Genomic DNA, 57,671 nt, shown 5'->3' on the forward strand with positions numbered 1-57,671 from the left:
GCTGCCATCACGAAAACGAGCAATCGCGTTGTTACGGCGATCCTGAGGCATTTCACCTTGAATCCAGGCACAAGGGATTTGCGCTTTTTCTAACTCAACACGTAGCTCTGAGAGGCGCTCGCGAGTTTTTAAGAACACGATAGAGCGTTCAGCTTGATCGGTAATGATCTTTTTCAGTAGTTCAAGCTTGTGCGTCATATCGTCTGCTCGGTGGTACCACTGAGCGATCTTCTTGCGTTCACGACGTGAAGGTTCTGCATCGATCTCTGCTGGTTCTTTGAGTAGATCCTCGGTAAAGCCTTCCACCCCTTTACCTTCAAGCGTTGCTGAGAACAACAAGGTTTGTTTACGCCAGCGACACTCGGAAGAAAGGCGGTCAACGGTTGGCCCAAAGCCCATATCAAGCATGCGATCGGCTTCGTCTAAGATCAGCCATTCGATCGCACGGCAATCAAAGCGTTCCGCTTCGATGTATTCCATTAAGCGTCCCGGAGTGGCTACAACGATATCTTGAGTAGTGGCTAAGATGTCTGCGTGCTCTTGATACTGAACGCCACCGGTAATGGTGAAGATATTCAGATTGGTATGTTTCGCTAGAGTACGTGCTTGATCCGCTACTTGCATCGCCAGCTCACGCGTCGGCGTTAAGATCAACACACGTGCAGGCCCTGGCTTACGACGTGGGAAGTCTTGCAAGAATTGCAGTGCAGGCAACACAAATGCGGCTGTTTTACCTGTCCCTGTGGGAGCTGAGGCTAAGATGTCTCGACCGTCCAAAGCTTGTGGAATGGCTTCAGCTTGAATTTGTGTTGGGCGGTCGTAACCCATTTCTTCGATTGCGAGGAGTAGGTTAGGGTCTAACTCTAATTCAGCAAAGTTTCTGATCACTATGATGTCTCCACAAGCCAGTTGGTGTGAACAATAAATTTAAGGGGACGTATTATAGAGTGTTCGGTGACAAGGATCACACCTTATTTTTTACATCTTAAGATAAAAGTCTTTGGTCAATTCAATAAAGGTATCACTATAACCTTGATCGGTGTGAATGGTCAGTGATTCCCTAACTGTAGCGGTTGGAAACTTTGTTAATTCGATCAATAGCCTAGAGACTTCTTTACGCTCGGTTGCTTTGATTTGACATAAGCGACTGACGTGCCAGTCTTGCGTTTTAGCGAGTTGTACAAATTGCTCGCCTTCTAGCTTAGGTAGCACAAAGCTTGCCTTTCCCTTGTTAGTGAGCAGTTGCTTACAACGTAAAAGAAGCGCTTTGTGGGTTAAGGTACCAGTATGTCTTGCGGTTGCTCGTGTTGCGTTACGGGCTTGCTCACCACTGTTAAAGTAAGGTGGGTTGCAAATGATCCGATCAAACTGCCGTGTAAATTTATATTGGAGTATGTCGCCTTGATGCAGCGCTAATCTTTTCTGCCAAGATGAGCGAGAGAAGTTAACTTGAGCGGCTTCGATGGCATGAACATCAATATCAATCGCTTCGATGATGAGTGAAGAATGACGTTGGGCACACATCAAACTTAATAGACCAGTACCTGTTCCGATATCGAGCAAATGCGCTGACTTACTAAGCTCTACCCAAGCACCAAGAAGGACTCCGTCGGTACTAACGGGCATACCTGAATACCCACCATAAATAGTGAATTGTTTGAAGTCAAAGTCTTTGGTCTTATTCATGATTTTTTATGTTTATCGGAGTTTTGTTTGTTTTTAAGTTAATTGATCTGTTGTTAATTGATTGTTTGGATTTTTGTGCTATTTGTGTCACTTGTGTATGAGAATTTTACTAGTTTATTAAACTGGGATTTTATCAAATGCTAGTGATGCATGCTGACTTTTTGCCTGAATTATAAATTTTTATGGTGTTTTTAGCCTCAAGCTTGCGAGCTGATGAGGATTTCGTCATTATGCGCGCCTTAATTTTATAGAGTGAGCGCCAGTTCGACTTACTCAGCAGACACAACATCTATTTAAATTATAACTAAAGGGTCGACAGTGAATCAGACTTTAAAACTAACAGATATTATTGCGGTAGGCTTTATGCTTTTCGCATTCTTTTTGGGTGCAGGCAACATTATTTTCCCACCTCTAGCAGGTCAATTAGCTGGAGAGAATTTAATCCCTGCAATGACAGGTTTCCTTTTAACTGCGGTAGGTCTACCTCTTATTACTATCGTTGCTATTGCAGTTGCTGGTGGTTCTTGGGATCACCTAACTAAAGATCTGCCAAAGCGTGCAGCGATGATCATAGCGGTGCTAATCTTTATCATCATTGGTCCTGCATTTGCGGCTCCGCGCACAGGTCTTGTTGCTTACGAAATGGCGGTTAAACCATTTTTCATTGATGCTGCGCAATCGCATCTAACAATTTTCTCAATCTTGTTCTTTGCTATTGCGATGTTCTTCGCATGGTCTCAGGGAAAACTGATTGATGTGATCGGTAAAGTACTGACTCCAGTTCTTTTCTTAGGTTTAATTGTTCTTGCTGCTGCAGTGTTTATCGACCCACAAGGCAACATGATTGCCGCGCAAGGTGAATACTTAACGCATCCATTGCAGAAAGGCTTCCTTGAAGGCTACAACACCATGGATACTTTTGCCTCACTGATGTTTGGCGGGCTTATCGTTGATGCACTGCGCAAAAAAGGTATTGCAGATCAAAAGGCGACGGCAAAGTACCTGATTAGCGCTGCATGTGTTGCTGCAGTAGGTTTAGCATTTGTCTACGTATCACTGTTCTACCTAGGTGCAACCAGTGCGGCCGTGGCTGCAGGTGCCGACAACGGTGGCGCGATTCTTAGCATGTACGTTCAGTCTTTGTTCGGTCCTTATGGTCAAGTTGTGTTGTCAGTCATTGTACTGCTTGCATGTTTAACAACGGCTATCGGTATTATCTCTGCGTGTTCTGATTACTTCAGTTCGATAACGCCAGTTTCCTATAAAGTTTGGGTGGTCATTATCGGTGTCGCCTGTGCGACAGTCGCAAACGTCGGTCTATCTCAGCTTATTTCTTTGTCGGTACCAGTGCTATTTGCGCTATACCCTGTTGCGATTGCTTTAGTGGCATTGACATTTGTACGCAAAAAACTACCAAACCCGCAAACGGCTTATCGCGTGGTTATTCTGGTGTCATTGCTATTTGCACTGATTGATGCAGCGAAAGTAGCGGGTGTGGACGTATCGGCACTGAGCATGCTGCCACTATTTGATGTTGGCATGGGGTGGTTGCTGCCAACGACGGTAGCGATTGTTTGCATGTTCTTTATTGGTAAATCTACCTCTCACGCCATGGCTGAAGAAGCTGCATAATAAAGCAACTTTTTTGAATCAAAGATCCCCTGTCGCGTAAGGCGTGGCAGGGGATTTTTCTATTCAAGCATTTTTATTCTTCAGTAAAAAATTCCTGTATCTTCATCACATTTTTAAGTAGAATTCTTCGGTTAAATTCTACTCATAAATGCTGAGCAAACATGTTTGAAATCAATCCTATTAAAAACCGCCTAAAGGACGTGTCTGAGCGCACGAATGTCCTGAGGGGGTACCTTTGACTATGACGCCAAGCAAGAGCGTCTAGAAGAAGTTAACGCAGAACTCGAACAGCCGGATGTATGGAATGAACCTGAGCGCGCGCAAGCACTGGGTAAAGAACGTTCTTCACTAGAAGCGGTTGTAGAAACGATCGATCAACTTGAGCAAGGTGTTGAAGATGTTGAAGGTCTTTTAGAGCTTGCGGTTGAAGAAGAAGATCAAGAAACCTTCGATGAAATTGAACCAGAACTAGCAGAGCTTGAAGCTAAGTTAGAAAAGCTTGAGTTCCGTCGTATGTTCTCTGGTGATCACGATTCTTCTGATTGCTATATTGATTTGCAGTCAGGCTCAGGTGGCACAGAGGCGCAAGACTGGACATCAATGATGCTACGTATGTACCTACGTTGGGCTGAAGCGAAAGGCTTTAAGACTGAGGTTATCGAAGTATCTGAAGGTGAAGTTGCTGGCCTTAAGGGGGCAACGGTGAAGATTTCTGGCGAATACGCTTATGGTTGGCTTCGTACAGAAACAGGTGTTCACCGACTAGTTCGTAAGTCTCCATTTGATTCAAGTGGTCGTCGTCATACTTCTTTTGCTTCTGCGTTTATCTACCCAGAGATTGATGACAACATTCAGATCGATATTAACCCTTCAGATCTTCGAATCGATGTTTACCGCGCATCTGGCGCAGGTGGTCAGCACGTAAACACCACTGAATCTGCGGTACGTATTACCCACGTACCTACTAATACTGTGGTTCAGTGTCAGAATGACCGTTCTCAGCATAAGAACAAAGACCAAGCGATGAAGCAGCTTCGAGCGAAACTTTTTGAGCTAGAGATTCAAAAGCAAAACGCTGAGAAGCAAGCGAATGAAGATGCGAAATCTGACATCGGTTGGGGTAGCCAGATCCGTTCTTATGTGCTGGATGATTCTCGAATCAAAGATTTACGTACTGGCGTTGAAAACCGCAATACTCAAGCGGTTCTTGACGGCGATCTAGACAAATTTATCGAAGCTAGCCTGAAATCAGGTCTTTAAGCTTTTCACCGAAAAAACTATTTTCATAAAGATAGACAGGATACATCGAAAATGACTGATGCTGTTCAAAACGAAAACGTACAAGAAGCCTCTTTACCTGAAGAGAACAAGCTGATTGCTGAGCGTCGTAGCAAACTGGATCATATCCGCCAAAGCTGCAAAGCAAACGGCCACCCAAACGACTTCCGTCGTGACGCACTAGCGGGCGACCTTCAAAAAGAGTTCGGTGAAAAGACTAAGGAAGAGCTGGAAGAACTAAACCATGTAGTCGCGATCGCGGGTCGTGTTATGGCTAAGCGTGGCCCATTCCTAGCGATTCAAGAAACATCAGGCCGTATCCAAGCGTATGCAGCGAAAGATGTTCAAAAAGTACTAAAAGAGAAGTACCAAGGCTTAGATATCGGTGACATCATCGGAGTTAAAGGCGCACTACACAAGTCAGGTAAAGGCGATCTTTACGTGAATATGGAAGAGTTTGAACTGTTAACCAAAGCACTTCGTCCTCTACCAGAGAAGTTCCATGGTCTGACAGACCAAGAGATGCGTTACCGTCAACGTTACGTTGACCTGATCGTGAACCAAGATTCTCGCGAAGCTTTCATCATTCGTTCTAAGCTCGTTTCTTCTATCCGTAACTTTATGAGCGCAAAAGGTTACCTAGAAGTAGAAACGCCAATGATGCACGTGATTCCGGGTGGTGCAACGGCTCGCCCATTTATCACTCATCACAATGCACTTGATATCGACATGTACCTACGTGTTGCGCCAGAGCTTTACTTGAAGCGTCTAGTGGTTGGTGGTTTTGATCGTGTATTTGAGATCAACCGTAACTTCCGTAACGAAGGTCTTTCTCCACGTCACAATCCAGAATTCACTATGATGGAATTCTATCAAGCGTACTCTGACTACAAAGATCTAATGGATCTGACTGAAGAGATGTTAAGCACAGCGGCTATGGACGTTCTTGGTTCTACTTCTATGCCTTACGGTGACGAAACGGTAGAGTTCGGTGGTAAGTACGCGCGTATGAGCATGTTCGATGCGATTAAGCACTACAACCCTGAGCACGCTGAGATTCAAGCACTAACAGAAGCAGACCTACAAGACCGTGAGAAGATGGTAGCAATCGCGAAATCTGTACACGTTGAAGTAGAAACGTTCTGGACATGTGGTCAGCTTCTTGAAGAGATCTTTGGTGAAACGGCTGAGCCTCAGCTAATTCAACCAACGTTCATCACAGGCTACCCAGCGGATATCTCTCCTCTAGCTCGTCGTAGTGATGACAACCCGTTCTTCACAGACCGTTTTGAGTTCTTCATCGGTGGCCGTGAAGTCGCGAATGGCTTCTCTGAGCTTAACGATGCACAGGACCAAGATGAGCGTTTCAAAGCGCAAGTTAACGCGAAAGACGCTGGTGATGATGAAGCAATGTACTACGATGCAGACTACATCACAGCACTAGAGCACGGCCTACCGCCAACAGCGGGTCAAGGTATCGGTATCGACCGTCTAGCAATGCTATTTACCAATACGCACACAATCCGTGATGTGATCTTATTTCCGGCAATGCGTCCTCAAGCTTAAATTTGAGCAACAATAAGACAGTAAAAGTCACCTTCGGGTGACTTTTTTGCTTTATGCAATCTACAACTTTAGTTGGCTTGTATAACCGCAATGAATTTGTAACAGCGTGTTGATGGCCTTTTACTAAGCTTTTGAGTTCGTTAAGAAAGAATTTTTTTTACGAGTTGCCTCTCACAACGTATGGAAAAAGCATCATTCCCTAGCTAGTCTTATATTTGAGACAGATTATCTCTTCAAGTCTCTATAATGTAACGACATATATTTTTATGTGTGTTTAAGCGCACAGCATTTACATTATCAATAAAAAGGAACTAGCTTCATGGGTAGTCAATTCCGGATGGATTCCGTTCCAGGTTCATTGGTTGTTGTGGGGGGGACCTATGAGCCTTGGCTGTCAGTTTTAGAGCAAGTAGGTTGGAGATGTACTCAGTGCGGTGATTTGCGTAAAGCCGATGCATTGTTTACTGAAACAGGTCCTTGTATCGGTATTGTTGACCTCAGTCATGATGAGTTTAGCCTCAATGGTATTGCTAATTTGGTGAGTAAGCATAAACAGGTGCGTTGGTTAGCATTCATTCGTGAATCTCAATTAAGCTCAGATACGATTTGCCAATTTATCGTTAACTTTTGTATCGACTTTTTTACCGCTCCAATTCCAGATGCCCAGCTTCTAAGCACTATTGGTCACCAGTTGGGCATGCTTAAACTAGAGAAGAAAGTCTGGCCACATTATGGCAATCAGAGTGACATGGGGCTAATTGGTGATTCCATTCCAGTTAAGCGCTTACGAGATCAGATTAAGCGTATTGGACCAACCGATGTCAGTATTTTGATATATGGTGAAAGCGGTACAGGTAAGGAAACCGTTGCCCGAGCGGTACATCGTACCTCTGCGCGAGTAAACAAAGAGTTTATTTCGGTCAACTGTCGTGCAATGTCGGAGCGTCGTATTGAAAGCGATCTGTTTGGTATCAACCGCGAAGACACCAGTGCGCCCTCTATCTTAGAGAAAGCTGATGGTGGCACCATATTGCTCAATGACATTCTGACTTTACCTAAATCGCAACAGTTTAATCTGCTGCGTTTTCTCCAAGAAGGTATGGTCGATACTGCGTCTGGACGCAAAGAAGTGGATGTGCGTGTGTTAGCCGCAAACTCGGCTGATATTGAAAAAGCCTTGATTGATGGCGACTTCAATGAAGAACTGTATCACTACATCAACGTACTGCGTATTAACGTCCCAAGTCTGAAGGAGCGTGCTGGTGATATCACTATCCTTGCGCGTCACTTCTTACAGGAGTACTCAAAAGAGTACAACGCTCAAGCGCGCAGTTTTACTGAAGAAGCAGCAAGAGCACTTACTAGGTATCACTGGCCTGGCAACGTCCGAGAATTAATGAACCAGATAAAACGCATTGTTCTGATGTCAGATACAGTCATGCTTGATGAGCTACATTTAGATTTGCCTAAACGCAGTGATAGCCGTCGTAGTTTAAAGAGTATCCGTGAGCGAAGTGAGAAAGATGCCCTATTACTTGTGTTGGAGTCTCATGCAGGTCAGGTGTCTATGGCTGCCAAAGAATTAGGTGTATCTCGTGCAACTATGTATCGATTGTTAAACAAACACAACTTGATCTCTGATATTCCTGTATAGCTGACTGATTTGTAAATAAAAAGCCGCACTATAATTGGTGCGGTTTTTATTTATATAACCGACACGATCTATCGATTGATATATATTCCTTGGTTGAATATCTTATATGAAAAAGCTTGTAAGGTGTGTTTTTAGGTTAAAAAATTGTTTTGTAATTTTGGCGAATAAAGTGGTTGAAATATCACCGTGCATGCATAGAATTTAACCATGAGCTAAGGCTCGAACCCATCAAACCATTTTGGATTAATACATTAGTTAGGAGGCGCACAATGAAACATTTCACCGTTAAATCATTTATCTGTGCGTCTAACGATCAAGCCGTCTCTGCGATGGATGCTACAAAAAACAATGCCTTTGTAGCTGATCGAAACCTAGATAAAACAATGTAATTAATCCGTATCCTTTTTTAATTGGCTGCGGAAAAGCAGCGAATTAAAACACTCTCGATCTATCGATTCGTTGATCTTTTCCCAGCTTAAACTCAACTGGAGAAAACTCATGAGTCATTCTGTATATCTAAAACTAGCCACTCTTTTGGTAAAAGCGGATCTTCGCCGAGAAGAACGTCAATGGAAACGTAAACTGCGCCGCAGTGCCTTTGATATTCCATGGAATAACGAACATCTATTGCGTGACATTGGTCTTGAACAAGATGGTCGTCCAGTCGGCTTTTCAGAGCCTGATAGTGTCAAAGCCGAACGTCGCATTCGTCATCTTCGCCGTGTGTTAAGTGCGCGAATACCAACGTAACAAAAGGGGCAGGCGCTTCACCTGCCCCGCTATTCTGCAACGACAGATTATGGACAAGGGTTGGAGTAAGTCGTACCAATGTCTTGAATCCCTTGAAGCAATTCCTCTGTTAGTACGACATCTAAACTATCAATATTTGATTTAAGCTGTTCTAAGTTCGTCGCTCCAATTATGTTGGATGCGACAAACGGCCGTTGGTTAACAAAAGCCAACGCCATTTGCGCTGGATCTAAACCGTGCTTTCTCGCGAGATCGACATACGCTTGAGTGGCTTGTTTTCCTTGCGGGGTAAAATAGCGAATAAAGCGTTCGAATAGAGAGCATCTAGCCCCTTCAGGACGCGCTCCATTGAGGTACTTACCACTTAAGCAGCCAAACGCGAGTGGAGAATAAGCAAGGAGCTGAACCCCTTCATAATGGCTAATCTCAGATAAACCAACTTCAAAACTACGATTGAGTAGGTTGTACGGGTTTTGAATCGATACAATTCGTGGTAGCTCGTGCTTTTCAGCTAAACGAAGCAAAGTCATAACACCCCAGGGAGTTTCATTAGAAACGCCGATATAACGTACCTTACCCGCTTTAATCAGCTCTGCGAGCGCTTCGAGAGTTTCTATTAAGGTGACTTCTTCCTGATCGTCTGGGTAGGGATAGTTGAGTTGGCCAAAACAGTTGGTTTGTCTTTGCGGCCAATGCAGTTGGTAAAGATCAACGTAGTCTGTCTGTAGGCGTTTCAAGCTTTCATCAATGGCAAGATGGATATTTCTTCTATCTAAGCACGTATTGTCGCGGATATGCGGAATGTTTCGTGGTCCTGCGACTTTGGTTGCTATGACGACCTTTTCACGATTCGCTGATTTTGCTAACCAGTTTCCAATGTACTGTTCAGTCAATCCTTGCGTGTTGGCTTTAGGCGGTACAGGGTACATTTCCGCAGTATCAATAAAGTTTACACCTCGCTCAAGTGCGTAATCCAGTTGACTAAAGGCATCTTGCTCAGTGTTTTGTTCACCAAATGTCATGGTGCCAAGACAGATCTTACTCACTTCCAGAGTGGAGTGGGGTAACTTGTTGTATTGCATCGATCTTCCTTGTCGTTACGGGCATGAGATCCCACTATAGGGGATTTGACTACGATTAGAAAAGAGCGTGTGGTAACAAATTCGCAAATTTTGCAAAGTTGGCTAATACTGATTTATGGAGGTGAACTATGCAAAAAAGTCAGTTAGATAAGTGGATTCATGGTCATCATAAAGATAGCTACCAGCCGCCAAAGGTGTTTGTCATCGGTTGCTCAGATCTGTCACAGTATCTTTTAGCTGTCGAGTATAAGCACAAATTAGAGCCAGTTAAAATCGATGATGAACCGGTACACTTTGAGTCGCTAGAGCGAGTAAAAGAAGAGCTACTGCGGTTAGGAGTAGAGCGGGCTTACTTGCGTTTACACAATGCTTACGATGAGTGCGGAGCTGGTGATGGCCCACTATATCATGATGTGGAGATGTCACTTACTACGCACTAAACATAGTAATCTTGCAAAATACGCGCTGTGAATTGAGTCCTTAGATAGAACCCTCTTGGCAGCGTTTTTATTGGCTTGCCACTTGCCCCATAGGCTTCAGTTAACACACGGCTATTTGCCGCTTTGGGGCGCAGTTGCAATACTTCACCATGGCGAGCGTTGATCTGTTCAACACGGCCCAATACGATGAGTTCCATTAACTCTTCCCAATCGGCTTTTAACTGCTGCTCTTCTTCTTGGCTAGGAGACCAGATCAAAGGCGAACCAACGCATCTTTCTGCCAATGGAATCTCTCTTTCTCCTTCGACCGGAATCCACAATACCCGTGAAAGCTTATTGCGCACATGGCTGGTTTCCCATGTCAGTCCATGTACACCGATCAAAGGAGCAACACAGACAAAGGTGGTCTCTAGAGGTTTACCAGAGTAGCCAATAGGGATGGTTTTTAGCTCTATACCTAGTCTTTCGAAGTCTTGAGTCGGTTTGCTGCCAGCGGTGGCGCCCAAGTGCCATTCCAACAATTGACCCACCCAGCCTTTGTCACGACGAAGGTCTGGTGGAACATCTATATCAGCTTCTGCGGCGAGTTCGGCAAAGTTGACACCTGCGATGCTTTTAGCGCGATCCAGCAGTTCTTGTTCGGAGGATGGTTCTGGCTTCATTGTGGTTTCGTGCGATTGGACAGTGTACTCATTGTAACCTAATGGAAGAAAAATTCGACTGTAGAGAGATTGATCATTGTGAGTGAAAGATCGTCACTTTTATGGTTATCCACAGCTTGGTTGTGAAAATTTGCAATCTAACACTGTTATGTATGAATAAACAGGGGTTTGGTGGTGAGAAAATACTTGAAATTTTAATCATATACCTAGCTTTGACTTAAGTGGTGTGGATAAAATCAACTATGGTTGATCTTTGACCGATCTGTGTGAGGGAGGGGCAGAAAGAGCTATTGTATAAAGTTGCTTAGTTCATGTGTTTATTAAGTTATTGTTTTTGAAGCATCTGCTCTTATCTAGTTTGATCCTTTTAGGCGACCAATTTTGTCGTTGCTTAGCTATTGATCACTTTCACATTGATTTTTCACATAGTTATACACAGAAAAGGTGAATAAATGTGGGCTATGTCTCACTGCGGTGTGAGTAACCTTTGTTTCGGTTAAAAGTTATCCATTGGTGGGTGGGAAAGCAATATTTTCTGCCCTAGTCACACTAGTAAGTTTGCTCCTACTGGGGATATGTGGAAAAATCACTGTAATTAAAGATTTTATTAGAGGTTGGCCAGTGATAGATGGCGATGGTTACCGCTTAAACGTGGGAATTGTAATCTGTAACAGCCATGGTCAGGTCTTCTGGGCTAAACGATACGGACAACACTCTTGGCAGTTTCCTCAAGGTGGAATTGATGAAGGTGAGACCCCTGAACAGGCAATGTATAGGGAGTTGTATGAAGAGGTTGGTCTTACAAAGAAAGAGGTTAAGATCGTTGCGACAAGTCGTCATTGGTTGAGGTACAAGCTACCAAAACGTCTTGTTCGTTGGGATTCAAAACCTGTTTGTATCGGACAGAAACAGAAGTGGTTTCTGCTACGACTCGATTGTGATGAATCACGAATTGATATGTTGCGTGGCAGTTCCCCTGAATTTGATGGCTGGCGTTGGGTAAGTTATTGGTATCCAGTCAGACAAGTGGTTTCTTTTAAACGCGATGTATATCGTCGTGCGATGAAAGAGTTTGCATCAATGGCAATGCCATTTAAACAACGTAAAGTAAAAGGCAAACGTAAGCACCGAAGAGGATAGACATGCTTTCTCAACTAAGGGAAATAGTTGAACAAGTATCTAAGGTAGAAGAAGTTCATCAAGCCTTAGATATTTTAGTTAAACAAACGTGCAGTGCGATGAGTACTGAATGTTGCACTGTCTATCTTGCTAACGAAGAAATGCAGCGTCTTGAGTTAATGGCTACTCAGGGGCTGCGTTTTAAAGGCGACAAAATTCATATCCAATTTAACGAGGGCTTAGTTGGTCTTGTTAAACGCAGCGCTGAACCGCTCAACTTAGCGGAAGCATCTAAACATCCTAACTTTAAGTACTTCTCTGAGCTTGGCGAAGAAGTCTACCAAAGCTTTCTTGGCACCCCGATTATTTACCGTAAGCAAGTACTTGGTGTTCTCGTTGTGCAACAAAAAGCACCACGTCAGTTCGATGAAATGGAAGAGTCTTTCTTAGTTACACTTGCCGCTCAGCTTGCTGTCATTATCGCTCATGCTCAAACTCAAGGTCATTGGCGACTAGAGAAAAAGCAGCAAGCGATCCGTGGTGTCCCAGCTTCGTCTGGCGTTGCAATTGGCGAATTTTGGTGGGATGACACTCAGCCTGAACTGAGCAATGTTTATCCCGCATCAACGTTAGATATTGAACGTGAGCAGGAGTGGTTGTTACTGGCGATAGAAGAAGCGTTGAATGATTTTCGCCGTATGCGTAAAAAACTCGATAGCGAGATAAACAAAGACGCTTTAGCAATATTTGACCTTTTTACCCATTTGCTTAACGATCCCATGCTACGTAAAGATCTTAAAGCGCAGATTCAAAAAGGCGATCGCGCCGACTGGGCGCTTAGACAAGTGGTTGAGAGTTATTCAAATCGTTTTGCTCGTATGTCTGATGTTTATTTGCGGGAGCGAGCACAAGACATTCGTGAGCTAGGCCAACGGTTACTGTTTTTTTTACATAATACTGACCAAGAGAAGCAACTCTTTGATAATCCGGTTATTCTGGTCGTTCGCGAGCTGACCGCAAGTTTACTAGCCTCAATTCCTAAAGAAAAAATTCTTGCCGTTGTCTCCTTAGAAGGAGCGGCAAATTCACATGCGGCAATTCTGTCTAGAGCATTAGGGATCCCTGCGGTGATGGGGGTTGCCCTGAATCTCAAGGCGCTGAATGGGAAGCGAGGAATTGTTGATGGCTATAGCGGTAAGATTTTGGTCTCGCCAAATCGGCAACTGCTACGTGAATATCGCTCACTTGCAAACGAAGAACGTGAATTGGCCAATATGGTCAATCAGCGCATTGAAGAGCCTGCGTTCACTAGAGATGGTCAACGTATTGAGGTAATGCTTAACGCAGGGTTGAGTGCCGATACTAATATTGCCATTAACCAAGGGGTTGATGGGGTTGGTCTGTATCGAACTGAAATTTCTTTTTTGCTTCAGCATCGATTCCCATCAGAGGAAGAACAAACCCAACAGTATCAGGCGGTGTTGAGTAGCTATCCCAATAAACGCGTGGTAATGAGGACTCTTGATATTGGTGGTGACAAAGCCTTGCCTTATCTCCCTATTGAAGAAGATAACCCATTCTTAGGATGGCGTGGTATTCGCTTTACCCTCGATCATCCTGACATCTTCTTAATGCAGATACGCGCGATGATGAAAGCGAGCTCAAAGCATCAGAATCTAAGTATTTTGTTACCTATGGTCTCTGGCGCCCAAGAGCTCGATGACGCGATTGAACTGATTACTCGCGCCTATGAAGAGGTGGCAGAGCTTGATGATCAGATTACGATGCCTCAGATCGGTGTCATGATCGAAGTTCCGTCAATGATCTATTTGCTGCCATTGATTGCCAGTAAAGTTGATTTTGTTTCTATCGGCACTAACGATTTAACCCAGTACCTGCTTGCGGTTGACCGAAATAATGCTCGAGTTGCAGATGTTTATGAGTCAATGCACCCATCGGTTATTATGGCTTTAAGTCATATTCATCGTACCTGCCAGCAGTTAAACCTGCCTGTATGTATCTGTGGTGAACTCGCTGGTGATCCAATTGGCGCGCTTTTAATGGTTGGCTTAGGCTACCGTAGCCTGAGTATGAACACTTCGAACGTGGCAAAAGTAAAGTACCTGCTGCGTCATACTGAAACGGAAGAATTACGTTCGCTTGCTGACAAAGCGCTGATGCAATCTTACGGCCGCGACATTTATGCTATGATGCAATCATTTTTTGAAAGCAAAGGCTTTGCTGGCTTTATTCGAGCAGGCAAAAAATAAGGATTATTGTGTCTATAGAATTACTTGTTTCTTTAATGCTGCTGGGTGCCTTTGTTGGAGTGATGGCAGGATTACTGGGTATTGGTGGTGGCTTAATCGTTGTACCTGCGCTGTTGTTTCTGTTACCTGCTGCTGGTATCGATGCCAATATCAGCATGCAGATTGCGCTAGCAACATCGCTGGCCACTATTATTGCTACCTCTGGTTCCTCCGCGTTTAATCATTTCAAGCTCGGCAACGTCGATATGTTTGTTGTTAAATGGTTAATGCCGGGCGTTGTGGTGGGAGGTTTCTTAGGTGCCAATGTTGCCGAGTGGATTCCCGCTCAATACCTACCAAAAGTCTTTGGTGTGATTGTGTTGTTACTTGCTATTCAAATGCTATTTTCTATCCGAGGTAAGTCACAAAAAAACATGCCTGGCAGTACCTCTACTATGGTTTATGGCACTGGGATTGGCATCGTTTCGAGCTTAGCAGGTATCGGTGGCGGCTCGTTGTCAGTGCCGTTTCTCAACAGCCATGGCATTGAAATGCGCAAAGCGGTAGGCTCTTCTTCGGTTTGTGGTTGTATGATTGCTATCTCTGGCATGGCGGGTTTTATCTTACATGGCTACAAAGTTGATGCTCTACCTGACTACAGCATTGGTTATGTTTATCTACCAGCCTTGGTGGCCATTGCCTCGACCTCTATGTTAACCACGCGTATTGGCGCGAGGTTGGCGACATCATTACCTACACCAACATTGAAAAAAATATTTGCAGTTTTTTTAATGTTTGTTGCCGGAACTATGTTGTTGTAGTGCACTCTCATCTATACAAATTAAAATTGTCAGAACTTCAAAAAGAGTAATCCTCCTATGTCTCAGGGATATCTAACTTTTCCAAATATTGATCCTGTACTTGTTTCCATTGGGCCGCTTTCTATCCGTTGGTATGGCCTAATGTATCTTGTAGGCTTTGCTTTCGCGCTATGGCTTGCGAATCGCCGTGCCGATCAGGCTGATAGTGGCTGGACGCGTGAACAGGTCTCAGACCTGCTTTTCGCCGGCTTTCTTGGTGTAGTAATTGGTGGCCGCGTTGGCTATGTGATCTTCTATAACTTCGATCTTTTCCTCCAAGATCCGCTTTACCTGTTTAAAGTGTGGACGGGGGGGATGTCATTCCATGGCGGCTTGTTGGGTGTTATCAGCGCAATGTTCTGGTATGCAAAAAAGAACGGTCGAACTTTCTTTGGTGTCGCTGATTTTATCGCTCCTCTTGTTCCTTTCGGTTTAGGGATGGGAAGATTAGGTAACTTTATGAACAGTGAGTTGTGGGGACGCGTAACTGATGTTCCATGGGCATTTGTCTTCCCTAATGGTGGGCCACTTCCTCGTCACCCATCTCAGTTGTATGAAATGCTTCTCGAAGGTATCGTTCTCTTCTTTATCTTGAACTGGTTTATTAAGAAGCCTCGTCCTCTTGGTGCGGTATCAGGGCTATTTTTAGCGGGTTATGGTACATTCCGTTTCCTAGTAGAATATGTACGTGAACCTGATGCACATCTAGGTCTATTTGGTGGGTTTATCTCAATGGGACAAATCCTATCCCTACCTATGGTGCTGATTGGTATCCTGATGATGGTTTGGGCGTATAAGCGCGGCCATTACAAAGATGAACTACCACAACAAACGAAGTAAGGAATTGGTGTGAAACAGTATTTAGATCTCTGTCAGCGTATCGTTGAGCAAGGTGAGTGGATTGAAAATGAGCGCACCGGCAAGCGTTGCCTAACGGTGATCAATGCAGATCTAACTTACGATGTCGCGAACAACCAGTTCCCTTTAGTGACGACACGTAAAAGCTTCTGGAAAGCCGCGGTTGCTGAGTTACTAGGCTACATTCGTGGTTACGACAATGCCGACGATTTTCGCAAGCTAGGAACCAAAACTTGGGATGCCAATGCAAACCTCAATGAAGCTTGGCTTAATAATCCTTACCGTAAGGGTGAAGATGATATGGGGCGCGTATACGGCGTTCAGGGGCGCGCATGGGCTAAGCCTGATGGCGGTCATATCGACCAGTTACGTAAGATAGTTGATGACTTAACGCGCGGCGTCGATGACCGGGGTGAAATCCTAAACTTCTACAACCCAGGTGAGTTCCACATGGGCTGCCTGCGTCCATGTATGTACAGTCACCATTTCTCTCTATTGGGTGACACTCTGTACCTAAACAGTACGCAGCGCTCTTGCGATGTTCCTCTAGGTCTTAACTTCAATATGGTTCAAGTATATGTGTTTCTTGCGATTATGGCTCAGATCACGGGTAAGAAAGCGGGGCAGGCATACCATAAGATTGTTAACGCGCATATCTACGAAGATCAACTAGAGCTAATGCGTGATGTTCAATTGAAGCGTGAGCCACTCCAGGCTCCGACCTTCCATATCAACCCTGAGATTAAGTCTTTAGAAGATTTGGAAACTTGGGTAACACTGGATGACTTTTGGGTTGAAGGGTATGAACACCACGATGCTATTAAGTACCCGTTTTCGGTATAGCGAATACGCTTGATTGTCTAAGCCGCCCAAGATAGGGCGGCTTTTTTATACGTGATAGAACGGACTGCGCCCTGTGGAACGCTGCGCTTTTGGAAAACGGGAACGGACTTCGTCCTGATTGAGGTGAACAACACCATATTGGGTCATTCCATAGAGTGACGAAGGAGCGAGTAGGGAATCTATCAAGGTTTTCAACTTGCTATAAGAGATCCCCAACTCTTTCGTTCCTCGTTCTTGAGGATGACGGTAATAAAAAAGCCCGCTACCTTAGTAGCGGGCTTTCAAATAAGCGATGGTCTTTGTATTAAGCTGTTAGCGCTAGGATTGTGCCTGGCAGTGCAACGAACACTGCTAATAAGTAACCAGCTACAACCGCTTTGTTCTTCACAGCCATGTCAGAGATTATGTCTGCACCTTTTACAGGTAGTTCACGTAGGAACGGAATACCGTAGATGAATACTGTCGCCAAGATGTTGAACACTAGGTGTACTAGAGCAATCTGTAGTGCGAATACCGCAAACTCACCTGATACTGCTGTCGCTGCTAATAGAGCGGTAATACAAGTACCGATGTTTGCACCTAGAGTGAACGGGTAAACGTCACGCACTTTAAGTACACCAGAACCGACCAGTGGAACCATTAGGCTTGTAGTCGTAGAAGAAGACTGTACAAGTACTGTTACGATAGAACCAGAGAAGATACCGTGGATTGGGCCACGACCAATTGCGTTCTTTAGAATCTCACGAGCACGGCCAACCATTAGGCTCTTCATTAGCTTACCCATTACAGTGATTGCTACGAAGATAGTCGCGATACCTAATACGATAAGTAAGATACCACCCATTTGGTCACCAAATGTTGCTAATGGCTCTTTAACTGCGCTTACGACTGGTTTAGTTAGAGGCTTAATGAAGTTCAAACCTTTAATGCTCATATCGCCAGTTGCTAGGAATGGAGATACTAACCAGTGTGAGATCTTATCAAGAATACCAAACATCATTTCGATAGGTAGGAAGATCGCAACCGCTAATAGGTTAAAGAAGTCGTGGATAGTCGCACTTGCAAATGCGCGCTTAAATTCTTCTTTGCAACGAACGTGACCTAGAGAAACTAGAGTGTTGGTTACTGTTGTACCGATGTTCGCACCCATCACCATAGGGATAGCTGTTTCTACCGGAAGACCGCCGGCCACTAAGCCCACGATAATTGAAGTTACTGTACTTGAAGATTGGATAAGTGCTGTTGCGACTAAACCGATCATCAAACCTGCTACAGGGTGAGAGGCAAACTCAAATAGAACCTTGGCTTGATCACCTGTTGCCCATTTGAAACCACTGCCTACCATAGATACCGCTAGAAGTAGCAGGTACAACATGAACGCCAAGTTAGCCCAGCGCAACCAGCGAGTAGTGCTCGAAATTGGTGCCGCTGCAGTAGTAGCTTGGTTCATAATCATTTTCTCCGTGGACCGTTAATGTCTTAGTTATGGTCTGTTGTTGAAACTGAGGGCGATGTTAGAGGGGAAATATTTCAGTAATATTACAGTTATATGTAATGAATTTTTTTTTATCTAGATAGGCGATTGTTAACTGTCTTTTGAAATTTACAATGAGCTTAAGTATTTGTTATTAAGCCTTTTTTCTGTGGCTTTTAGGCCAAATGTAAGATGTGATTAGAATCGAAAAAATCGCAGAAAAATTTCGGATATCGACAGCTTTATGACAGTTAATGGTCATATTACCAGTCCTGATTTCGGTAAAAGTTACAATAAGCAAAATTAATGTAGGTATTCTCGAATTATTGTTGTCATGCGCTGCATTTGCTATAACCTACTCACTAAAATAAGAAGAGTATTTCTCTATGTCACACTTAAACTACAACCACCTTTATTACTTTTGGATGGTATGTAAGCAAGGCTCTGTTACCAAAGCTGCCGATGCGCTGTTTCTGACTCCGCAAACTGTTACTGGTCAGATTAAAGCACTCGAAGAGCGTATGGATGGTAAGCTCACCAAGCGCAATGGGCGAAGTGTCGAACCGACAGAACTTGGCCAATTAGTGTTTAAGTATGCTGATAGAATGTTTGGCCTTAGCTATGAAATGCTCGATATTGTTAACTACAGTCAACGCTCTAACATTCTGTTTGATGTTGGAGTCGCCGACGCGCTATCTAAAAGGCTAGTCAGCAAGGTATTGCTAACAACGGTTCCAGATGACAACAGTATCCATTTACGCTGCTTTGAATCGACTCACGAAATGCTATTGGAGCAACTAGCGCAGCATAAGTTAGATATGATTCTATCGGACTGCCCGGTTGATTCGAGTCAAAGCCCTGGCCTCTACAGTAAGAAGCTTGGTGAATGTAATATGAGTTTCTTCTGTTCGGGTAACGTTGACGATGTGAGTTTTCCTGCGGTATTAGAGCAACGCAAATTGCTGATTCCGGGCAGCCGGACTGCGATGGGGCGTAAAGTTCTGCAATGGTTTGATCGTCAAGGCTTGCAGCCAAATATCTTAGGTGAGTTTGATGATGTGGCTTTGATGAAGGCCTTTGCTCGCTACCATCATGACGTAATTTTCCTAGCTCCCTCTATCTACATGTCTGAAGTTGAAAGCGACCTTCCTCTACAACTTATCGGCCATATTGATGAGTTAAAAGAAGAGTACTATGTCATATTCGCAGAGCGAATGATTCAACATCCAGCGGTGAAGAATGTTTGTGATGCAGACTTCCCAACCCTATTTAATTAGACGACGATCTATTTGAACAAATAGATTAGTTGTTACAATTCGATTAATATCTGAAATAGTTCACTCTAAAATAATTAAATATACAGTGAATCTCGTAACCGTTCGACAGCGTTACTTATTGTGTAAGGCTGATGTTTGTAGAAGTATTGTTGTAGGAAGAGGTAGTGGCCGATGAATCTACAAGAGATGGAAAAGAACTCTGCTCAGGCTGTAGTCCTGCTTAAGGCGATGGCCAATGAGAGGCGTCTTCAGATCTTGTGCTTATTACACAATCAAGAGCTGTCAGTAGGGGAGTTGTGCAGTAAGTTGGAGTTAAGCCAATCAGCGTTGTCGCAGCATCTAGCGTGGCTACGTCGAGACGGCTTAGTGCACACTCGTAAAGAGGCGCAGACAGTTTATTACACTTTGAGCAGTGAAGAGGTGAAGGCAATGATCCAATTGCTGCACGATCTTTATTGTTCAGAAAAGCAATAAATGTATCGAGGTTTGTAGTTTAACCTCGAAATTTTGATATAAAAAAACCGGCTAATGCCGGTTTTTTCTTTCACTGGGTAATCAGAGTTCTATTAAAGAGCTTTGATTGCAGCAGCGAAACGAGACTTATGACGTGCAGCTTTATTCTTGTGAATAAGGCCTTTAGTTGCCATGCGGTCTAGGATTGGTGTAACTGTAGCAAACGCTTCAGTTGCAGCAGCTTTGTCGCCTGCTTCGATAGCAGCAACAGTTTTCTTCATGTAAGTACGCATCATTGAGCGACGGCTAGCGTTGTGCTGACGACGTTTCTCAGCCTGGATAGCGCGCTTCTTAGCAGATTTACTATTTGCCAAGGGTCTAACTCCCAAAAACTTAGTTCAGTGACAATTTAAGGGCGAGGAATATCCCTCATTTGCGCTTAAATGTCAAATAATTTGTGCAAAAACCAATCGCGTCAAACTAATTTTGGTTTGAAAGGTCTTCACGGTTAAGATGGCGGGGATTCTAACAGCATTTTTTTTTCAATGCTAATACTAATCTGCTCTGGTTATGACATTCCTGTTGTAAAGTAGAGCAAATTTTTTGATTCCCGAGGTAAATGTGAGTAAACGCCTACTCAAGTCAGGCATGATAGTCAGTGCTATGACCTTGATCTCTCGAGTTTTAGGCTTAGTTCGAGATGTTGTTGTTGCCAACCTGATGGGGGCAGGAGCCAGTGCCGATGTCTTCTTCTTTGCTAATAAGATTCCTAATTTTCTAAGGCGCCTATTTGCGGAAGGCGCGTTTTCACAAGCCTTTGTTCCGGTTTTGACGGAATATCATGCCGCTGGGGATATGGACAAAACTCGTCAGCTTGTCGCAAGAGCTGCGGGTACATTAGGTGTTATTGTCTCTATTGTCACTGTGCTGGGCGTACTGGGGTCAGGCGTGGTGACGGCTCTGTTCGGCTTTGGCTGGTTCTTGGATTGGTTAAATGGTGGACCTTCGGCAGAAAAGTTTGAGCTTGCAAGCTTAATGCTCAAAATTACCTTCCCTTATTTATGGTTTATAACCTTTGTTGCTTTATCGGGAGCGATTCTCAATACCTTAGGCAAGTTTGCGGTTTCTTCCTTTACCCCTGTTTTCCTTAATGTAATGATTATTCTGTCGGCGTGGTTTATTGCTCCGCAGTTATCTCAGCCAGAAATAGGGCTCGCGATAGGGGTATTTCTTGGAGGCTTAGTTCAGTTTTTATTCCAGATACCATTTCTGATTAAGGCTGGCGTGATGGTTAAACCGAAATGGGGTTGGCGCGATCCTGGGGTAGTAAAGATTCGCACCCTAATGATTCCTGCCCTGTTTGGCGTATCGGTGAGCCAAATTAACCTGTTATTTGATACATTTATTGCCAGTTTTCTTCAAACAGGCTCCATCAGTTGGCTTTACTATTCAGACCGCCTGTTAGAGTTTCCACTGGGTTTGTTTGGGATTGCAATCGCAACAGTCATTCTACCGGCGTTATCTCGTAAACATGTCGATGACCATAGTGATGGTTTTGCACAAACCATGGACTGGGGGATACGCATGGTTACATTGCTCGGTATTCCTGCCATGCTTGGTTTAATGGTATTGGCGAAACCTATGCTAATGGTGCTGTTTATGCGCGGTGAGTTTACCCCTCAGGATGTTAATCATGCCTCGATGTCACTGGTTGCTTACGCGTCAGGCCTACTCAACTTTATGCTGATTAAAGTACTGGCTCCCGGTTACTACTCGCGCCAAGACACTAAAACGCCAGTGAAATATGGCATTATCGCGATGGTCACTAATATGGTTTTTAATGCTATCTTGGCTTGGTTCTATGGTTACGTGGGTCTTGCTATCGCAACGGCGCTGTCTGCCTTCGTTAATATGTCTCTTTTATATCGAGGGCTACATATTGCAGGTGTGTATCATCTGACCAAAAGAACCTTGTTATTTATCGGCAGGCTAGTGATTGCTGGTGGCTTCATGGTTGCTACTATTTTATGGCAGTTAGAAGAGATGAATGTGTGGCTAACGTGGTCATTGCTAGAACGAGTTTTATGCCTTACCGCTCTGATTGGATTGGGAGCAGGGATCTACCTTGCAACGCTGCTTGTTCTGGGAGTGCGTTTAAAAGACTTAAAAGCAGCGACAGAGTGAACATGATTAGTATATAATCCGTCAGTTTCACGCAACGTTAATTCTTTTTATTGAGAATTTTTTGCCAAATTAACAAGTTTTAGTAGTCTCCAATGGAATTGATTCGAGGTATTCACAATATCAAACCACACCATCAAGGGTGTGTATTGACGATCGGAAACTTCGACGGTGTTCATCTCGGGCATCAAGAAGTGTTACGTCAAGTGTATGAACAAGCCAAAGAACTGGGTTTACCTTCAACAGTAATGACATTTGATCCTCAACCATTGGAGCTTTTTGCTAAAGGTAGAGCGCCAGCGCGTTTAACACGTCTTAGAGACAAGTTTGTTCAATTGAGCAAGCTCAATATTGAACGATTGCTTTGCGTGAACTTTAATCATCAATTCGCTAATCGATGTGCTGACGAGTTTATTAGTGACTTGTTGGTGAAGCGTTTGGGTGTTAAGTTTCTCGTCGTAGGTGATGATTTCTGCTTTGGTCGTGGCCGAAAAGGCAATTTTGCTATGCTGCAAGAAGCAGGCAAAAAGTTCAATTTTGAAGTGGTCAGCACTCAAAGCTTTTGTTTACAACAATTGCGTGTAAGCAGTACTGCGATTAGAGAAGCCTTAGCGCAAGATCAGCTTGAGCAAGCAGCAGAAATGTTAGGGCGTGATTACAGTATTAGTGGGCGAGTTTCACATGGGAGAAAGCTGGGTAGAACCATTGGCTTTCCTACGGCTAATATCCCACTAAAACGTTGCGTGTCGCCAGTTTCTGGCGTGTATACCGTTCAGGCTTTAGGCTTGGGCGAAGAGCCTGTAGGCGGTGTCGCTAATATTGGTAATAGGCCAACAGTTAATGGCGTACGACAACAACTCGAAGTACATTTATTCGACTTTAAAGCCAACTTATATGGCAAACAGCTAGAAATCGTACTTTTAGATAAGATTCGCGACGAACATAAATTTGAGTCGTTCGAAGCTTTGAAACAACAAATTGAATTGGATGCTGAAGCAGCAAGGGTGTGGCTGCGTCAGTATAAAGCCCAAGCGGTTTAGTTCGCTGCTTGGCATAATGTCTAACTGTCACCCAACACAACGGAATTAAGAATCGATGAGTGAGTATAAAGATACCCTGAACCTTCCTGAAACAGGGTTTCCGATGCGTGGCAATCTGGCAAATCGTGAGCCAGAAATGCTTAAGCGTTGGTACAAAGAAGACCTTTACGGTGAGATCCGTAAAGCGAAGAAAGGCAAAAAATCTTTCGTTCTACACGATGGCCCTCCATATGCGAATGGTGACATTCACATTGGTCACGCACTAAACAAGATTCTTAAAGACATTATTATTAAATCCAAAACACTTTCTGGTTTTGATGCACCGTACATTCCTGGTTGGGACTGTCACGGTCTACCAATTGAACTAATGGTAGAAAAGAAAAAAGGCAAGCCAGGTCAAAAAATCTCTGCGGCTGATTTCCGTGAAGAGTGTCGTAAGTACGCGGCAGGTCAGGTAGAAGGTCAAAAAGAGAGCTTCAAGCGCCTAGGTATTATGGGTGAGTGGGATAAGCCTTACCGCACCATGGATTTTGCTACTGAAGCAAACATTATCCGTGCTCTCGGTAAGATTGCTGATAACGGCCACCTGCTAAAAGGTTTCAAACCTGTTCACTGGTGTACAGACTGTGGCTCTGCGCTTGCTGAAGCAGAAGTAGAGTACAAAGATAAAGTTTCTCCATCTATCGACGTTCGCTTTAAAGCAGCAGATGAAGCGGCACTTCTATCTAAGTTCTCATTGAACGAAGGCCATGAAGGTGAAGGCGACATCTCTATTGTTATCTGGACAACTACGCCTTGGACACTGCCAGCAAACCGTGCAGTATGTCTACGTGATGATCTAGAGTACGTATTGATCCAAGTAGAAGGTGAGTTGAAGGAGCGTATCATCGTTGCTTCTGAGCTAGCCAAAGACGTGATGGACCGTGCGGGTATCGAGCACTTCCATAACCTTGGTTTTGCAAAAGGTAGCGATCTTGAGCTATCTCAGTTTAATCACCCATTCTACGACTTCACTGTTCCAGCTATCCTTGGCGATCACGTCACAACTGATTCTGGTACTGGTGTCGTTCACACCGCACCTGGCCACGGTCAAGAAGACTTTGCAGTCGGTAACAAGTACAACCTAGAAGTGGCAAACCCAGTAGGTTCAAACGGCGTTTACCTGCCAGATACTGAGCTATTTGCTGGTCAGCACGTATTTAAAGCCAATGATGCAGTTGTTGAAACGCTAAAAGAGAAAGGCGCGCTTTTACATCACCACGCATACGAACACAGCTACCCGCATTGTTGGAGACATAAAACGCCAATCATCTTCCGTGCAACACCACAATGGTTCGTATCTATGGACCAAGCGGGCCTACGTGCAAAAGCACTAGAGTCAATCAAAGGTGTTGAGTGGATGCCAGAGTGGGGGCAAAGCCGTATCGAAGGTATGATCGAGGGTCGCCCAGAGTGGTGTATCTCTCGTCAACGTACTTGGGGTGTGCCAATCGCTCTATTCGTTCATAAAGAAACAGCAGAGCTTCATCCAAACACGATCGAACTAGTCGAGAAAGTCGCTCAGCTAGTTGAAGAGAAAGGCATTCAAGCTTGGTGGGATCTAGAAATCTCTGACCTACTAGCTGAAGAAGCGGATAAGTACGAGAAAGTACTCGATACGCTAGACGTATGGTTCGACTCCGGTGTGACTCACTACTCAGTTGTTGATGCTCGTGAAGAGTACAACGGCGCGTCGGCAGACCTATATCTAGAAGGCTCTGATCAACACCGCGGTTGGTTCCAGTCTTCACTAATTTCATCTATCGCGATGAAAGACGAAGCACCATACAAGCAAGTACTTACTCACGGTTTCGTAGTTGACGGCCAAGGCCGTAAGATGTCGAAATCTATCGGTAACGTTGTTGCGCCAAAAGATGTGACTAACAAGCTAGGTGCAGATATCCTGCGTCTATGGGTTGCTTCAACTGACTACACGGGTGAAGTTGCGGTTTCTGATGAAATCCTAAAACGCTCTGCAGATGCATACCGTCGTATCCGTAACACAGCGCGTTTCTTCCTTGCTAACCTAAGCGGCTTTAACCCAGCAACGGATCTTGTTCCTGCTGAAGAAATGGTTGCTCTAGACCGTTGGGCTGTAGGTCGTGCACTAGCTGCACAAGAAGAGATCGTTAAAGCTTACGGTGAGTACAATACTCACGCCGTAACACAGCGCTTAATGCAGTTCTGTTCTATCGAAATGGGTTCATTCTACCTAGACGTAATTAAAGACCGTCAGTACACAGCGAAACTTGGTGGTCACGCTCAACGTAGCTGTCAGACTGCACTTTACTACATTGTAGAAGCGCTTGTTCGTTGGATGGCGCCAATCATGTCGTTCACTGCAGACGAGATCTGGAACGAAATGCCAGGCGAACGTGATAAGTTTGTTTTCACAGGCGAGTGGTACGAAGGTCTGTTCGGTCTAGCTGAAGGCGAAGAGCGTAGCAACGAATTTTGGGCTGAAATCCAAGCGGTTCGTGGCGGTGTGAACAAACTGCTAGAAGACGCTCGTAAAGAGAAGGCAATTGGTGGTTCTCTGCAAGCTGAAGTTACACTTTACGCTGATGATGTACTAGCGGCGAAACTAAGCAAGCTTGAAGATGAGCTACGCTTTGCGCTACTGACTTCAGCGGCGGTTGTTAAGCCTCTAAGTGAGAAGTCAGATGCTGCGCAAGCAACAGATGTCGAAGGCTTATTTGTTGAAGTGAAAGCAACTGAAAACGAGAAGTGTGACCGCTGCTGGCACCACACTCCAGATGTTGGCACCATCGAAGGTCACGAGAAGATCTGTGGTCGTTGTGTGTCTAATGTTGATGGTGAAGGCGAAGTACGTAAATTCGCTTAAGATTAGCGGAACTTTATTGAAAATTCATAGCCCCAGTATCTACTGGGGTTATTTTTAGGATCCAAAATGTCAAATATTCCATTAAAACAATCAGGTGTACGTTGGCTGTGGCTGGCGATTGTGATCTTCTTTGCTGATATTGGCATCAAGCTGTTTGTTATGGATAACATGGGGTATGGTTGGGCAAACCGCATTGAAGTATTGCCTTTCTTTAACTTATTGTATGTTCACAACTATGGCGCCGCATTTAGTTTCTTGAGCGACCAAGCAGGTTGGCAGCGTTGGCTGTTTACCGGTATCGCCTTTGTAGTAACAGCTATGCTGACTTACTGGATGAGTAAGCTCACCGCAAAGGAAAAGTGGAACAACATTGCTTATGCGATGATTATCGGTGGTGCGGTGGGTAATGTGTTTGACCGTGTCGTTCATGGCTTTGTAGTCGATTACCTCGATTTCTTCTGGGGCAACTATCATTGGCCAGCATTCAACTTAGCTGATACCACCATTTGTGTTGGTGCTGCGATGATCATTCTTGATGGTTTCCGCAAGAAAGAAGATGCCAAAGCCTAATTCGTGATATATCGAATAACCCTAGGCGCTGTCGGTTGATTCCGATGGCGCTTTTTAGTATACCCGTCATATTTAAAAGCTGCAGCGTTGCTGACTGCGATAATTCCCCGGTTCGCCGGCCGCCCAAATAACATAGCGCACTATGCTCATAGGGTTGAATCATCTTGTCGCCTAGCTGCAACTCCAACTATTTAGGGTATGCACCTATAAAAATAACGACCTCAAGGAAGCAATAACGTGACTACAATTGCCCAAGATTCAGCAGTAACTCTGCACTTTACCATTAAAATGAAAGATGGCTCTGTTGCCGACAGTACCCACAATATGGGAAAACCAGCCAAGCTAGTGATTGGTGATGGCAGCTTGAGTGAGAACTTTGAACAGTGTCTTCTCGGGCTAACTACTGGCGAAAAAAAGGAAATTGAGCTTAAAGCGCAAGATGCGTTTGGCATGCCTAACCCGGACAATATCCACCATATGGACAGAACTAAGTTTGTCGGTGATGCAGAAGTTGAAGTCGGGACGATTATGGCGTTTTCAGGCCCAGATGGAATGGAAATTCCTGGAATCATTAAAGAAATTGCTGGGGACTCAGTGACCGTTGACTTTAACCACCCTCTAGCAGGACAAGATGTGACTTTTGAAGTTGAAATTTTGTCAGTAGAATAGCGAGCCAAAGCGAAAATATAATCATCATGAGCAATGAAATGAAAATTAAGTTAGCTAACCCACGTGGCTTTTGTGCCGGTGTTGATCGCGCGATCAGCATTGTTGAGCGAGCACTCGAAATGTACCAACCACCTATCTATGTACGCCACGAAGTTGTACACAACCGATTTGTGGTGGAAGGGCTAAAACAACGTGGTGCTATCTTTGTTGAAGAGTTACATGAAGTACCTGATGACAACATTGTAATCTTCTCGGCTCATGGTGTTTCTCAAGCGGTACGCAAAGAAGCAAAAGAGCGTGATTTAACCGTATTTGACGCAACTTGCCCATTGGTGACTAAAGTTCATATGGAAGTGGCGCGTGCAAGCCGCAAACACATGGAAGTCGTGTTGATAGGACACGTAGGCCACCCTGAAGTTGAAGGGACTATGGGGCAGTATGCAAGCGAGCAAGGCGGCATGTACTTAGTTGAAACTCCGGCAGACGTAGTTAGCTTAAAAGATAAAGTGAAAGATCCAAGTCACTTACACTATGTTAGCCAAACAACGTTGTCTGTGGATGAAACCGCGGATGTGATTGAAGAGCTGCGACGCGTATTCCCTGATATTCAAGGCCCTCGTAAAGATGACATCTGCTACGCAACGCAAAACCGTCAAGATGCGGTTCGTGAAATGGCGACAGATGTGGATGTAGTGATAGTGGTGGGTTCTAAAAACTCATCCAACTCTACTCGTCTTAAAGAGCTTGCAGAGAAACTAGGCACACCTGGTTACCTGACCGATTGCCCTGAAGACATCGAGCCGGAGTGGTTTGAAGGGAAAGTGAGAATCGGCGTAACCGCCGGGGCTTCTGCGCCAGAAGAGCTAGTTAACAAGATACTAGATCGTATTAAAGATCTGGTAGGTACTCGCTCTGTCGAAGAGATTCAAGGCCGTGAAGAAAACATGTTCTTTGAAGTGCCTAAAGAGCTGCAAATTAAACAAGTAGACTAAATTAGTTGAATCTAGCCCCTAACTTACTCTTAAGTTAGGGGCTTTTTTGTACCTGCTGCTAAACATCTAGCTTGTTAATAACCATATAACTTTCAAGATTATCTGTTGTGAGTCGTATTTTCTTGCCATTGCATCTGGTGTATTACACTTGAGCCACGCTGAACGATATAGTGCGGTTAGTAATTGGACTAGGAGCTGTTCATGCAAGTTATTAAAAAGTGGCTTACTTTTTTTATCGTTTTACTTATCGTCGGTTGCAACAGTGAACTCGATAAGCCCATCCCAGAAGATGCTAATTGGAGCCAGTATCAACTCGATAATGGGTTGCGCTACCATCTCTATCCAACAGAGGATAAAGAGGTTTCTATTCGCCTCATGATTCACGCAGGCTCGATTCAAGAGGCTGATACTCAGCAAGGTTATGCCCACTTCGTCGAGCATATGGCGTTTAATGGCAGTCGTAACTTTACAGGTAACGATGTAATTAAGCTGTTCGAGAAAACAGGCGGCAGCTTTGGTGCTGATATTAACGCGTTCACTGGATACCAACTGACAACGTATAAAATGGATCTATCCAGTCAAGAACACCTCACACTAGCCTTGACTTGGATGAGAGATGTTGCAGACGGTATTAAGTTTGAACCTGAGCAGGTTGAGCGTGAGAAAGGCGTTATTCTTGGTGAGTTCCGCGCTACTCGACCAGAGAATGAGCCTTTGTTTACTAAAGCTTATCTAGAAGCAATAAAAGGTACGCTTATAGAAGGTAAAGATCCTTTAGGGACTCAAGAGTCAGTGAAACAGGTGTCGGTTGAAGGGCTGAAAAACTACTACCAAACATGGTACCAACCGCAAAATGCTGAGTTGATAATCTCTGGCAACATTAACAGTGAGGATCTTTCAAAGCTTATTTCACAGCAATTTTCAACTTGGCAAAGTGACGGCAAGTCAGCGGTTAACAAGCAACGTGATTACCGTATTAACGATGAGTCGTACACTTTGTTAGTGGGAGATATGGAGTCACCAAGCTTACATTTCCTGGTTGATAGAGGTCCTATCTCCATCACCACCTTTAAGCAGCAGTATCAATACTGGTTAGATGATGTTGCTCAGCAGTTAATCTCTCAACGACTTCACGCCGCGTTCAACAATGCAGCTCAGGCGGTGCAATATTCTGGCAGTTACACCCAATGGATAGAATACAATCGATATTCAGCAGCGAGTATCGCTTTTTCTGCTGATAACAGAGAGGCGAGTCAGCAACTGTTTTTAGAGACTTTACGCTCTTTAAGAGACTATGGGGTTAGCCAAAGTGAGCTAGAGAGTATTATGACTGGCTATAGCAATAGTCTGTCTAACTTTGACAGCGAGTGGGATAAGCGTAAGCCATTGCAAATTGTGGATGACAAGGTATTCGCTATTGAACAAGCAATGCCAGTGCAAAGTAGAGAGACAAATCGTAAAGCCTTGACAGAGTTTGTTACTCATGTTGATTTAAAGCGAGTCAATGAAAACATAGATGACCTGCTTTCGTCTGATCTCGCTTGGCTTCAGGGCTATAGTGCAGATGAATCTTTAAGTGAGTTAGAGCAGCCGTTCGATAAACTCCCTGAGTTGTATGCTCAATCCGGATTTAAGCCATTGGCGCTGCAGCAAGTGACCTCTGAACTTAAACAGCCAGCGACACAGGGCGAGATAGTGTCGCAATTGGATCGAGAACGTGACTTCACCGTATGGCAGTTGAGTAACGGTGTTGAAGTGTGGTACCAGCGTGATCCGAAAGCAGGTAAGAGAGCGCATCTTGTTTATGCGAGCCAAGGCGGTAAAGCTGCCCTTACACCTGAGTTGTACGCAGCAAGTGACTTACTACCTCAGTCTGCCACCCGGAGTGGGCTAGGTGAGTTTAGCGGCGCACAATTGGACAGCTACTTGCGTAAGAAAGATATCGCGGTTTTTCCATTTATTGGTCTGACGTTCCATGGGTTAGAGATAAACACAGCGGCGAAAGAGTTACCGTTAGCTCTGAATACTATCTTTAACATTTCAACAGAAGTGAAGGTTGAGCCGCGTCAACTCGAAGCCGTGAAGCAAGAGTTTTATGAGAACAATAGCGCTTATTACAACTCTCCTGAAGGGAAATGGTATAAAGCGATTAATGCTGGCACTTATCAATCAGATAGCCGACACCGTTACGTATTAAATCCAGATATTGCTGGAGTCACTAGCGAGCAAGTACTAGAAGTTCATCAGCGCTTGTTCCGCTACAACCGCGATAATAAGTTGGTCATTATTGCCGATCTTGAGCCTGCGCAAATTGCATCTATGCTGCGTAAATACATTGCTTCGATTTCGCTGCGAAAAGATGAATCTTCGCCGCTGAACTTTGATAATGGCTACAACACAGAGTTAGCGTCTTTGATTGAAGTTAATGAAGGCATTGAAAAAGGGACTATGCTGTTAACTCGCCTGATTAACACGCAACAAAGAGCGAAAACAGCCAAGGATGTTTTTGCTGAGGATGCGTTAAAACGCATCGCAAGTGCACGCCTTCTTGAAGAGGTCAGAGAAAAACGTGGCTTAGATTACTCTCCAGAGATTTACCCTGTGACTCAAGATGGAGAGCAAGTCTCTGATTGGTTTGTAACGGCAAAAGTGGCAAGCGAAGATGTCAAAGAGGTACAGCAAGCTTTAGATACCATGTTTGATGGATTAGCTAAGTCTATTACTGAAGAAGAGGTGTCTACCGCGGCTAAGCAACTTGCCGTCGCCGTTGAGCCAATTAATGATGATCCGATTCTGCGCGCTTGGTTTTATAGCCGTTACCTAATCCATGGCTATGGTATTGATGCGCTACTCGATATTGAAGGTACTGCGAATAGCATTACTTTGAATGATATTCAGCAGCGAGCGGATTGGACATTTGGTGCCAACAGTCAAAAAATTACAGCGACTTTATCTCCAAAAAATTAAACTGTGTGCCAAGGTGAAACTTGGCCTTTCTGCATTTGGTATTTCTGTATATAGAACAAAGGCTCCCGAAGGAGCCTTTTTCGCAGCAAAGATATTGTTGGTTTAGGCAGTTTCAGTGACTGCTTTTGGTTTCTCTTCGTCTGCTAGCTCTGTTTCACCTTTGCCTTTCGACGTTTTAATCACGTAACCGGCAACGGCTAGAGCAAACAAGATACCTGAGATGGTTGAAACTTGGATTGGCAGACCAAAGCCTAGCGTGCTGTTATTCAAAATGAAGGTTGCACACACAGTTGTCATGAAGATAGCCGGTACGGTCGTAATCCAGTGCAGTTTGTTGTGACGAAGTAGGTAAGCTGAAGCTGTCCATAGCATCATGACTGCGGTTGATTGGTTAGCAAAACCGAAGTAACGCCAGATGATGCCAAAATCTACTTGAGTTAATACACCACCAATAATGAACAGTGGGACGGCCATCATTAAGCGATTACGCAGTGCTTTTTGGTCAACGTTAAAGTATTCAGCTAGGATCAGGCGACTAGAGCGGAAAGCCGTATCACCAGAGGTAATTGGTAGAATCACTACACCTAGGAAAGCAATTACACCACCAAACACACCAAGTAGGCCAAATGATGCGCTGTAAACAACATTGCCTGGGCCACCATTGCTTACTGCCTCAGACAGTGCATCTAGGTTACCAAAGAACGATAAAGCAATCGCACACCAAATTAGCGCGATCACACCTTCACCAATCATTGCACCATAGAATACAAAGCGGCCGTTCTTCTCATTTTCCATACAGCGAGCCATTAATGGCGATTGCGTTGCGTGGAAGCCAGAGATTGCACCACAGGCGATGGTAATAAATAGCGCAGGCCATAGTGGCATATCGTTAGGGTTTAGGTTAGTGAACATGTCGCTCACTTGGAAATTACCCATCACGGTATGTTCGCTTGAGAACGCAACCGCAGTCATCAAACCAACAGACATGAAGATCAGTAGGGCACCGAACAGTGGGTAGAAGCGGCCAATTATTTTATCAACAGGAACAATCGTTGCGATGATGTAGTAAGCGAAAATCGCGATGACCATAGTCGTCATGCTAACCGATAGGCTAGTTTGATCATTGATTAGGTTAGTAATCATGCCTGCAGGCGCTGATACGAATACCACACCAACCAATAGCAATAGAACAATGGCAAAGATATTCATAAAGTGTTTTGCGCCATTGCCTAAGTAACGGCCAGTAATGGTAGGAACAGAGGCACCGCCGTTACGAACAGACAGCATACCTGAGAAGTAATCATGTACTGCGCCAGCGAAAATACAACCGATAACAATCCACAGCATAGCCGCAGGACCGTATAGGGCGCCCATGATAGGGCCGAAGATTGGACCAACGCCAGCAATGTTAAGTAGCTGAACGAGGTAAACTTTCTTGGTAGACATTGGCACGTAGTCGACACCATCGGCTTTCGTATGCGCTGGAGTTTGACGTTTTTCGTTAATGCCAAAGACTTTTTCTACAAAAGCCCCATAAATAAAGTATCCGCCGATTAGGGCTGCAACACAGGTTAGAAACCACAACATAGCACTTGTTCCTTAGTGAAATTGATTAAGCTCACCATGCATATTATGCGGTTACTTGGCTATCAGCATCTGGTTCTGGAGTGAGTGGTCGTATACCGAAGTGAGTGGTTTGCTGAGAAAATAAGTGGTTTTTACGTTTGGTGAGTGGCAATTATTAAGATTTAGTGGTTTGATTAATAGAAGTCTGCAAAAACAAGGAAAAACAATGAGAAACATCGTTATCGCAGCGTTAGTGTCAGTATTGGCGGCTTGTAGCAGTAGCCCAGAGCAGTTAGCTGAGCAAGGAGATTGGTATCAAATCGGTTACCAAGATGGGATCACCGGCCACACTCAACGCTCATACACTGAACTGGCGAGTTTAGGCAGTGTTAAACACGCGGATTATGAAGAGGGTTATTTAGAAGGGGTAGGCGAGTATTGTAACCCTGACTTTGCTTATCAAATTGGGTTATCCGGTCAGTATTACGAGGGTGTATGTGAAGGCACCGAAACCGCACAAAGGTTCCGTATGGAGTGGCAGCGTGGTTGGAGTGAACACCAAAATTAACGTTTTATAATGTGGAGGGAGAAGAGTGATCTTCTCCCTTTTTCATTTTTGGCTATTCGCCTTGGTGGTGCTGAACCGCTTTACGTAAGAAACCATCTTGCTTTTCTAGCTGATTCTTAGCCTGAGATAACTCCATGCCAGTCAGTAGCATCAAAATCGCCAGTTTCACATCATAATCGGTTTTCTCTAGCGTTTCGGTGGCTAGGCTCTTGTTACAATCTGTCGCTTGCATAACGATTCTGGCTGCGCGCGCGACGAGTTTTTTGTTGGTCGCTTTCACATCGACCATCAGGTTTTGATAGCTCTTACCCAAGCGAATCATACTGGCTGTGGTAAGCATGTTGAGCACGAGCTTTTGCGCGGTGCCTGATTTTAAGCGTGTTGAGCCAGTCAGTGCTTCTGGGCCTACTACTGGGCTAATGGCAATTTGGGCAATATCGGCAATGGTTGAGTCTGGGTTGCAAGACAGAGCAACAGTCGTCGCTCCAATGTCATTGGCGTATTCCAATGCACCGATGACGTAAGGGGTTCTGCCGCTCGCCGCAATACCTACCACCACATCTTTCTCGTTGAACTCGATCGATTTGAGATCTTCGACACCAAACACTGGGGAATCTTCTGCGCCTTCTTTTGCTTTTAAAATAGCTTCTGGGCCGCCAGCAATCAGGCCAATCACCATTTGATCTGAAACGCCAAAAGTCGGAGGACACTCCGAGGCATCTAGAACACCTAAGCGACCGCTAGTGCCTGCACCCATATAAACAAGTCGACCACCGACTTTAAATGCAGCGGTGATCTTGTCGACCGCTTGGGCTATCTCGGGCAGGACTTTTTCTACCGCTAATGGGACTTGCTGGTCTTGCTGATTGATTCGTTGAACAATTTCATGAGAAGACAATAAGTCGATATCCATCGTCTCTGGGTTGCGTCCCTCAGAAACGAGATGAGAAAGAGCGGCGATTAGCGCATCGTTAGTCATAGTGGTCCTTATTTATCAGCAAAGTACATCACACCAAGAGAGACCGCTTTACTGGCTCCGGTGACATCAGGTAGATTGCTTGGCAGATCGTGAATACGGCGATAGGCGAGCCAAGCAAAGGCCATCGCTTCCATATTGTTGCTGTCTACACCCTTGTCATCGGTCAACATGACTTTCCAATCAGGTAGCTGTTGGGTGAGACAACGCATAAGAAGGGGGTTGTGTGCCCCTCCGCCGCATACCAGTAGTTCCGGTGAGGAACCAACAGTGAACTTGTTCACCTCGTTGGCAATTGTTATCGCCGTATACTCACACAAAGTTCGTTGTACATCTTCCGGCTTAATAGAGAACTTAACGAGGATAGCTTCTAACCAAGGTAAGTTAAACAGCTCGCGACCCGTGCTTTTAGGAGCGCTGAGCGCAAGATAAGGCTCACTGAGTAATTCACTCAGCAATTCTTGATTGAGCTTGCCTTGCAGAGCGAATTGAGCATTGTAGTCATAGGCATTGCCAGTGTTTTTAGCACACCATGCGTCCATCAACATATTACCTGGGCCAGTATCATACCCAACAACGGCTTGCTCAGGTCGCAAAACGGAAATATTGGCGATTCCTCCAATATTAAGCACCACGACACTAGAATCTGTAGAGCCAAAAATCGATTGGTGAAAGGCGGGGACCAGAGGTGCCCCCTGACCGCCGAGAGCGATATCTTTACGCCTAAAGTCTGCAATAGTATCTATTCCAGTTAAAGCCGCAATAATATTAGCGTCGCCTAATTGGGCAGTAAACGGAGTATCACCAGTCGGTTGATGAAAAACGGTTTGACCATGATTACCGATGGCACAGATCTGCTCGGCAGAGTAGCCACTTTTATTCAATAGCGCCTGAGCCGCTTGCGCGTAAAGCTTGCCAAGTAAGTGATCAAGCTGACCAATTTCAACTAGGTTGGTTGATTGACCCAGGCAAACATTCAATAAGCGTTGCTTAAGTGAATCTGGGATTGGGTAATCATTACTACCTAGCAAGCGAACTCGGTTGTGTTCAATCTCGACTAAAACAGTATCGATACCATCAAGGCTAGTGCCTGACATTATGCCAATGTATAACTCTCTATCACTCATGGAGATTTTTCGCTAACAGTCTCGTCTAGTTATTGTAAACCGAGAATAATCCTAATACCCTCGACTGCATAGCGAAATTAAGTGAGATGTGGAGTAACCATGGGACCGTTATGGTTAGACGTAGCAGGTTGTGAATTGACTGCGGAAGATAAAGAGATTCTTGAGCACCCAACTGTTGGTGGCGTGATCTTATTTGCTCGCAACTACCATGACAGCGAGCAGCTATTGGCTTTGAACAAATCGATTCGTCAAGCGGCTAAGCGCCCAATTCTGATTGGTGTTGACCAAGAAGGAGGCCGTGTTCAGCGCTTTAAAGAAGGGTTCTCGCTGATTCCTGCAGCTCAACAGTATGCACAGTTCAACAATGGTGAACAGCTCGCACAGCAAGGTGGTTGGTTGATGGCTGCAGAGTTGGTTGCCCATGATATTGACTTAAGTTTTGCGCCTGTTCTTGATAAAGGCTTTGACTGTAAAGCGATTGGTAGCCGTGCTTTTGGTGATGATACCAATACCATTATTCGCCATAGTCTCGCTTACATGAAAGGGATGAAAACGGTTGGAATGTCGACGACGGGTAAACATTTCCCAGGACATGGTGGTGTTGTTGCGGACTCCCACTTAGAAACGCCATTCGATAGCCGAGACACTATCTTTGAACAAGATATGGCGATTTTTAAAGCCCAGATTGAATCGGGAGTTTTAGACGCAATGATGCCCGCGCATGTTGTTTTCCCACACTATGATGATCAGCCTGCAAGTGGATCGGAATACTGGCTTAAACAGATACTGCGTGAAAAGCTAGGTTTTAAAGGCATTGTTTTCTCCGATGATCTGACAATGGAAGGTGCATCGATCATGGGCGGCCCTGCAGAGCGTTCACATCAGGCGTTAGTGGCCGGGTGCGATATGATTTTGGTGTGTAACAAGCGTGACGCTCAGGTGGAAGTGCTAGACAATCTGCCTGTTATGGAAACCCCGCAAGCAAGTCGCTTATTAAAAACACAGAGCTTTAGTTTGTCTGAGCTACATAGCAGTGAACAATGGAAACAGGCTTCCGAGGCCATGAAGCGTATTGTTGACGCTTAATCTCATAGACTCACTCAATGAGCCGCACATCAAGTGCGGCTTTTTTGTTATTAGTGAAAACCCAGCATCTCTTTTAAAGTTTTCAAATAACGTCGACTCACCGGAAGTGGATGGTCACTGACAGTGATAATTTCTGCTAAGCCGTTTTCGAGTAGCTTTATCTCTTTGATTGCTTTGATGTTAACCAAAAACTGGCGGTGACAGCGAACCAAAGGCGTTTTCTCTTCAAGTACTTTTAACGTCAGCTGAGATGTGGCTTTCTGTTCATGGGTTTGAACATGGACGCCACTGATATCACTGTAGGCAAATTCAACGTCTTGGGTTGGAATAATGACGATGCGGTTTAATCCAATACATGGCACTTGATCTAAGCTGTGTGGGGTAATAGCAGCGAATTGCTGGCTTGTTGTTTGTCGAGACTTGAGTAATCGATTAACGGTTTTCTCCAAGCGACAGGTATCAACGGGCTTTAGCAAGTAATCAAAGGCATTATCTTCAAATGCTTGGACAGCAAACTCATCATAAGCGGTGACAAACACCACATTAGGCATAGTTTCAGGGTCAAGCATCGCTAACAGCTCAATTCCAGTAATCTGCGGCATTTGGATATCAAGAAACACCACGTCAGGCTTGAGTTGATTGATTTTCTTCAACCCTTCAATTGCATTGCTGGCTTGATCTATCACTTCAATGTGACCCGTTTCTTCGAGTAGCTCGGTCAGTTCCTCGCGAGCAAAAAGTTCGTCATCTATGACTAATGCCGAAAGCATGTTGATACCTTAGTACATGTTCTTATTTGGGATGATAAAGCTCATCCGAGTAAAATGGTTAGGCTCGACTTCAATATTGAGAGCTGAAGCGCGACCAAATTTATTGCTCAGTCGTTTGTCGACAATCTGCATCCCCAGACCCGCATGGTCATCGGCTGGTGGCGTGTAACTGCCAGCATTGTCTTCCACCACGACTTGGAATCCTGACTCACTTATTTGACTGTAGATGTGAATCTTACCGCCTTCCAGAAGATTAGAGATACCGTGTTTAATGGCGTTCTCAACTAACGGCTGTAGGGTAAAGGTCGGTACTTTTCGAGTTAACAGCGCTTCATCAATATCAATCGTCACTTCTAAGCGGTCGGTAAAACGCGCCTTCTCTATCGTGAGGTAGGCATTAACGTGGGCGAGCTCTTCTTTGAGTGTTACCGTCTCGATATCTTGCTTTAAATTACTGCGAAAGAATTGCGAAAGGTGCTGAATAAGTTCCCGAGCTTTAGGTGGATCGCGCCTGATAACGGCACTGATAGTATTGAGAGCATTGAATAGGAAATGTGGATTTACCTGAGCGTGCAGCAGTTTGATTTCGGCTTGAGATAACAGCGTTTGTTTTTGCTGATAATCGCCAAACAGGATTTGGCTCGAAAGCAGTTGCGCTATCCCTTCCGCCATCGACATATTGATAGTGGAGAAGAGTTTACGCTTGGGCTCATAGAGCTTAATGGTGCCGATGACCTTGTCGCCTGCGCGAAGAGGAATGATCAGCGCTGAGCCTAGCTTACAATCTGCAGATATCGAACATTGATACGGCTTTTCTGCCCCGTCTAGGTAGATGATGTCATCTTGTTGAATTGCATCCAAGGTGCTTTGTGAAGAGATAAGTGTATTGGGTTTGTGGTGATCATCGCCGATACCTACAAATGCAAGAATCTTTTCATCATCGGTAATCGATACCGCACCGACATTGGTTTCTTCATAGACAATACGGGCAATTTTCTCAGCGTTCTGCACATTGAAGCCAGAGGCTAGAATACCAACAGATCGCTCTGCAATGTTCAGCGCGCGGCGAGAAAAGGTCGCTGAGTATTCTTCGAAGATAGTTTTTCTGTCCTGCAAAATACTCATAAATAGCGCAGCGCCTACCGAGTTCGCAATGATCATTGGCGCCGCAATCGCAGAAACCAAGCTATAGGCCTGATCAAAGGGTTTGGCGACGATCAATATGATCAGCATCTGGACAATTTCAGCGACGAGAGTAATAGCGAATACTACGCTCGGGTTGAACAGTTGATCTGGTTTATTCTTGCGCACAAAATAGACATGAAACAAACCGCCAATCAGCCCTTCTGCGGTGGTTGAGATAGTACAGGCGAGATCGGTAAATCCACCTAGGGTATAACGATGCAGGCCGCCAGTCAGGCCAACAAAGAAGCCAACAATCGGACCACCAAACAATCCTCCCATGACCGCGCCAATCGCTCGCGTATTGGCGATTGCATCGTTAATCTGCAAACCAAAGTAGGTTCCCATAATACAAAATAGGGAAAATAGGACATAGACACTCAATTTGTGGCTAAGACGGTTAGAGATATTGAGCAGAGGTAAAAAGATTGGTGTCTTGCTTAACATATAAGCTAACACTAAATAGACACACATCTGCTGTAGAAGAGAAAGGATAAGATCCATAACGATTTAATCAGCGGGATTTAGGCTTATTTTAGTTAAGAATCCTCTTGGAAAACATGCTTATCTCTTTTTTTGGTGATGGAGATAACTAATTATCACAATGTAAATTAAAATTTACACGCGTGTTTTTTATTGTTTACACCTTGAAATCTAAATTGAGCCTGTTATTTTATGTCTATGTCAACCTGATCAACACGGATAAAATCAGGTGTAAAAAATGATGAACAGGTTAAAGTTATGCAAAAAAGTGAATTGAGCAATATTAATATTAGTGATGAACAAGTCCTTATTACACCTGAAGAGCTAAAAGCAAAGCTACCATTGAGTGATAATGCACGTCGTTTCATCCAAGAGTCTCGTCAAACCATTGCAGACATCATTCACAAGAAAGATCATCGACTACTTGTTGTGTGTGGTCCTTGTTCAATTCATGATATCGAGGCGGCGAAGGAATATGCTAAGCGCCTTAAAGCACTTTCAGAACAACTGAGTGACCAACTGTATATTGTTATGCGCGTTTACTTTGAGAAGCCTCGTACAACCGTCGGCTGGAAAGGACTGATTAACGACCCACATCTAGATGGTTCGTTCGATATCGAGCATGGGCTGCATGTTGGTCGTGAATTGTTAGTTGAACTCGCTGAAATGGAAATCCCACTCGCGACTGAGGCACTTGATCCAATTAGCCCTCAATACCTTGCCGATACATTTAGCTGGGCAGCCATTGGTGCTCGTACCACTGAATCACAGACGCACCGAGAAATGGCCAGTGGCCTTTCCATGCCAATTGGTTTTAAGAACGGTACTGATGGTAGTTTAGCAACGGCAATTAATGCGATGCAGGCCGCTTCTTCAAGTCACCGTTTCATGGGGATCAACCGAGAAGGCCAAGTGGCCCTGCTGACAACTCAAGGTAACCCGAACGGCCATGTCATTCTTCGTGGTGGTAAGCAGACTAACTACGATTCTGTATCGGTGACTGAGTGTGAGCAAGATATGGCTAAATATGGTTTAGAAGCATCACTGATGGTTGACTGTAGCCACGCCAACTCTCGTAAAGATTACCGCCGTCAACCGTTAGTCGCGGAAGATGTTATCCACCAAATTCGCGAAGGCAATAAATCCATTATCGGCTTGATGATTGAAAGCCATATCAATGAAGGCAATCAATCTTCAGATATTCCTCTCAATGAAATGCAATACGGCGTATCTATTACCGATGCGTGTATCAATTGGGATACAACTGAGGCACTATTACGTCATGCACATGAAGAGCTAGTCCCTTTCCTAGAAGATCGCTTGAAAGGGTAAGTAGAAGGAATATCAATGGCAGTTGAATTGAATGAATTGCGCGAGCAGATAGACGCAGTTGATAAACAGATTTTGGATTTATTAGCACAACGACTTTGTTTGGTAGAGAAGGTTGGCGAAGTAAAAAGCGAACATGGTTTGCCAATCTATGCCCCGGATCGCGAGGCAGCAATGCTTGCCTCTCGCCGTGAAGAGGCAGAGAAAAAAGGGGTACCGCCGCAACTCATCGAAGATATTTTGCGTCGAACTATGCGCGAGTCTTACGCCAGCGAAAAAGATTCAGGCTTTAAGTGTCTCAAGCCAGAGTTACGTTCTGTTGTTATTGTTGGTGGTAACGGTCAGCTTGGCGGACTGTTTGGTCGCATGTTCAAACTATCTGGTTATGATGTCAAAGTGCTAGGCAGTAAAGACTGGCACCGTGCTGATGAACTACTAAAAAATGCAGGCATGGTGGTTGTCACTGTTCCAATTCATTTGACTGAAGGTGTAATTGAGAAGCTAGACCAACTCCCTGAAGATTGCATCTTGTGTGATTTGACCTCGATTAAGTCTAAACCACTGCAAGCAATGCTGAATGTGCATAAAGGGCCAGTTGTCGGCTTACACCCTATGTTTGGTCCAGATGTTCCAAGCTTAGCTAAGCAGGTTATTGTCTACTGTGATGGTCGTGGTGAAGAGCATTATCAGTGGTTGTTAAAGCAGTTTTCTATCTGGGGTGCGAGCTTATGCCAGATTGATGCAAGTGAACATGACCACGGTATGACGTTGATTCAGGCACTAAGACACTTTACGTCGTTCGCTTACGGTCTACACCTAAGCCGAGAAAACCCAAATATCGATAAGCTACTGCAGCTTAGCTCACCTATCTACCGTTTGGAGTTAGCAATGGTTGGTCGTCTGTTTGGCCAAGATCCTAACCTATACGGGGATATCATTCTCTCTTCTCAGGAAAACATCGACATGATCAAGCGTTTCCACCGCTGTTTCGGTGAGGCGTTGGAAATTCTGGATGGTAATGACAAACAAGCATTTGTCGAGAGCTTTGATAGAGTGAGTGACTGGTTTGGCGATTACTCAAAGCAGTTCCTTGATGAGAGCCAGAACTTGTTAAAACAAGCCAATGACTCCATTCATCGCGGCTAGATAACCTCTATTTACTTGGATGAAAAAGAGCGACCAGACGGTCGCTCTTTTGCTATCGGTGCATGACTACTGAACCGTGAGGCTAGTAATTGGTAGTTCTTGGTCATTCTTTACGGTTCTGACTGAACTATCTTGGTAAGGGTTGTTGGTTAAGTTAACTTGTAGTCTGACGGTATCATCGATCAGTTTAACTAGCGGCGCCCACTTTACCTTTTTCTCTTTTTCGAATAGGTGGTTAAAGTTTTCCGGTGTCCAGTCCATGGTATATTGCGGGTTAAGCGCACGACCGAGGAAGCGTACCTCATAATGGAGGTGAGGGCCGGTTGAATTGCCTGAGTTGCCACATGTCGCTATTACATCTCCTTTACTCACAAACTGGCCGCTGCGAACTTTAAACTTATGCAGATGAGCATAGGAACTCATAAAACCAAATGAATGACGAACAGTTAAAAAATTGCCGAAGCCTTTTTTACTTGGTCGTACAGTTTCAATGACGCCATCAGCGGGGGCATAAATCTCTTCGCCACGCTTACAGGTCAGATCAATACCTGTATGGCTATGCCGCTTACCCGTTATAGGGTTAGTGCGTCGGCCAAATGAAGAAGAAATGCGTTCATAGTTCATTGGTGTGTCGTTAGGTATTAAACGAAACATAGTAGCACGTACCGCAGAATCCACTGCAGCAGCATCAATACGGTTTTCTAAGCTTGAATTATCGAGCACTTCATCTGCTAACCCAAGTACCGATTCGACATCATATACGCGCTTGCCTAATACATGGATCTGACTACGTTTTTCTTCCAGTTCTTGAGAAAGAGAGTGGGTAGTATCGATCTGTTCTGCATAGAGTATCTCAAGCTCGCTAAGTTTAGTGCGTAGAGCTTGCTCTTGATGCCACTGATTGTAGCCATAACCTGTTGCCGCAATTAAACTACCTACGACAAAGGCAATAGAGGAAAACAGTTTTTTTCTTGAAACATCAAAATGTTCTACCCCCGATGAGTTGGGGATAGAAATGGTAATTTTTTTCGACATAAATTAGCTAGATTAGGTGTATTCACCTAAATCGGAGAGGTGCTCAATATCCCTGTGCAACAGTTCATCATCACCTACGTTTAATTCAACTAATCGCTTCAAATGCCCGATACTCTCAATATCAATATGATCAATGCTGACACGAATCACATTGTTATTAAGCCCAACAATGTTTCCTACAAGTTGGATCGTGACATCACTTCCTGCAAGCGAAAATTCAACATCTACTTGTTTATCTGTGTCGAGCTGGTCTGACTGTTCGCTGGTGGCTAAGAGTCCATGCAGCGATAAATCACACACTAAGGCAGTCACCTTGGTGGATTCTTGAGTCAGTGTTGCTTGAGTTTGATAAACAATGCGCGAAAAACGACGACGTTCGATCATAATCTTCTCTCTATATTTCAACTCATAAGAGTAACAAAACAAAAGTGGCTACTATGCGCGGCTGTTCGCATTCTTCGCTTTAATCAATACCAGAAATTATCTGTATTGTGAGCTATATAATAAAGGCCGCTAATACTAGCGGCCTTTGCACAAATTTCAAGCGTATTTACTTAGCAATACGTTTGTATTTGATGCGATGCGGTTCCGCAGCCTCTGGGCCGAGAGTCTTCTTCAGCCACTCCATGTATTCAGTATAGTTACCTTCGTAGAAGTTAACTTGACCTTCATCGCGGTAGTCGATGATGTGTGTTGCAACACGGTCTAGGAACCAACGGTCATGCGAGATAACCATGGCACAGCCAGGGAACTCAAGTAGTGCTTCTTCTAGAGCTCGTAGTGTTTCAACGTCTAGGTCGTTGGTCGGTTCATCGAGTAGCAATACATTACCACCCGCTTTTAGCAGCTTAGCAAGGTGAACACGGTTACGCTCACCACCAGACAACTCACCGATCACTTTCTGTTGATCTGAGCCTTTGAAGTTAAAGCGCGAACAGTAGGCACGAGCTGGGATCTCAAAGTTGTTGATTTTGATGATATCCGCACCTTCAGAGATTTCTTGGTAAACGGTTTTCGAATCATCCATAGAGTCACGGAACTGATCGACAGACGCCAGTTTCACCGTATCACCCATCTCGATAGAGCCAGAATCAGGTTGCTCTGTTCCACTTAACATCTTAAATAGGGTCGACTTACCTGCACCGTTGGCACCGATGATACCGACGATAGCGCCTTTAGGCATGCTGAATGATAGATCATCAATCAGTACGCGGCCGTCAAACGATTTCGTTAGGTTATTTACTTCGACAACCTTATCACCTAGACGCTCACCTGGTGGGATGAACAGCTCGTTGGTTTCGTTACGTTTCTGGCGATCGCCGCTTTGCAGTTCTTCAAAGCGAGCCATACGTGCTTTAGATTTAGACTGACGACCTTTAGGGTTTTGACGAACCCATTCAAGTTCTTTCTCAATCGTTTTCTGACGTGCTTTCTCTTGAGATGCCTCTTGCTGCAGACGCGCATCTTTCTGTTCGAGCCAAGAAGTGTAGTTACCTTGCCATGGAATACCTTCACCACGGTCAAGTTCAAGAATCCAGCCAGCTGCATTATCTAAGAAGTAACGGTCGTGGGTGATTGCCACAACAGTACCTGTGTAGTCCACTAGGAAACGTTCTAGCCATGCAACCGATTCTGCATCCAAGTGGTTGGTTGGTTCGTCGAGTAGCAGCATGTCTGGCTTTGAAAGAAGTAGGCGACAGATAGCGACACGGCGACGCTCACCACCAGATAGGTGCTCAATCTTCTGATCCCATTCAGGAAGGCGAAGTGCATCAGCAGCACGCTCTAGAGCATTCTCTAAGTTGTGACCCTCTTTCGCTTGAATTAGTGCTTCAAGTTCACCTTGCTCTTTTGCTAGCGCATCGAAGTCAGCATCTGGTTCTGCGTAAGCAGCGTATACTTCGTCAAGACGCTTCATCGCACCTGCAACATCGGATACGGCTTCTTCAACGATTTCACGCACCGTTTTAGATTCGTCCAGCACTGGTTCTTGCGGTAGGTAACCGACATTAAGGCCTGGTTGCGGACGAGCTTCACCATCGATATCAGTATCAATACCAGCCATGATGCGTAGCAGGGTGGATTTACCTGCACCATTGAGACCCAAAACACCGATTTTTGCGCCAGGGAAGAAGCTTAGAGAGATGTCTTTAAGAATTTGTCGCTTTGGTGGCACAATTTTGCTCACTCGCGACATGGTATATACGTATTCAGCCATTGCCGATCGTTCCTAAATAGTCAATTCACGTAAAAGGTTATTTTATACTAACCGAGCTCAGTTTGTTACCAGAGAAAGTGAGTCTCTTAAATAGAGATACTTTGCTGATGAATTACTAATCAACAGTTTGCCCAAAGCAAGCTGAATGTCACAGTTGTGTGAATTTATTATTATTTACATCTACACCCTTTACAGCGCTGATTACAATAAGCATAAATAAGGAACACCAAAGATTTCTAATCTCAGGATGAGACTCTTATGACGCTGACTTTTCTCAAGTCGCTGCATCGTATTCCTTCATCGATTTTGTTTGTTTCTTCGATGGTTTGCAGCGCAAGTTTTGCCACATCAGCCGTGGCTTTAGAACTCCAACAACAGCGAGACTTATACGATCAAGCTCAGTCATTGCTTGATGAAAAACAAGTCTCTCAGTATAAAAAACTAAGACCTAAAATCGCGGATTATCCTCTCACGCCTTATATCGACTACCGTAGTTTTCTGGTCGATATTGGTGACCGAACACCTAGTGAAGTGGATCAATTTATTGCAGGGCATCGCTCTTTCCCTTTCTCAAATCGAATGCGAGCGCCGTATATCGATGCGTTGGCAAGGAAAGGCAAATGGCAGACTCTATTGGAGTTCCAAACCGAGGAGCCAAGAGGAGAAACCTATCAATGTTACTTCTACAATGCTCATGCTAAAGCGGGTGACAAAAAAGTAGCATCTGCTGGGGCTAAAAAACTGTGGTTATCAGGGCACAGTATTGCTGATGCTTGTGACCCACTATTTGAAGCTTGGGATAATGCGGGGCTTAAAACAGACCAGCTAGTGCTTGAGCGAATGTTATTGGCGTTTGAGGCAAGAAATGGCAGCTTGATGAATTACCTAAAGAAGCAGCTCAATTCGTCGAGCGCAAAACGACAAGCCGATGAAATGAAAGCACTGTTTAGTAAGCCCGAATCGGTTCAGGCGTTTGCCAAGAAACATAAAGTCACTGAGTTTTACCAAACCCAAACCAAGCTCGCTTTTAAGAAGCTGGCACGCAAAGATGTCGAAATGGCCCAGAAACAGTTCGATGGGGTGGTTAAGGGCCAGCACTTCGACAAAGCCACGGCGCAGCATCTTGCTGATTATGTTTCGTTTCGTTTGATTAATACGGATTCAGGGTCGTTGGCTAAGTGGCGAGATAAGAAAATTGCCACCTCTTCAAGTGTGCCTTTGATTGAACGTCGTGTGCGTCTTGCGATTCAGTTTGCTGACTGGCAAGGCGTTGAAGGTTGGATCGAGCAGTTACCGCAAGATAAACAACAGAGTTTACGTTGGCAATACTGGCTTGCGCGCAGTGAAATCGCACAAGGCGACCGCCAATCAGGTCAGAAACGGATGGAATCCCTTATTGGTCAACGCAACTTCTATAGTGTTGCTGCTGCAAAAGAACTTAAGCGTTCTATCGAATATCCAACTTCAGTAATTGCGCTCAACCAAGACATGATTAAACAGTATCGTGTAGAGCTGTTACGTATCGAAGAGTTAATCGACCGCGACAAAATCGCCGCAGCGAAAAGTGAATGGCGTTGGTTGTTGCAGCGAGCGGAAAAATCACAAAAAGAGATGCTAGCAGCATTTGCTTCATTTAAAGGCTGGCATCACTTGACGGTGGCCGCGAGTATTCAGGCAAAAATGTGGGATAACTTAGCTGTTCGTTTCCCAGTGGCCCATCGCTGGTGGTTTAACTTCTACGGAGATAAACACAGCATAGATCCAATAACCTTAATGTCTCTCGCTAGGCAAGAAAGCGCACTCGATATTGAAGCGAGATCGCCAGTTGGCGCGCGCGGAATTATGCAAATCATGCCATCGACGGCGAAGTATACCGCGAAAAAATATAAGATTGATTATCAAGGGTACAAAGACCTTTACCAAGTAGGTAAGAACATTGAGATAGGCAGTCACTATCTCGACGGCTTACTCAAACGCTACGATAACAATCGAATTTTCGCGTTAGCTGCGTATAATGCAGGACCTCATCGAGTGAAAACTTGGCGTGAAAGAACGCAAGGAAAACTAGATGCTTATGCGTTTATCGAGGCAATTCCGTTTAAAGAAACTCGCGGATATGTACAAAACATTCTGATGTTTGAAACTTATTATCGTGAGGTACTCGGTGTTGATGGAGCCTTCTTAAATCCGCATGAGCTGAACGCGAAATATTAGCGAGCACCGAATAGATGTCTTTGGAACCTGAGTATAAAGAGTGGCAACAGATCTTAGACCTGATTGAACATAGTACAGAGTCACAGCAACACCAGATGCTGCTGACCATGTTATTGACACCAGATGAGCGTGAAGCGCTTGTGGCACGAGTCAATATTTTTCGTGAATTGCTAAAAGGTGAGTTGTCGCAAAGACAGATTAGCCAAATGCTAGGTGTTGGTATTGCAACCATCACTCGCGGCTCAAATGAGCTTAAGTCAAAAAGTGAAGGTGAAAAACAACAAATTGCCTTTCTACTAGAAACAAAATAAGGATGCTGAGGCATCCTTATTTCTTTCTATAGATTCGCAGGGAAATGCTCAGGGTTGGCAAACGGAATCAAGGCCAGTATTAACGCTTGATGGTAGACTGAGCTGCGGGTGAGCAAATCGTGAGTGAGCAAACTTATTGCGCCACCTTTCTGTTTGATATTCTCTGTACCGAAGACTTCGTCCATGACATCTCCAAGTTCATTAGCGTGCTGAAGCTTGTCGATGACTACTGGTGGCAACATTAGACTTGCCGAACGAGATTCACCACGTTGGGTTTGTGATTCAATGACCATCCAAGCGAAGGTGACAGTGCCTTCAATGCCAGCCTCTAAGCCTACATAGTAGTCTGCATTTGGGTGCTCTGCTTTTGCGTTAGCGACGCGGTTGAGCGCGCCTGCATGAGTCTCTTCATTCGTCATCGGCTGATCAGCGACCCCACTGTCGACACTCACTCCAGAAAAATGAAATGTTTGCAGAGGGAATGTGGCTTCAAATGCACTTTTCACCGCGTTGATCTTAGCGGGATTAAGCGACGCTACAATAACCGTCTTCTCCGGCATGGATATTTCCTTTAGGGTCTGTGTAGATAAAACTCAATTGCGTAAGTGAAAGCGGTGGAGATAAATGATAACCCTGCATATAGTCACATTTATTCTCTGCAAGCCAGCGATGCATCTCTTCAGATTCAATCCCTTCCGCGGTCACCATCATAGATTGCGAGTGGCAAAGGTCAACCAGAGGTTTCACTACCTGATGATTATTAGTTTTAATCAAGGTTTCTAAGAATTCGCGGTCAAATTTAATCTTCTGTACAGGATACTCTACTAACTGAGTAATAGAGGTATAGCCAGACCCAAAATCATCAATGGTTAATTTAAAGCCCATTTGAGCCAGTTCATGAAGGAGTTGATAACTTTGTGAGTCTGAGGCGAAAGTTTCGGTAATTTCAAAATCGATCAAATGTGGTTGAATTGGATACTGATCCATCAATGTCTGAATATCCGCCGCAAGTTGTAAAGAGTCTAGCTCTGCAGACGATAAGTTAATCGATAGTTGGACTGGACTATCAAAGCATTCTTGTAGCTGTTGGAAGTCAATAAATGCCTGTCTAATAACCCAGCGGTCAATGGTGCCAAATAGGCCAATTTGTTCTGAAATTGGAATGAACTCACTAGGGGTTACTTTGCCCAATTTAGGCGAGTCCCATCGAAGTAGCGCTTCAACCCCTTTGAGCTTCTTACCTGCACGATCATAGTAAGGCTGATAGAGTAATGTAAACTCATTTTCTAGATCGCCTTTTCGTAAAGCACGTTCTACTTGAGTGCGTCGACGAACAATTTCATCCAGTTCTTTGGAATAATGGGCTATTTGGTTTTTGCCAGCTCGTTTAGCTTGATACATGGCGGTATCTGCATGAGAGAGCAGTTTGGCTAAATCCACTCCATCGTCAGGGTAAGAGGCGATACCAATGCTCGCAGTAATTGGGAAACGACCAATAGAGGCATTGGTATGATTCTGAATCGGGTCCAATACGGACTGAGCTAACACATCGGCGAAAGTACCTGCCTTATTTGTGGCAATAAAGATGGCGAACTCATCGCCAGACAATCTAGAAGCCAGTGATTTTATTCCATATTTAAACTCGCTTTCTAAGCTGAGTGTTTTGATGTGTTCGGCAAAGTTAACCAGTAAAGAGTCACCGACGTGATGACCATATTTGTCATTCACATACTTGAAATTATCTAGGTCGATATACAAAATCCAAGCGTGGCTGTAGTTAAATTTATTGGCCAAGGTACGCTCAACGTAGATCTGAAACTGGTAGCGATTAGCAAGCTGGGTTAGGTGGTCATTTTCGGCCATCGCTTTGGTTTTTTGATAGCTAGAGTTGAGTTCTTTATACATGTCATAGAAACGCACTGACAAACGGCCAATTTCATGGTCGCTTTCAAGTTTTTCAATATTGGCGCGTTTACGCAGTTCGACTTCTCTCAATTGGCGATCAAGGTGCGTAATCGGTTGAATAACATGGCGGTAAAGTAAGAACAAAAGAATCAGCACAGTCACTAAAGATGAGGCCCCAAATGACAACATGAGCCGCTGTTCGATCTTTGCCAGCTTCTGTGTTGTAAGATATTGCGCAGGATCGAGGACTGCGTATAAGCCTGACATGAGTTCCACTGATTGCGTTAGGCCCGATTTGATAATCGGCGTTGCAGAGAAAAAGATACTGCTGTCGTTGTCGAACTCAAGAATATGTTTTAGCTGATCAAACTTCTCCAACGAGAGAGAAACAATAATAAAGAACACCTGATCTTTGTTATAGCTAAGTGGAGAGACCAGTGTGCTGTCATCTAGAACATCATAGCGTATGAGGATATTTTGACCCTGATAACTTTTAGCAAACCCAGTATGGCTCATCTGCCCAGTTGTTTTATAAGTGTACTGTACGTATTGACGAACATTGTCATCCAGTGCCGAAAAGGGGTCGTTTTGGTTGTCAGCATAAAAGCGTACTCTGTGCTGACTGTCGACGATAGCCACCGCAATGTCATCCTGCTTACTAGGTTGCAGGTTTTCGATGGTGGTTTGCAGGTTGTCTATTAATTTCATCTCTCGATAAGGGTTCTCTGGCTGGCCAAAGTAGTGACGGATAATATCGCTTTTGGTTAAAGTCAGAGAGTAGCTATTGATCAAAGCCATTGATTGACGAAAGTGACCAGCGAGTTTTTCCATTGAGAGTTGAAGATAACTTTGCTCGCGCTTTATCAGTGCGTCTTTTTGATTGAAGTAGATGCTATAGCTAGAGATAACAGCACTCAACAGAATGACAGGCGCAACGAGTAATAATACTCTAGTGTTTAGCTTCATGACGTTTAAGTATTTGGTTAATTATTTTTGCTCTTAGGCTTATATTTTCTGCAGAGAGCTCGCTATCTATGCGTGCGTTTTTAATTCTTTCTGCAGGTGGGAACAATGATGCATCATTTAAGTACCAATCGGGCAATAGTTTCGTTGCACTTAAATTCGGAGTAGCGGCTTTGATATCGATTGCATTTGTTGCAGCCACTTTGGGAGACATAAGGTACTCTAAAAAGGCAAATGCTTGCTCTTTCTTTTCTGAATGACTGGTGATCGCCAAACAGTCTACCCAAAGAAATAGCTCACCTTCAGGTATCACGTAGTCCCATTTGTCTTGTTGGAACGAGCGGTTTAATGAGTATTGGTCTCCGCTGTAGGCCAGCGTCATTTGCATTTGATTGATATTTTCTTGGCTACGAACGTAGCTCAGAATGTACTCGTAAGTTAGAACCTTTTCGCTAAATTTAATCATGGCAGGATAAGCTGCTTGTAGCTGTTTATGGTCTTCTGTTGCTGGTGAAATTCCTAGGCTGTATAAGACGGGTAGGAAACTTTCCACACTGTCGTTGATCATACCAATCTTGCCAAACAGCTCTATGGGAGGATCTACAAATTCTTGCCAAGTTGCCGGTGGTTGGCTGATTTTATCTTTTCGATAAGCAATCCCAACCGTTCCCCAGAAATAAGGCACAGCATATTGACCACATGCTCGATTCCATTTTGGGTCGTTGTTTGAACGATTTTTTAGTTCGGATAAGTCTTCAAATGAGCCAAGACGTCCATAGATTTGTGCCGAGACATTGTCCAAGACCACTACATCAAAGGGTAACTGAATACTCTTCATCATCAACAAGCTACGTTCATCATCATTGTCAAAGTGAGAGAGTGTAAGTGATGCGCCAGACTTACTTTCCCAATCGGAACGAACATTTGGTGAGAGTGTATCTTCCCACATGTAGATATTCAGTCCTGTTTCTTGAGCGCTAACGGTTGAGTTGAATAGGGCGAGTAAAGATAAGAACGAAGCTCTCATACTGACTAAGAGGTACCTTATAAGATAAATCAGAAATATACTGCTTATCAGAGTCAGTTTAATAAGGGCCGACACAACACTAATATGCAACTAAATATCCTGCGATATTAAGAATATTAATAAATTGTGTCAGCTACTAAGTGGTATTTATTTGAGCTATGTAGATATATTTATTGCAGTTTTACTTGCGTCGGTTTCACATTTTCACTTGGATAGCAGCCAAGAACTTTAAGATGTTTTGTGATCTTAGTAAGTTCATGAAGCGCTTGTTGCATTGCTTGTGAGTCGAGGTGAGCTTCTAGGTCTACATAGAACATCTCTTCCCAAGGGTTGCCCATGATTGGGCGCGACTCAAGTTTGGTCATGTTGATACCATAACGTTGCAGAACCAATAGCGTTTCAACTAGTGAACCTGCTTGCTGTGATGTCGACATAATCAAGGTGGTCTTTGCTGGGATTTGCGCTGATACCTCGACAGGCTTGCGTGCAACCACGATAAAGCGAGTGTGGTTTTCTGTCTGATTAGCAATATTGCTCTGGATCGGCTGTAAGCCGTAAAGCTTGCCACTCGATGCATTACCAATTGCTGCGACATCAGAGCGATTCATTTGCTTGATTTTCTGCATCGCGTCTGCTGTGCTTGCGCAAGACTCAAGCTTCACGCCATCAAGTTTGCTCAAAAACTCACTGCATTGAGCATGGGGTTGAGGGTGTGAATAGAGTGTCTTGATCTCTTCTAAGCGTAGCTCTGAAGTGGCAACTAAGCAGTGCTCAATCGGGAGAGTTAGCTCACCAACGATATAGAGCGTGGTGTGCTGAAGTAGGTCGTAGACTTCGTTGATCGAGCCCGAACTGGTATTCTCGATTGGTAACACACCAAAATCGGCATGGCCCGACTCAACGGTATGTGTCACTTCCTTAAAGTGTTCGCAGTTTAACTCGATGAGTTCCGTGTTCTTACGGCTAAAGTACTCACGACTTGCCAGGTGCGAGTATGAACCTTTTGCACCAAGGAAAGCGACACGAGCAAGCGGCTTACGGCTCAATTCAGGATTAGCTAAGTTTTGCAGGTAAGACTGTTGAAGAAGCACTGAGTCTTCAATAATGGTATGGAATAACTTGGTGATGTACTGAGCATCAAGTTGGTATTTTTGATGACCATTATTAATGAGCTTGACTAACAGTTGTTGTTCACGGTCGGCATCGCGTACCGGTTTAGAGGTTTGTACTTTGCTTTTCGCTACTTCAATACTCATTTGGCGACGCTCAGATAACAACTGGAGTAGTTGGTCATCCAGTTCATTTAAACGCTGTCGTATTTCTTCAAGTGAGTATTTTTGGTCAGTCATCCTGGTATTCCTTATAAAAAAAGCCTCCCTTTGGGAGGCTTTCTGTTCGTTTTTGACTTATCTTTCGAAAACGAGAGAGCCTCCAAGCTTAGTGGAGAAAAAATAAGTCGAAAAAGAACAGTGTAGGTTGGTGCATATTAATCAACTAAGTAGTAAATCCTTGAACACAATAAGCAACAGGTTATGGGGCGTCAAGCAAAAAAATAGCGCCAATTGGCGCTATTTTTATAAACCTCTTATTTTGTTTTTATTCTATTTCTTCTTCAAGCTCTGGTTTATCAGTACGACGTGCTTCTGGCTTGTGACGTAGTTTGTTTAGCTGACGTTCTAGTTTCTGTTCTACCTCGTTAACGGCAGCGTATAAATCTTCGTGAGTAGCAGAGGCAATTAGTTGTCCTTTCGGTACGGTAATCACAGCTTCAAATTTCTTCTGTTTATTTGGCTCCTCGCTAAAGGTTGCCTGACAACCAATAATGTCTACTTGCCACTTTTCTAGTTTTTTAAACTTGCTCTCAATGTGATTGCGGATTGCAGAGGTGATGTCGATATTTTTACCAGTGATGTTTACTTTCATAAATGTTTTCCTCTGTGTCATCCCTCATGGGTTAACTCCAGATTACGTATCCAAGGGTAAAATAATGTGACTTGCATCACTCTTTGGCGGGTGTTTTTAGGCATTGAAATTAAACGTGATCTATCTCAAATAGTCTACCGATAGGGAGTCGAAAAAGCTTGTGTCAGTAAAAAATCTCATTAGATTGGTAGAGGTAACCAGCTAAAATTCAACTGTTTTTTAGGGGCTTTGTACGACCTGATAAAAACACTTGATTGCAAATTAATCATCTGAAAAATGTGAATTAAATTCCATTTCCTATTCCGGCCTCATTTCCGCTGTTTTTACCTTTATGGAATTGTAGTTTTATCGTTCTTTCGCAGTGTTGCGCGCTGCCTGATTTTCTCTTAACAGTTTCAAAGAATTGAGTTGTTTGTAGATGATAAAGTAGCGATTAATGTTAGACACATAGTGAACGGGCTCTCTTCCAATATTTCTACGGGCCATGATTTCTACATTGCGAAACCACTTGTTGGGGTCGTAACCATTTTGCTGTGCAAGACGGCGCATTTTTCGGATATTTGCAGGACCAGCGTTATAGGCTGCAAGTGAGAAGTAGACCTGATCTTCTGGCATGATATCGGGCTGACTAAAATAGCGATCTTTAATAAATCGCATGTACTTTACACCCGCATGAATGTTGTTATCGACTTGGTAAATATCCGGAATATTGACGTTGGGATCTTTTGCAGTACTTGGCAGAACTTGCATCACTCCTACTGCACCTTTGTGGGATACCTTACTCTGATCGAGCCCTGACTCCTGAAAACCTTGGGCAGAAATCATTAAAGAATCGAAACTGTATTGGTCTGAGTACAGCTCAAATATTGGGGTCAGGGATTCAAGTTTATTGATGTGGTTGGGATTCAAAATGCGCTTAAGCCATGTCGTGTTACCAAGGTATTTACCATAGATAACATTGCCAAGTAAGGTGCCTGAGCGATAGTTCTTGAGGTATTGATTAACGAAGGACTCGAGTTTAGGACTGTTTTTTCGCATCGCCCAAGCGATCTGTCCTTCTGCACGTAAAGGAATCTGTGCGTGAATTTGAATGTTCTCCATGACCTTTAGCCACAGCTCTGTTTTGTGGCTATCGAGTATGGTGGCGGGAATATGTCCTTGGTTAACCATCTCAACCAGTTCATAGTCTTGTAAGGTTTCTTCAATAAATCGAATTGTTACGGGTTGCAACGATTTCCTGTCTAATTCCTTGTTGAGTTTCTGCAAACTCTCGAAATAGCTTGAGCTTGCTCGTACCCAGATTTCTTGACCACTTAATTGGTGCAAAGAGGTAATAGGTTCGATGGCATTATGGGTGATAAGTAGCTCTTGAACACCTTTCAAAACAGGTGCACTAAAGTCGATTTTTTCTCGCCTAGATTGAGTAATGGTTAGGTTGGCAACGGCTAAGTCTCCGTAGCCTTGTTCAAGAGATGGGAGTAATTCGTCGCGATGGACCGGAATTACTTGCAGGTTAAAATACGAGGAGCGCTGTCTCAGCTCTTTTTCGAAATGGTATAGAAGCTCAGCAAGTATACCTTTGGGTTTACCTCCTTCAACATAGTAGAAGCCCAAGTCAGCAGCGACTAGGACTCTTATGACTCCTTTCTTTTCGAGTACGGGAAGGTCACCAAAGTATGGCTGCTTTTTCAATGGCGACAATGAAAGAGCGTGGGCGCATTGAAATGAAAGTGCTAATAATAAGATCGAAACAACGGATCGCAGCATGACTAACCTCTAATCAATATTGATTAAAATGTAGTTGCTAAATGGTACAGGTGCCAAGAAGGGATACAAAAAAGCGCCTTCAAATGTGAAGGCGCTTTTTCTATTAAATTAGCAAGTTACTCTGGATTGAGTTCTATCAGTTCTTCCGTTCGCTTAACTGCATCTTCAAGTCCAAGCTGTTGGTAGGCTTCGAGTTGAATCTCTAAAGATTTACGTGCGGCTTCTGTATCTGGGTAAGTTTTCTGTAGCTCTTGAGTGCGATTGATTGCGGCAATCCAAGCTTCACGGCGGAGATAAAAATCAGCGGTAGCCAAATCGTAATTCGCTAAGCGATTCTTAAGTGCATACATACGTTTTTGCGCATCTTCAGCATAAGGACTAGTTGGGTATCGCTCTAGTAGCTTTTTAAAGTCCGCAAATGCTTTCTTAACCGGTTCAGGATCGCGGTCGCTACGATCTATGTTAAACACGTCGTGCATAAAGTTACGATCTTGCGCCATATGCGTAAGGCCACGCATATACAATACCCAATCTAGTTTTTCATGGGTTGGGTTAAGGCGCATAAAGCGTTCAATCGTTGCTAAACCTAAGGCTAAATCGTCGTTTTTGTAGTACGCGTAAATGAGGTCAAGTTGCACCTGCTCTGAGTAAGCACCAAACGGGTAGCGAGAATCTAGCGCTTCCAGTTTGCTAATTGCTGTCAGCCAGTTGCCACTTTGGAGCGAAACCTGTGCTTCTGAGTAAAGCTCAGATGGTGGCACATCTGGCACAACTTCTTCGCTGCTAGAGCAGCCTACCAGTACAGATAATGCCAACAAGCCAGATAAAGTTTGCTTTTTCATGTCAGGATTCGATTCCTTGAGATAAATATTTCTATTGCTTCCGTTACTTTCTACCGTGTAACAGATACAATGTCCAAATAGTATATTTTTCCACAGTAGTGGCAATTAGTCTCACATTTTTAAAAAAAGTTCGATATGGCTCAGCAGATTGAATTAACAAATACAGTAAAAGATAGCCAATTAGGTCAGCGTTTAGACCAAGCTATCGCCGAATTATTCGCCGACTTCTCCCGTTCTCGCCTCAAAGAGTGGCTTTTGAATGGTAAAGTTCAAGTAAACGGAGAAGTCATCACTAAGCCACGTACCAAAGTAATGGGCGGCGAAGAGATTACTCTGCAAGCGGAACTTGAAGATGAAGAGCGTTGGGAAGCGCAAGATATCCCTCTTGATATCGTTTATGAAGATGACGATATTATGGTGATCAATAAACCACGCGGTTTTGTGGTCCACCCAGGCGCAGGTACACCAGATGGGACAGTGTTGAACGCATTGTTGCATCATTACCCAGATATCGCTGAAGTACCGCGTGCAGGTATTGTGCACCGTCTTGATAAAGATACAACGGGTTTGATGGTGGTAGCCAAGACGGTTCCTGCTCAAACACGCCTCGTTCGTGCATTACAGAAAAAGCGCAACTTTGTTCGTGAGTATGAAGCAATTGCAATTGGTCGTATGACGGCTGGTGGTCGAGTTGAACAGCCTATTGGTCGTCACTCTACTAAGCGAACGCTAATGGCAGTCAGCCCAATGGGTAAGCCTGCTATTACTCATTACCGAGTAGCAGAGCATTTTCGCGAGCACACTCGCATTCGTTTGCGCCTTGAAACAGGTCGTACTCACCAGATCCGTGTTCATATGTCTTACCTGCAGCATCCTCTATTAGGTGACACTGCATATGGTGGTCGCGCTCGCATACCTAGTGGTGCTTCGCAAGAGTTGGCAGAGCACATCCGCTCTTTTGACCGTCAGGCTCTGCATGCTGTCATGCTTAAGTTTGAGCATCCGATTACTGGTGAAGAAGTGGAGTTTCATGCGCCAGTGCCAGATGACATGGTAGAAATGGCTGAAGCGCTTCGCCAAGACACCCGCGAACACGGATTAGAAGACGAGTTTTAGTTTCATGGAGATGATCGTTCCTAACTGGCCAGTAGCAAAACAGATAAAAGCCTTCTCTTCAACACGAGTGGATGGCTTTTCTACTGGTGTGTATCAAGGTTTGAACCTAGGTACGCATGTTGGGGACGAGATCTCAAAGGTGGAACAAAATCGTCAGTGGCTCATAGAGCAAGCAAAATTGCCAAGTGCGCCAGTTTGGTTGAATCAAACTCACTCTTCTGTCGTAGAAGAAATCAAAGCCCCAACAGCTCTCGTTTTAGATGCTGATGGAGTCTTTACTCAAAGCTCTGGGGTGGTGTGTTCTGCCATGACCGCAGATTGTTTGCCGGTTTTGCTTACTAATGTACAGGGAACGCAAGTGGCGGCGGTACATGCTGGATGGCGCGGCCTAGCCAGTGGTATCGTTGAAAATGCGCTTGAAAAGTTTGACGGTGAAGTGATGGCTTGGATTGGTCCAGCCATTGGATCGCAGGTGTTTGAAGTTGGGAAAGATGTTGTCGATGCATTTGTATCTGTAGATACTGGTGCCATGGCAGCATTTGCTCCACGTGAGCTGCAAGGCAAATGGCTAGCTGACATGAATCAATTGATTACTCAAAGGCTACAGCGCGCCGGAGTGAACCAAGTTTATTACAGCAACCTTTGTACTTACTCAGATGCAGAGCGTTTTTACTCTTATCGCCGTGATGGAGTTACTGGGCGCCAAGCAACTTTTATCTGGATAGAAAATTAATCGTCTGTTTTCATAGTGGAAACAGGTATCCTCCCCTTGAAAATTACCTCTAGCGTATCCATCTTTCATACTGATTAGTTAATTTTTCTCAGTTGAGGTAGGAAGGTAGTTATGCGTCTTGACAGATTTACTAGCAAATTCCAAATCGCAATATCTGACGCTCAATCATTGGCATTAGGCCGTGATCATCAATATATA

General features: G+C 44.3%; 50 protein-coding genes and 1 other annotated feature (2 of these 51 running past the window's edge). Of the genes, 29 read left to right on the top strand and 21 right to left on the bottom strand.

Annotated features, from left to right (window positions below; translation table 11 throughout):
• Positions 1 to 888 carry the 5' portion of an ATP-dependent RNA helicase SrmB gene (srmB, locus tag ZX61_RS16445; protein ID WP_049845682.1) on the bottom strand. Its footprint begins 351 nt before the window's first position, so 888 of the gene's 1,239 nt are visible here — the first part of the coding sequence; its start codon is at positions 886 to 888; its stop codon lies beyond the left edge, outside the window.
• Positions 889 to 978: 90 nt separating this feature from the next.
• Positions 979 to 1,686, bottom strand: a complete 708-nt coding sequence (locus tag ZX61_RS16450) for a tRNA1(Val) (adenine(37)-N6)-methyltransferase (protein ID WP_049845683.1) — start codon at positions 1,684 to 1,686, stop codon at positions 979 to 981.
• Positions 1,687 to 2,004: 318 nt separating this feature from the next.
• Between ZX61_RS16450 and brnQ the strand changes: the two genes are divergently transcribed.
• The 5 genes from brnQ to ZX61_RS16475 all read left to right on the top strand — a co-directional run bounded on the left by brnQ (position 2,005) and on the right by ZX61_RS16475 (position 8,566).
• A complete protein-coding gene (gene brnQ, locus ZX61_RS16455) occupies positions 2,005 to 3,318 on the top strand; it encodes a branched-chain amino acid transport system II carrier protein (protein WP_049845684.1) in 1,314 nt (437 codons plus the stop codon).
• Between the two features lie 161 nt (positions 3,319 to 3,479).
• Positions 3,480 to 4,578 (top strand): peptide chain release factor 2 gene (gene prfB, locus ZX61_RS16460; protein WP_150115018.1). Its coding sequence is split into 2 segments (ribosomal slippage): positions 3,480 to 3,554 and positions 3,556 to 4,578, totalling 1,098 coding nucleotides; the frame shifts between segments, so codons are not numbered across the junction.
• 51 nt (positions 4,579 to 4,629) lie between these two features.
• Entirely contained in the window at positions 4,630 to 6,162 is a 1,533-nt protein-coding gene (gene lysS / locus ZX61_RS16465) for a lysine--tRNA ligase (RefSeq protein WP_049845686.1), read from the top strand.
• A gap of 319 nt (positions 6,163 to 6,481) precedes the next feature.
• Positions 6,482 to 7,816 carry a cyclic-di-GMP-binding transcriptional regulator VpsR gene (gene vpsR / locus ZX61_RS16470; RefSeq protein ID WP_049845687.1) on the top strand — a complete coding sequence of 445 codons (1,335 nt, stop codon included), beginning with the start codon at positions 6,482 to 6,484 and terminating at the stop codon, positions 7,814 to 7,816.
• A 498-nt stretch (positions 7,817 to 8,314) separates the two neighbouring features.
• The gene (locus ZX61_RS16475) at positions 8,315 to 8,566 is read left to right on the top strand and encodes a hypothetical protein (RefSeq protein ID WP_049845688.1); all 252 of its coding nucleotides are present in this window, start codon (positions 8,315 to 8,317) and stop codon (positions 8,564 to 8,566) included.
• Between the two features lie 47 nt (positions 8,567 to 8,613).
• Here ZX61_RS16475 and ZX61_RS16480 read toward each other — a convergent pair whose 3' ends face one another.
• Positions 8,614 to 9,648 carry an NADP(H)-dependent aldo-keto reductase gene (locus ZX61_RS16480; RefSeq protein WP_049845689.1) on the bottom strand — a complete coding sequence of 345 codons (1,035 nt, stop codon included), beginning with the start codon at positions 9,646 to 9,648 and terminating at the stop codon, positions 8,614 to 8,616.
• Positions 9,649 to 9,776: 128 nt separating this feature from the next.
• Between ZX61_RS16480 and ZX61_RS16485 the strand changes: the two genes are divergently transcribed.
• Positions 9,777 to 10,088 carry a DUF6482 family protein gene (locus tag ZX61_RS16485; RefSeq protein ID WP_049845690.1) on the top strand — a complete coding sequence of 104 codons (312 nt, stop codon included), beginning with the start codon at positions 9,777 to 9,779 and terminating at the stop codon, positions 10,086 to 10,088.
• Here the strand turns inward: ZX61_RS16485 and mutH are convergent.
• Positions 10,085 to 10,750: a DNA mismatch repair endonuclease MutH gene (gene mutH, locus ZX61_RS16490; protein WP_049845691.1), complete on the bottom strand. Its 666-nt coding sequence runs from the start codon at positions 10,748 to 10,750 to the stop codon at positions 10,085 to 10,087. The genes ZX61_RS16485 and mutH overlap by 4 nt on opposite strands.
• A gap of 621 nt (positions 10,751 to 11,371) precedes the next feature.
• On the opposite strand from mutH, the gene rppH reads away from it, so the two are divergent.
• Genes rppH through ZX61_RS16515 form a run of 5 tightly spaced genes read left to right on the top strand, consistent with a single transcriptional unit; the run spans position 11,372 to position 16,679 of the window.
• Entirely contained in the window at positions 11,372 to 11,890 is a 519-nt protein-coding gene (rppH, locus tag ZX61_RS16495; RefSeq protein WP_049845692.1) for an RNA pyrophosphohydrolase, read from the top strand.
• Positions 11,891 to 11,892: 2 nt separating this feature from the next.
• On the top strand, positions 11,893 to 14,139 hold the full coding sequence (gene ptsP, locus ZX61_RS16500; RefSeq protein ID WP_049845693.1) for a phosphoenolpyruvate--protein phosphotransferase: 2,247 nt from the start codon (positions 11,893 to 11,895) through the stop codon (positions 14,137 to 14,139).
• A 35-nt stretch (positions 14,140 to 14,174) separates the two neighbouring features.
• On the top strand, positions 14,175 to 14,939 hold the full coding sequence (locus ZX61_RS16505) for a sulfite exporter TauE/SafE family protein (protein ID WP_371717951.1): 765 nt from the start codon (positions 14,175 to 14,177) through the stop codon (positions 14,937 to 14,939).
• Positions 14,940 to 14,996: 57 nt separating this feature from the next.
• Positions 14,997 to 15,818: a prolipoprotein diacylglyceryl transferase gene (gene lgt, locus ZX61_RS16510; protein ID WP_049845695.1), complete on the top strand. Its 822-nt coding sequence runs from the start codon at positions 14,997 to 14,999 to the stop codon at positions 15,816 to 15,818.
• Positions 15,819 to 15,827: 9 nt separating this feature from the next.
• Positions 15,828 to 16,679, top strand: a complete 852-nt coding sequence (locus ZX61_RS16515) for a thymidylate synthase (protein ID WP_049845696.1) — start codon at positions 15,828 to 15,830, stop codon at positions 16,677 to 16,679.
• A gap of 304 nt (positions 16,680 to 16,983) precedes the next feature.
• Here ZX61_RS16515 and ZX61_RS16520 read toward each other — a convergent pair whose 3' ends face one another.
• Positions 16,984 to 18,129 carry a Na/Pi symporter gene (locus tag ZX61_RS16520; RefSeq protein WP_049845697.1) on the bottom strand — a complete coding sequence of 382 codons (1,146 nt, stop codon included), beginning with the start codon at positions 18,127 to 18,129 and terminating at the stop codon, positions 16,984 to 16,986.
• A 410-nt stretch (positions 18,130 to 18,539) separates the two neighbouring features.
• Between ZX61_RS16520 and nhaR the strand changes: the two genes are divergently transcribed.
• Together nhaR and ZX61_RS16530 are read left to right on the top strand one after the other, a co-directional pair.
• Entirely contained in the window at positions 18,540 to 19,430 is an 891-nt protein-coding gene (gene nhaR, locus ZX61_RS16525; protein WP_049845698.1) for a transcriptional activator NhaR, read from the top strand.
• Between the two features lie 171 nt (positions 19,431 to 19,601).
• Positions 19,602 to 19,904 carry an ArsR/SmtB family transcription factor gene (locus ZX61_RS16530; RefSeq protein WP_049845699.1) on the top strand — a complete coding sequence of 101 codons (303 nt, stop codon included), beginning with the start codon at positions 19,602 to 19,604 and terminating at the stop codon, positions 19,902 to 19,904.
• Between the two features lie 92 nt (positions 19,905 to 19,996).
• On the opposite strand, the gene rpsT is transcribed toward ZX61_RS16530, so the two are convergent.
• Complete coding sequence (gene rpsT / locus ZX61_RS16535) at positions 19,997 to 20,257, bottom strand: 30S ribosomal protein S20 (protein WP_004410238.1); 261 nt, start codon at positions 20,255 to 20,257, stop codon at positions 19,997 to 19,999.
• A gap of 247 nt (positions 20,258 to 20,504) precedes the next feature.
• Here rpsT and murJ point away from each other — a divergent pair, with 247 nt between their 5' ends.
• From murJ to ZX61_RS16570, 7 genes are all read left to right on the top strand, one after another.
• On the top strand, positions 20,505 to 22,067 hold the full coding sequence (gene murJ, locus ZX61_RS16540; RefSeq protein ID WP_049845700.1) for a murein biosynthesis integral membrane protein MurJ: 1,563 nt from the start codon (positions 20,505 to 20,507) through the stop codon (positions 22,065 to 22,067).
• 92 nt (positions 22,068 to 22,159) lie between these two features.
• Positions 22,160 to 23,104, top strand: a complete 945-nt coding sequence (gene ribF, locus ZX61_RS16545; RefSeq protein WP_049845701.1) for a bifunctional riboflavin kinase/FAD synthetase — start codon at positions 22,160 to 22,162, stop codon at positions 23,102 to 23,104.
• Positions 23,105 to 23,159: 55 nt separating this feature from the next.
• Entirely contained in the window at positions 23,160 to 25,988 is a 2,829-nt protein-coding gene (ileS, locus tag ZX61_RS16550; RefSeq protein ID WP_049845702.1) for an isoleucine--tRNA ligase, read from the top strand.
• 66 nt (positions 25,989 to 26,054) lie between these two features.
• Positions 26,055 to 26,558, top strand: a complete 504-nt coding sequence (lspA, locus tag ZX61_RS16555) for a signal peptidase II (RefSeq protein WP_049845703.1) — start codon at positions 26,055 to 26,057, stop codon at positions 26,556 to 26,558.
• 237 nt (positions 26,559 to 26,795) lie between these two features.
• On the top strand, positions 26,796 to 27,227 hold the full coding sequence (gene fkpB, locus ZX61_RS16560; RefSeq protein WP_049845704.1) for an FKBP-type peptidyl-prolyl cis-trans isomerase: 432 nt from the start codon (positions 26,796 to 26,798) through the stop codon (positions 27,225 to 27,227).
• Between the two features lie 26 nt (positions 27,228 to 27,253).
• Positions 27,254 to 28,219 (top strand): 4-hydroxy-3-methylbut-2-enyl diphosphate reductase, encoded by a 966-nt coding sequence (gene ispH, locus ZX61_RS16565; RefSeq protein ID WP_049845705.1) that lies wholly within the window; start codon positions 27,254 to 27,256, stop codon positions 28,217 to 28,219.
• A 201-nt stretch (positions 28,220 to 28,420) separates the two neighbouring features.
• Complete coding sequence (locus ZX61_RS16570) at positions 28,421 to 31,186, top strand: M16 family metallopeptidase (protein WP_049845706.1); 2,766 nt, start codon at positions 28,421 to 28,423, stop codon at positions 31,184 to 31,186.
• Between the two features lie 102 nt (positions 31,187 to 31,288).
• Here ZX61_RS16570 and ZX61_RS16575 read toward each other — a convergent pair whose 3' ends face one another.
• Complete coding sequence (locus tag ZX61_RS16575; protein ID WP_049845707.1) at positions 31,289 to 32,773, bottom strand: carbon starvation CstA family protein; 1,485 nt, start codon at positions 32,771 to 32,773, stop codon at positions 31,289 to 31,291.
• 205 nt (positions 32,774 to 32,978) lie between these two features.
• Between ZX61_RS16575 and ZX61_RS16580 the strand changes: the two genes are divergently transcribed.
• Positions 32,979 to 33,320 (top strand): DUF2799 domain-containing protein, encoded by a 342-nt coding sequence (locus tag ZX61_RS16580; RefSeq protein WP_004744846.1) that lies wholly within the window; start codon positions 32,979 to 32,981, stop codon positions 33,318 to 33,320.
• A 52-nt stretch (positions 33,321 to 33,372) separates the two neighbouring features.
• Here the strand turns inward: ZX61_RS16580 and murQ are convergent, their stop codons facing one another.
• Together murQ and ZX61_RS16590 are read right to left on the bottom strand one after the other, a co-directional pair.
• Positions 33,373 to 34,299, bottom strand: coding sequence for an N-acetylmuramic acid 6-phosphate etherase (murQ, locus tag ZX61_RS16585; protein WP_049845708.1), 927 nt, complete (start codon positions 34,297 to 34,299; stop codon positions 33,373 to 33,375).
• Between the two features lie 8 nt (positions 34,300 to 34,307).
• A complete protein-coding gene (locus ZX61_RS16590) occupies positions 34,308 to 35,423 on the bottom strand; it encodes an anhydro-N-acetylmuramic acid kinase (RefSeq protein ID WP_049845709.1) in 1,116 nt (371 codons plus the stop codon).
• A 99-nt stretch (positions 35,424 to 35,522) separates the two neighbouring features.
• Between ZX61_RS16590 and nagZ the strand changes: the two genes are divergently transcribed.
• Entirely contained in the window at positions 35,523 to 36,509 is a 987-nt protein-coding gene (nagZ, locus tag ZX61_RS16595; protein WP_049845710.1) for a beta-N-acetylhexosaminidase, read from the top strand.
• A 50-nt stretch (positions 36,510 to 36,559) separates the two neighbouring features.
• On the opposite strand, the gene btsR is transcribed toward nagZ, so the two are convergent.
• The gene (gene btsR / locus ZX61_RS16600) at positions 36,560 to 37,279 is read right to left on the bottom strand and encodes a two-component system response regulator BtsR (RefSeq protein WP_049845711.1); all 720 of its coding nucleotides are present in this window, start codon (positions 37,277 to 37,279) and stop codon (positions 36,560 to 36,562) included.
• 9 nt (positions 37,280 to 37,288) lie between these two features.
• Positions 37,289 to 38,965, bottom strand: coding sequence for a sensor histidine kinase (locus tag ZX61_RS16605; protein ID WP_049845712.1), 1,677 nt, complete (start codon positions 38,963 to 38,965; stop codon positions 37,289 to 37,291).
• A 237-nt stretch (positions 38,966 to 39,202) separates the two neighbouring features.
• Between ZX61_RS16605 and ZX61_RS16610 the strand changes: the two genes are divergently transcribed.
• Positions 39,203 to 40,276, top strand: coding sequence for a 3-deoxy-7-phosphoheptulonate synthase (locus ZX61_RS16610; RefSeq protein WP_049845713.1), 1,074 nt, complete (start codon positions 39,203 to 39,205; stop codon positions 40,274 to 40,276).
• Positions 40,277 to 40,291: 15 nt separating this feature from the next.
• A complete protein-coding gene (gene tyrA, locus ZX61_RS16615) occupies positions 40,292 to 41,419 on the top strand; it encodes a bifunctional chorismate mutase/prephenate dehydrogenase (protein ID WP_049845714.1) in 1,128 nt (375 codons plus the stop codon).
• Positions 41,420 to 41,485: 66 nt separating this feature from the next.
• On the opposite strand, the gene ZX61_RS16620 is transcribed toward tyrA, so the two are convergent.
• From ZX61_RS16620 to ettA, 3 genes are all read right to left on the bottom strand, one after another.
• On the bottom strand, positions 41,486 to 42,454 hold the full coding sequence (locus ZX61_RS16620; RefSeq protein ID WP_049845715.1) for a M23 family metallopeptidase: 969 nt from the start codon (positions 42,452 to 42,454) through the stop codon (positions 41,486 to 41,488).
• A gap of 12 nt (positions 42,455 to 42,466) precedes the next feature.
• Entirely contained in the window at positions 42,467 to 42,838 is a 372-nt protein-coding gene (locus ZX61_RS16625; RefSeq protein WP_049845716.1) for a PilZ domain-containing protein, read from the bottom strand.
• A 166-nt stretch (positions 42,839 to 43,004) separates the two neighbouring features.
• Positions 43,005 to 44,672 (bottom strand): energy-dependent translational throttle protein EttA, encoded by a 1,668-nt coding sequence (ettA, locus tag ZX61_RS16630; RefSeq protein WP_049845717.1) that lies wholly within the window; start codon positions 44,670 to 44,672, stop codon positions 43,005 to 43,007.
• A 258-nt stretch (positions 44,673 to 44,930) separates the two neighbouring features.
• Here ettA and sltY point away from each other — a divergent pair, with 258 nt between their 5' ends.
• Complete coding sequence (sltY, locus tag ZX61_RS16635) at positions 44,931 to 46,886, top strand: murein transglycosylase (protein WP_049845718.1); 1,956 nt, start codon at positions 44,931 to 44,933, stop codon at positions 46,884 to 46,886.
• 14 nt (positions 46,887 to 46,900) lie between these two features.
• Positions 46,901 to 47,197, top strand: a complete 297-nt coding sequence (gene trpR, locus ZX61_RS16640; RefSeq protein WP_049845719.1) for a trp operon repressor — start codon at positions 46,901 to 46,903, stop codon at positions 47,195 to 47,197.
• 26 nt (positions 47,198 to 47,223) lie between these two features.
• Here trpR and yjjX read toward each other — a convergent pair whose 3' ends face one another.
• The 7 genes from yjjX to ZX61_RS16675 all read right to left on the bottom strand — a co-directional run bounded on the left by yjjX (position 47,224) and on the right by ZX61_RS16675 (position 55,624).
• The gene (gene yjjX / locus ZX61_RS16645) at positions 47,224 to 47,757 is read right to left on the bottom strand and encodes an inosine/xanthosine triphosphatase (protein WP_049845720.1); all 534 of its coding nucleotides are present in this window, start codon (positions 47,755 to 47,757) and stop codon (positions 47,224 to 47,226) included.
• Positions 47,723 to 50,068, bottom strand: a complete 2,346-nt coding sequence (locus ZX61_RS16650) for a putative bifunctional diguanylate cyclase/phosphodiesterase (RefSeq protein ID WP_049845721.1) — start codon at positions 50,066 to 50,068, stop codon at positions 47,723 to 47,725. The genes yjjX and ZX61_RS16650 overlap by 35 nt, the downstream gene beginning before the upstream one ends.
• Complete coding sequence (locus ZX61_RS16655; RefSeq protein ID WP_049845722.1) at positions 50,052 to 51,092, bottom strand: polyamine ABC transporter substrate-binding protein; 1,041 nt, start codon at positions 51,090 to 51,092, stop codon at positions 50,052 to 50,054. The genes ZX61_RS16650 and ZX61_RS16655 overlap by 17 nt, the downstream gene beginning before the upstream one ends.
• Before the next feature lie 170 nt (positions 51,093 to 51,262).
• Entirely contained in the window at positions 51,263 to 52,441 is a 1,179-nt protein-coding gene (pheA, locus tag ZX61_RS16660; protein ID WP_049845723.1) for a prephenate dehydratase, read from the bottom strand.
• A gap of 13 nt (positions 52,442 to 52,454) precedes the next feature.
• Positions 52,455 to 52,575 (bottom strand) — a sequence feature (Phe leader region).
• Between the two features lie 113 nt (positions 52,576 to 52,688).
• Positions 52,689 to 53,015 (bottom strand): ribosome hibernation-promoting factor, HPF/YfiA family, encoded by a 327-nt coding sequence (gene hpf, locus ZX61_RS16665; protein ID WP_049845724.1) that lies wholly within the window; start codon positions 53,013 to 53,015, stop codon positions 52,689 to 52,691.
• Positions 53,016 to 53,360: 345 nt separating this feature from the next.
• Positions 53,361 to 54,782 carry a lytic transglycosylase F gene (locus ZX61_RS16670; protein ID WP_049845725.1) on the bottom strand — a complete coding sequence of 474 codons (1,422 nt, stop codon included), beginning with the start codon at positions 54,780 to 54,782 and terminating at the stop codon, positions 53,361 to 53,363.
• Positions 54,783 to 54,898: 116 nt separating this feature from the next.
• Complete coding sequence (locus tag ZX61_RS16675; protein ID WP_049845726.1) at positions 54,899 to 55,624, bottom strand: outer membrane protein assembly factor BamD; 726 nt, start codon at positions 55,622 to 55,624, stop codon at positions 54,899 to 54,901.
• Between the two features lie 135 nt (positions 55,625 to 55,759).
• Between ZX61_RS16675 and rluD the strand changes: the two genes are divergently transcribed.
• The 3 genes from rluD to clpB form a co-directional block, all read left to right on the top strand.
• Positions 55,760 to 56,740, top strand: a complete 981-nt coding sequence (gene rluD, locus ZX61_RS16680; RefSeq protein WP_049845727.1) for a 23S rRNA pseudouridine(1911/1915/1917) synthase RluD — start codon at positions 55,760 to 55,762, stop codon at positions 56,738 to 56,740.
• Between the two features lie 4 nt (positions 56,741 to 56,744).
• Complete coding sequence (gene pgeF, locus ZX61_RS16685; protein WP_049845728.1) at positions 56,745 to 57,473, top strand: peptidoglycan editing factor PgeF; 729 nt, start codon at positions 56,745 to 56,747, stop codon at positions 57,471 to 57,473.
• A 111-nt stretch (positions 57,474 to 57,584) separates the two neighbouring features.
• On the top strand, positions 57,585 to 57,671 hold the start of the coding sequence (gene clpB / locus ZX61_RS16690) for an ATP-dependent chaperone ClpB (protein ID WP_049845729.1). Its footprint extends 2,487 nt past the window's final position; the window shows 87 of its 2,574 coding nt (coding positions 1–87); its start codon is at positions 57,585 to 57,587; the stop codon falls past the right edge of the window.

This window comes from Vibrio sp. VPAP30 (assembly GCF_001188205.1).
Taxonomy (GTDB): domain Bacteria; phylum Pseudomonadota; class Gammaproteobacteria; order Enterobacterales; family Vibrionaceae; genus Vibrio; species Vibrio bivalvicida.

What these genes read in the sequence shown, in the direction of transcription:
- ZX61_RS16450 (WP_049845683.1), bottom strand. Translation starts at nt 1,686, where the DNA reads ATGAATAAGACCAAAGACTTTGACTTCAAACAATTCACTATTTATGGT.
- lysS (WP_049845686.1), top strand. Translation starts at nt 4,630, where the DNA reads ATGACTGATGCTGTTCAAAACGAAAACGTACAAGAAGCCTCTTTACCT.
- vpsR (WP_049845687.1), top strand. Translation starts at nt 6,482, where the DNA reads ATGGGTAGTCAATTCCGGATGGATTCCGTTCCAGGTTCATTGGTTGTT.
- ZX61_RS16475 (WP_049845688.1), top strand. Translation starts at nt 8,315, where the DNA reads ATGAGTCATTCTGTATATCTAAAACTAGCCACTCTTTTGGTAAAAGCG.
- ZX61_RS16480 (WP_049845689.1), bottom strand. Translation starts at nt 9,648, where the DNA reads ATGCAATACAACAAGTTACCCCACTCCACTCTGGAAGTGAGTAAGATC.
- ZX61_RS16485 (WP_049845690.1), top strand. Translation starts at nt 9,777, where the DNA reads ATGCAAAAAAGTCAGTTAGATAAGTGGATTCATGGTCATCATAAAGAT.
- mutH (WP_049845691.1), bottom strand. Translation starts at nt 10,750, where the DNA reads ATGAAGCCAGAACCATCCTCCGAACAAGAACTGCTGGATCGCGCTAAA.
- ptsP (WP_049845693.1), top strand. Translation starts at nt 11,893, where the DNA reads ATGCTTTCTCAACTAAGGGAAATAGTTGAACAAGTATCTAAGGTAGAA.
- ZX61_RS16505 (WP_371717951.1), top strand. Translation starts at nt 14,175, where the DNA reads ATGCTGCTGGGTGCCTTTGTTGGAGTGATGGCAGGATTACTGGGTATT.
- lgt (WP_049845695.1), top strand. Translation starts at nt 14,997, where the DNA reads ATGTCTCAGGGATATCTAACTTTTCCAAATATTGATCCTGTACTTGTT.
- ZX61_RS16520 (WP_049845697.1), bottom strand. Translation starts at nt 18,129, where the DNA reads ATGAACCAAGCTACTACTGCAGCGGCACCAATTTCGAGCACTACTCGC.
- nhaR (WP_049845698.1), top strand. Translation starts at nt 18,540, where the DNA reads ATGTCACACTTAAACTACAACCACCTTTATTACTTTTGGATGGTATGT.
- ZX61_RS16530 (WP_049845699.1), top strand. Translation starts at nt 19,602, where the DNA reads ATGAATCTACAAGAGATGGAAAAGAACTCTGCTCAGGCTGTAGTCCTG.
- ribF (WP_049845701.1), top strand. Translation starts at nt 22,160, where the DNA reads ATGGAATTGATTCGAGGTATTCACAATATCAAACCACACCATCAAGGG.
- ileS (WP_049845702.1), top strand. Translation starts at nt 23,160, where the DNA reads ATGAGTGAGTATAAAGATACCCTGAACCTTCCTGAAACAGGGTTTCCG.
- lspA (WP_049845703.1), top strand. Translation starts at nt 26,055, where the DNA reads ATGTCAAATATTCCATTAAAACAATCAGGTGTACGTTGGCTGTGGCTG.
- ispH (WP_049845705.1), top strand. Translation starts at nt 27,254, where the DNA reads ATGAGCAATGAAATGAAAATTAAGTTAGCTAACCCACGTGGCTTTTGT.
- ZX61_RS16570 (WP_049845706.1), top strand. Translation starts at nt 28,421, where the DNA reads ATGCAAGTTATTAAAAAGTGGCTTACTTTTTTTATCGTTTTACTTATC.
- ZX61_RS16575 (WP_049845707.1), bottom strand. Translation starts at nt 32,773, where the DNA reads ATGTTGTGGTTTCTAACCTGTGTTGCAGCCCTAATCGGCGGATACTTT.
- ZX61_RS16580 (WP_004744846.1), top strand. Translation starts at nt 32,979, where the DNA reads ATGAGAAACATCGTTATCGCAGCGTTAGTGTCAGTATTGGCGGCTTGT.
- murQ (WP_049845708.1), bottom strand. Translation starts at nt 34,299, where the DNA reads ATGACTAACGATGCGCTAATCGCCGCTCTTTCTCATCTCGTTTCTGAG.
- ZX61_RS16590 (WP_049845709.1), bottom strand. Translation starts at nt 35,423, where the DNA reads ATGAGTGATAGAGAGTTATACATTGGCATAATGTCAGGCACTAGCCTT.
- nagZ (WP_049845710.1), top strand. Translation starts at nt 35,523, where the DNA reads ATGGGACCGTTATGGTTAGACGTAGCAGGTTGTGAATTGACTGCGGAA.
- btsR (WP_049845711.1), bottom strand. Translation starts at nt 37,279, where the DNA reads ATGCTTTCGGCATTAGTCATAGATGACGAACTTTTTGCTCGCGAGGAA.
- ZX61_RS16605 (WP_049845712.1), bottom strand. Translation starts at nt 38,965, where the DNA reads ATGGATCTTATCCTTTCTCTTCTACAGCAGATGTGTGTCTATTTAGTG.
- ZX61_RS16610 (WP_049845713.1), top strand. Translation starts at nt 39,203, where the DNA reads ATGCAAAAAAGTGAATTGAGCAATATTAATATTAGTGATGAACAAGTC.
- tyrA (WP_049845714.1), top strand. Translation starts at nt 40,292, where the DNA reads ATGGCAGTTGAATTGAATGAATTGCGCGAGCAGATAGACGCAGTTGAT.
- ZX61_RS16620 (WP_049845715.1), bottom strand. Translation starts at nt 42,454, where the DNA reads ATGTCGAAAAAAATTACCATTTCTATCCCCAACTCATCGGGGGTAGAA.
- ZX61_RS16625 (WP_049845716.1), bottom strand. Translation starts at nt 42,838, where the DNA reads ATGATCGAACGTCGTCGTTTTTCGCGCATTGTTTATCAAACTCAAGCA.
- ettA (WP_049845717.1), bottom strand. Translation starts at nt 44,672, where the DNA reads ATGGCTGAATACGTATATACCATGTCGCGAGTGAGCAAAATTGTGCCA.
- sltY (WP_049845718.1), top strand. Translation starts at nt 44,931, where the DNA reads ATGACGCTGACTTTTCTCAAGTCGCTGCATCGTATTCCTTCATCGATT.
- trpR (WP_049845719.1), top strand. Translation starts at nt 46,901, where the DNA reads ATGTCTTTGGAACCTGAGTATAAAGAGTGGCAACAGATCTTAGACCTG.
- yjjX (WP_049845720.1), bottom strand. Translation starts at nt 47,757, where the DNA reads ATGCCGGAGAAGACGGTTATTGTAGCGTCGCTTAATCCCGCTAAGATC.
- ZX61_RS16650 (WP_049845721.1), bottom strand. Translation starts at nt 50,068, where the DNA reads ATGAAGCTAAACACTAGAGTATTATTACTCGTTGCGCCTGTCATTCTG.
- ZX61_RS16655 (WP_049845722.1), bottom strand. Translation starts at nt 51,092, where the DNA reads ATGAGAGCTTCGTTCTTATCTTTACTCGCCCTATTCAACTCAACCGTT.
- pheA (WP_049845723.1), bottom strand. Translation starts at nt 52,441, where the DNA reads ATGACTGACCAAAAATACTCACTTGAAGAAATACGACAGCGTTTAAAT.
- hpf (WP_049845724.1), bottom strand. Translation starts at nt 53,015, where the DNA reads ATGAAAGTAAACATCACTGGTAAAAATATCGACATCACCTCTGCAATC.
- ZX61_RS16670 (WP_049845725.1), bottom strand. Translation starts at nt 54,782, where the DNA reads ATGCTGCGATCCGTTGTTTCGATCTTATTATTAGCACTTTCATTTCAA.
- ZX61_RS16675 (WP_049845726.1), bottom strand. Translation starts at nt 55,624, where the DNA reads ATGAAAAAGCAAACTTTATCTGGCTTGTTGGCATTATCTGTACTGGTA.
- rluD (WP_049845727.1), top strand. Translation starts at nt 55,760, where the DNA reads ATGGCTCAGCAGATTGAATTAACAAATACAGTAAAAGATAGCCAATTA.
- pgeF (WP_049845728.1), top strand. Translation starts at nt 56,745, where the DNA reads ATGGAGATGATCGTTCCTAACTGGCCAGTAGCAAAACAGATAAAAGCC.